Origin of the sequence: Chitinophaga oryzae (assembly GCF_012516375.2) — a bacterium.
In the GTDB taxonomy this organism is placed as follows: domain Bacteria; phylum Bacteroidota; class Bacteroidia; order Chitinophagales; family Chitinophagaceae; genus Chitinophaga; species Chitinophaga oryzae.
Genome location: NZ_CP051204.2, coordinates 8,258,874 through 8,316,544, shown reverse-complemented (window position 1 = coordinate 8,316,544; position 57,671 = coordinate 8,258,874). Strand labels below are relative to the sequence as shown.

At 50.5% G+C, this 57,671-nt stretch carries 46 protein-coding genes (2 of these 46 cut by a window edge); 27 read left to right on the top strand and 19 right to left on the bottom strand.

The genetic code is table 11. The features are described from left to right. Both HF324_RS33055 and HF324_RS33050 read left to right on the top strand, forming a co-directional pair. Positions 1 to 1,469, top strand: the 3' portion of a protein-coding gene (locus HF324_RS33055; protein ID WP_168808148.1) for a M16 family metallopeptidase. It extends 1,474 nt beyond the left edge of the window; only the last 1,469 of its 2,943 coding nucleotides appear in the window; its start codon lies off the left edge, out of view; its stop codon occupies positions 1,467 to 1,469. A gap of 115 nt (positions 1,470 to 1,584) precedes the next feature. Continuing rightward, positions 1,585 to 2,154, top strand: a complete 570-nt coding sequence (locus HF324_RS33050; protein WP_168808147.1) for a L,D-transpeptidase family protein — start codon at positions 1,585 to 1,587, stop codon at positions 2,152 to 2,154. Positions 2,155 to 2,337: 183 nt separating this feature from the next. Here the strand turns inward: HF324_RS33050 and HF324_RS33045 are convergent, their stop codons facing one another. From HF324_RS33045 to HF324_RS33035, 3 genes are all read right to left on the bottom strand, one after another. Beyond that, a complete protein-coding gene (locus tag HF324_RS33045; RefSeq protein WP_168861687.1) occupies positions 2,338 to 3,282 on the bottom strand; it encodes an alpha/beta hydrolase in 945 nt (314 codons plus the stop codon). A 125-nt stretch (positions 3,283 to 3,407) separates the two neighbouring features. Then, positions 3,408 to 5,321 carry an acetate--CoA ligase gene (gene acs / locus HF324_RS33040; RefSeq protein WP_168808143.1) on the bottom strand — a complete coding sequence of 638 codons (1,914 nt, stop codon included), beginning with the start codon at positions 5,319 to 5,321 and terminating at the stop codon, positions 3,408 to 3,410. A gap of 274 nt (positions 5,322 to 5,595) precedes the next feature. Further along, on the bottom strand, positions 5,596 to 5,868 hold the full coding sequence (locus tag HF324_RS33035; protein ID WP_078669866.1) for a hypothetical protein: 273 nt from the start codon (positions 5,866 to 5,868) through the stop codon (positions 5,596 to 5,598). Positions 5,869 to 6,325: 457 nt separating this feature from the next. Between HF324_RS33035 and HF324_RS33030 the strand changes: the two genes are divergently transcribed. Further along, complete coding sequence (locus HF324_RS33030) at positions 6,326 to 6,934, top strand: helix-turn-helix domain-containing protein (protein WP_168861686.1); 609 nt, start codon at positions 6,326 to 6,328, stop codon at positions 6,932 to 6,934. A 40-nt stretch (positions 6,935 to 6,974) separates the two neighbouring features. On the opposite strand, the gene HF324_RS33025 is transcribed toward HF324_RS33030, so the two are convergent. Then, positions 6,975 to 7,514, bottom strand: coding sequence for a 5' nucleotidase, NT5C type (locus HF324_RS33025; protein WP_168808139.1), 540 nt, complete (start codon positions 7,512 to 7,514; stop codon positions 6,975 to 6,977). A 72-nt stretch (positions 7,515 to 7,586) separates the two neighbouring features. Between HF324_RS33025 and HF324_RS33020 the strand changes: the two genes are divergently transcribed. Together HF324_RS33020 and HF324_RS33015 are read left to right on the top strand one after the other, a co-directional pair. After that, positions 7,587 to 8,342, top strand: coding sequence for a DeoR/GlpR family DNA-binding transcription regulator (locus tag HF324_RS33020; RefSeq protein WP_246269356.1), 756 nt, complete (start codon positions 7,587 to 7,589; stop codon positions 8,340 to 8,342). A 38-nt stretch (positions 8,343 to 8,380) separates the two neighbouring features. After that, positions 8,381 to 9,535, top strand: coding sequence for an MFS transporter (locus tag HF324_RS33015; protein ID WP_168861685.1), 1,155 nt, complete (start codon positions 8,381 to 8,383; stop codon positions 9,533 to 9,535). Positions 9,536 to 9,642: 107 nt separating this feature from the next. On the opposite strand, the gene HF324_RS33010 is transcribed toward HF324_RS33015, so the two are convergent. The 3 genes from HF324_RS33010 to HF324_RS33000 are packed head-to-tail and all read right to left on the bottom strand — an operon-like array spanning position 9,643 to position 11,483. Continuing rightward, positions 9,643 to 10,260, bottom strand: coding sequence for a hypothetical protein (locus HF324_RS33010; protein WP_168861684.1), 618 nt, complete (start codon positions 10,258 to 10,260; stop codon positions 9,643 to 9,645). Between the two features lie 6 nt (positions 10,261 to 10,266). After that, positions 10,267 to 11,193 (bottom strand): MbnB/TglH/ChrH family RiPP precursor modification enzyme, encoded by a 927-nt coding sequence (locus HF324_RS33005; protein WP_168808133.1) that lies wholly within the window; start codon positions 11,191 to 11,193, stop codon positions 10,267 to 10,269. Positions 11,194 to 11,243: 50 nt separating this feature from the next. Continuing rightward, entirely contained in the window at positions 11,244 to 11,483 is a 240-nt protein-coding gene (locus tag HF324_RS33000) for a hypothetical protein (protein ID WP_168808131.1), read from the bottom strand. Positions 11,484 to 11,863: 380 nt separating this feature from the next. On the opposite strand from HF324_RS33000, the gene carB reads away from it, so the two are divergent. The 5 genes from carB (at position 11,864) to HF324_RS32975 (ending at position 20,838) form a co-directional block, all read left to right on the top strand. Continuing rightward, entirely contained in the window at positions 11,864 to 14,680 is a 2,817-nt protein-coding gene (gene carB, locus HF324_RS32995; RefSeq protein ID WP_168808129.1) for a carbamoyl-phosphate synthase large subunit, read from the top strand. Positions 14,681 to 15,135: 455 nt separating this feature from the next. After that, positions 15,136 to 17,214, top strand: a complete 2,079-nt coding sequence (locus tag HF324_RS32990) for a ComEC/Rec2 family competence protein (RefSeq protein WP_168861683.1) — start codon at positions 15,136 to 15,138, stop codon at positions 17,212 to 17,214. Positions 17,215 to 17,396: 182 nt separating this feature from the next. Beyond that, positions 17,397 to 18,911, top strand: a complete 1,515-nt coding sequence (gene purH, locus HF324_RS32985) for a bifunctional phosphoribosylaminoimidazolecarboxamide formyltransferase/IMP cyclohydrolase (protein WP_168808117.1) — start codon at positions 17,397 to 17,399, stop codon at positions 18,909 to 18,911. A 111-nt stretch (positions 18,912 to 19,022) separates the two neighbouring features. After that, positions 19,023 to 19,607, top strand: a complete 585-nt coding sequence (locus HF324_RS32980; protein ID WP_168808115.1) for an RNA polymerase sigma factor — start codon at positions 19,023 to 19,025, stop codon at positions 19,605 to 19,607. Continuing rightward, positions 19,600 to 20,838 carry an energy transducer TonB gene (locus HF324_RS32975; protein ID WP_168861682.1) on the top strand — a complete coding sequence of 413 codons (1,239 nt, stop codon included), beginning with the start codon at positions 19,600 to 19,602 and terminating at the stop codon, positions 20,836 to 20,838. Before HF324_RS32980 ends, HF324_RS32975 begins: the two co-directional genes overlap by 8 nt. Before the next feature lie 10 nt (positions 20,839 to 20,848). Here HF324_RS32975 and HF324_RS32970 read toward each other — a convergent pair whose 3' ends face one another. From HF324_RS32970 to mutY, 6 genes are all read right to left on the bottom strand, one after another. Continuing rightward, positions 20,849 to 22,225, bottom strand: a complete 1,377-nt coding sequence (locus HF324_RS32970; RefSeq protein ID WP_168808112.1) for a LutB/LldF family L-lactate oxidation iron-sulfur protein — start codon at positions 22,223 to 22,225, stop codon at positions 20,849 to 20,851. Between the two features lie 79 nt (positions 22,226 to 22,304). Then, positions 22,305 to 22,871: a DUF3109 family protein gene (locus tag HF324_RS32965; protein WP_168808110.1), complete on the bottom strand. Its 567-nt coding sequence runs from the start codon at positions 22,869 to 22,871 to the stop codon at positions 22,305 to 22,307. Between the two features lie 75 nt (positions 22,872 to 22,946). Beyond that, a complete protein-coding gene (gldD, locus tag HF324_RS32960) occupies positions 22,947 to 23,549 on the bottom strand; it encodes a gliding motility lipoprotein GldD (protein ID WP_168808109.1) in 603 nt (200 codons plus the stop codon). 29 nt (positions 23,550 to 23,578) lie between these two features. Next, the gene (gldE, locus tag HF324_RS32955) at positions 23,579 to 24,898 is read right to left on the bottom strand and encodes a gliding motility-associated protein GldE (RefSeq protein WP_168812040.1); all 1,320 of its coding nucleotides are present in this window, start codon (positions 24,896 to 24,898) and stop codon (positions 23,579 to 23,581) included. A 160-nt stretch (positions 24,899 to 25,058) separates the two neighbouring features. Beyond that, on the bottom strand, positions 25,059 to 25,520 hold the full coding sequence (locus HF324_RS32950) for a single-stranded DNA-binding protein (protein WP_078669883.1): 462 nt from the start codon (positions 25,518 to 25,520) through the stop codon (positions 25,059 to 25,061). 198 nt (positions 25,521 to 25,718) lie between these two features. Continuing rightward, complete coding sequence (gene mutY, locus HF324_RS32945; protein ID WP_168861681.1) at positions 25,719 to 26,792, bottom strand: A/G-specific adenine glycosylase; 1,074 nt, start codon at positions 26,790 to 26,792, stop codon at positions 25,719 to 25,721. A gap of 219 nt (positions 26,793 to 27,011) precedes the next feature. Between mutY and HF324_RS32940 the strand changes: the two genes are divergently transcribed. From HF324_RS32940 to HF324_RS32925, 4 genes are all read left to right on the top strand, one after another. Next, positions 27,012 to 27,299 (top strand): HU family DNA-binding protein, encoded by a 288-nt coding sequence (locus HF324_RS32940; RefSeq protein WP_073084475.1) that lies wholly within the window; start codon positions 27,012 to 27,014, stop codon positions 27,297 to 27,299. A gap of 122 nt (positions 27,300 to 27,421) precedes the next feature. Continuing rightward, positions 27,422 to 28,165 (top strand): tetratricopeptide repeat protein, encoded by a 744-nt coding sequence (locus HF324_RS32935; RefSeq protein ID WP_168808105.1) that lies wholly within the window; start codon positions 27,422 to 27,424, stop codon positions 28,163 to 28,165. Positions 28,166 to 28,619: 454 nt separating this feature from the next. After that, positions 28,620 to 30,170, top strand: coding sequence for an Rne/Rng family ribonuclease (locus HF324_RS32930; RefSeq protein WP_078669886.1), 1,551 nt, complete (start codon positions 28,620 to 28,622; stop codon positions 30,168 to 30,170). A gap of 214 nt (positions 30,171 to 30,384) precedes the next feature. Further along, positions 30,385 to 32,106, top strand: a complete 1,722-nt coding sequence (locus tag HF324_RS32925; protein WP_168861680.1) for a L,D-transpeptidase family protein — start codon at positions 30,385 to 30,387, stop codon at positions 32,104 to 32,106. Positions 32,107 to 32,159: 53 nt separating this feature from the next. Here HF324_RS32925 and HF324_RS32920 read toward each other — a convergent pair whose 3' ends face one another. Beyond that, positions 32,160 to 32,540 (bottom strand): RidA family protein, encoded by a 381-nt coding sequence (locus HF324_RS32920; RefSeq protein ID WP_078670343.1) that lies wholly within the window; start codon positions 32,538 to 32,540, stop codon positions 32,160 to 32,162. Between the two features lie 111 nt (positions 32,541 to 32,651). Here HF324_RS32920 and HF324_RS32915 point away from each other — a divergent pair, with 111 nt between their 5' ends. From HF324_RS32915 to HF324_RS32890, 6 genes are all read left to right on the top strand, one after another. After that, the gene (locus HF324_RS32915; protein ID WP_168808100.1) at positions 32,652 to 33,314 is read left to right on the top strand and encodes a 3-hydroxyacyl-CoA dehydrogenase family protein; all 663 of its coding nucleotides are present in this window, start codon (positions 32,652 to 32,654) and stop codon (positions 33,312 to 33,314) included. 118 nt (positions 33,315 to 33,432) lie between these two features. After that, a complete protein-coding gene (gene tsaB / locus HF324_RS32910) occupies positions 33,433 to 33,993 on the top strand; it encodes a tRNA (adenosine(37)-N6)-threonylcarbamoyltransferase complex dimerization subunit type 1 TsaB (protein WP_258539361.1) in 561 nt (186 codons plus the stop codon). Between the two features lie 214 nt (positions 33,994 to 34,207). Then, positions 34,208 to 34,567 carry an ArsR/SmtB family transcription factor gene (locus HF324_RS32905; protein WP_073084462.1) on the top strand — a complete coding sequence of 120 codons (360 nt, stop codon included), beginning with the start codon at positions 34,208 to 34,210 and terminating at the stop codon, positions 34,565 to 34,567. Between the two features lie 158 nt (positions 34,568 to 34,725). Continuing rightward, positions 34,726 to 36,129 (top strand): MBL fold metallo-hydrolase, encoded by a 1,404-nt coding sequence (locus tag HF324_RS32900; protein WP_168808096.1) that lies wholly within the window; start codon positions 34,726 to 34,728, stop codon positions 36,127 to 36,129. Between the two features lie 250 nt (positions 36,130 to 36,379). Beyond that, positions 36,380 to 36,865 carry a BON domain-containing protein gene (locus HF324_RS32895; protein ID WP_168808094.1) on the top strand — a complete coding sequence of 162 codons (486 nt, stop codon included), beginning with the start codon at positions 36,380 to 36,382 and terminating at the stop codon, positions 36,863 to 36,865. Positions 36,866 to 36,885: 20 nt separating this feature from the next. Continuing rightward, on the top strand, positions 36,886 to 37,263 hold the full coding sequence (locus tag HF324_RS32890; protein WP_168861679.1) for a LysM peptidoglycan-binding domain-containing protein: 378 nt from the start codon (positions 36,886 to 36,888) through the stop codon (positions 37,261 to 37,263). Between the two features lie 98 nt (positions 37,264 to 37,361). Here HF324_RS32890 and HF324_RS32885 read toward each other — a convergent pair whose 3' ends face one another. The 5 genes from HF324_RS32885 to HF324_RS32865 are packed head-to-tail and all read right to left on the bottom strand — an operon-like array spanning position 37,362 to position 43,365. Then, positions 37,362 to 38,225 (bottom strand): lysophospholipid acyltransferase family protein, encoded by an 864-nt coding sequence (locus tag HF324_RS32885; RefSeq protein ID WP_168861678.1) that lies wholly within the window; start codon positions 38,223 to 38,225, stop codon positions 37,362 to 37,364. A gap of 54 nt (positions 38,226 to 38,279) precedes the next feature. Then, a complete protein-coding gene (gene nadB / locus HF324_RS32880; RefSeq protein ID WP_168808088.1) occupies positions 38,280 to 39,878 on the bottom strand; it encodes an L-aspartate oxidase in 1,599 nt (532 codons plus the stop codon). 47 nt (positions 39,879 to 39,925) lie between these two features. Continuing rightward, entirely contained in the window at positions 39,926 to 40,588 is a 663-nt protein-coding gene (locus HF324_RS32875) for a lysoplasmalogenase (RefSeq protein ID WP_168808086.1), read from the bottom strand. A gap of 48 nt (positions 40,589 to 40,636) precedes the next feature. Then, positions 40,637 to 41,977, bottom strand: coding sequence for a sensor histidine kinase (locus HF324_RS32870; RefSeq protein WP_168808083.1), 1,341 nt, complete (start codon positions 41,975 to 41,977; stop codon positions 40,637 to 40,639). A 41-nt stretch (positions 41,978 to 42,018) separates the two neighbouring features. Further along, positions 42,019 to 43,365: a sigma-54-dependent transcriptional regulator gene (locus tag HF324_RS32865; RefSeq protein ID WP_220100653.1), complete on the bottom strand. Its 1,347-nt coding sequence runs from the start codon at positions 43,363 to 43,365 to the stop codon at positions 42,019 to 42,021. A gap of 213 nt (positions 43,366 to 43,578) precedes the next feature. On the opposite strand from HF324_RS32865, the gene HF324_RS32860 reads away from it, so the two are divergent. The 7 genes from HF324_RS32860 to HF324_RS32830 form a co-directional block, all read left to right on the top strand. Beyond that, positions 43,579 to 44,826, top strand: a complete 1,248-nt coding sequence (locus HF324_RS32860) for an efflux RND transporter periplasmic adaptor subunit (protein WP_168808081.1) — start codon at positions 43,579 to 43,581, stop codon at positions 44,824 to 44,826. Between the two features lie 66 nt (positions 44,827 to 44,892). After that, positions 44,893 to 45,582, top strand: coding sequence for an ABC transporter ATP-binding protein (locus HF324_RS32855; RefSeq protein ID WP_168808079.1), 690 nt, complete (start codon positions 44,893 to 44,895; stop codon positions 45,580 to 45,582). A 34-nt stretch (positions 45,583 to 45,616) separates the two neighbouring features. Continuing rightward, positions 45,617 to 48,010, top strand: a complete 2,394-nt coding sequence (locus HF324_RS32850; RefSeq protein WP_168861677.1) for an ABC transporter permease — start codon at positions 45,617 to 45,619, stop codon at positions 48,008 to 48,010. A 15-nt stretch (positions 48,011 to 48,025) separates the two neighbouring features. Then, the gene (locus tag HF324_RS32845; protein ID WP_168808075.1) at positions 48,026 to 50,416 is read left to right on the top strand and encodes an ABC transporter permease; all 2,391 of its coding nucleotides are present in this window, start codon (positions 48,026 to 48,028) and stop codon (positions 50,414 to 50,416) included. 93 nt (positions 50,417 to 50,509) lie between these two features. Further along, positions 50,510 to 52,915 carry an ABC transporter permease gene (locus HF324_RS32840; protein ID WP_168861676.1) on the top strand — a complete coding sequence of 802 codons (2,406 nt, stop codon included), beginning with the start codon at positions 50,510 to 50,512 and terminating at the stop codon, positions 52,913 to 52,915. Between the two features lie 28 nt (positions 52,916 to 52,943). Further along, positions 52,944 to 55,337 carry an ABC transporter permease gene (locus tag HF324_RS32835; protein ID WP_168808071.1) on the top strand — a complete coding sequence of 798 codons (2,394 nt, stop codon included), beginning with the start codon at positions 52,944 to 52,946 and terminating at the stop codon, positions 55,335 to 55,337. Positions 55,338 to 55,348: 11 nt separating this feature from the next. Continuing rightward, positions 55,349 to 57,671, top strand: the 5' portion of a protein-coding gene (locus tag HF324_RS32830) for an FtsX-like permease family protein (protein ID WP_168861675.1). Its footprint extends 86 nt past the window's final position; only the first 2,323 of its 2,409 coding nucleotides appear in the window; it begins with the start codon at positions 55,349 to 55,351; the stop codon falls past the right edge of the window.

The following is a 57,671-nucleotide window of genomic DNA, read 5'->3' as shown; positions in this document are numbered from 1 at the left end:
ATCTCGCTGACAACTATGTAGCGGTGTACAAACGCAAAGGCGAGGATAAAAACATTGAGAAAGTAGAGAAACCAGCTATCACCCCGGTGGAAGTGAACCGTGAAGCACAATCCGCTTTCCTGCAGAAAGTGGCGACCATCCCGGCTACCCCGGTGAAACCGCAATGGCTGGATTACGAAAAAGATATCCAGACTGCTCCGGTAGGCAATACCAACATGATGTACGTGCAGAACAAGGATAATGGCCTGTTCCGTCTGTACTATCATTTCGACATGGGCTCCTGGAATAACAAGAAACTGCCGCTGGCGGCACAGTACCTGCAATTCCTCGGGACAGACAAGTACACTTCCGAACAGATCAGCAAGGAGTTTTACAATATCGCGTGCAACTTCAGCGTAGCCACTTCCACAGACAATACCACCATCACCATTACCGGGTTACAGGAAAATTTCGACAAAGCGGTTTCCCTGTTCGAACACATACTGACAAACTGTAAGCCTAACGAAGAAGCGCTGGCCGCACTGAAAGGCAGGTTGCAGAAATCCCGCGCGGATGCCAAACTGAACAAGTCTGCCATCATGAAAGGGGTGATCAATTACGCCATGTATGGCGCCAACAATCCGTTCAACAATCAGCTGAGCCAGGCAGATCTCGATGGCGTTACCGCTACGGAGCTGACAAATCTGCTGCATGAACTGCCTTCCTACAAACACACCATCATTTACTACGGCCCTCAACCGCTGGCTACTGCCGCTGCTGATGTGCAGAAACTGCATACGCTGCCTGCCAGCTTTAAGGAAGCGCCCGCTGCTGTGAAGTTCAGCAAAACCACGCAGTCAGCCAACCAGGTACTGTTTGCCGATTACGATATGGTGCAGACAGAAGTTAACTGGGTAGGCAATGAATCGGTGTATGACCCTGCCAATACCGGTATCATTACCCTGTTCAATAACTACTTTGGCGGCGGTATGGGTTCTATCGTATTCCAGACTATCCGCGAATCTAAAGCGCTGGCTTACTCTACCTACGCTATGTTTGTTTCTCCGGATAAAAAAGGAGAGCGTTATTCCCAGATAGCTTATGTAGGCAGCCAGGCAGATAAAATGAATGAGGCTATCAAGGGAATGAATGATCTGCTGAACGATATTCCCCGTTCAGATAAACTGCTGGAAACCGCCAAGGAGTCTATGAAGCAGGATATAGAAACAGAACGCATCACCAATGATGGCATCATCTTCAGCTATCTGGCTGCGCAGAAACTGGGCCTTAGCACAGACATCCGCAAACAGGTGTATGAGTCGATTGATAAAATGAATTTCGATGATGTGAAGAAATTCCACGATACCAACATCGCCCACAAACCTTACACATACTGTGTGGTGGCTTCCGGAAAGAAAGTCAGCATGGACGATCTGAAAAAAATCGGTGAGGTGAAAACACTTTCTCTCGAAGACATTTTTGGTTATTAATATTACATAGAAGGAATACCAGCGCAGCATACAGCCTGTTTGTATGCTGCGCTTTTTTTATTTTACTGCAATAAATAATTATCCTGTGGCGTTATCAGGATTATTTAATCGCCCTATGAAAATGTATCGAATTTACGGATACGCAGTGCTACTGTTGCTGATGCCGTTGTCCGGGTTTGTTGGGAGCAGCGCTGATCTGTACAGTGTACGGCTGACTCCCGGCAATATCAATCCGGACAAGATTTTCCTCCTGGTAGACAAAAGTGATTACCGGATGTATCTGTATGAAGATGTAACATTGCGCAAAATTTACAAAGTGGTTTTTGGCAACAAAGACCAGGGAGACAAGCTGGTGGAAGGCGATCGCAAAACACCGGAAGGAACCTTCCGTATTCAGACCAAACGCATGGACAATCGATGGAGCCGTTTTATGTTGCTGGATTACCCGAATGAAGATTCGAAACAGAAATTTTTTCAGCGGCAAAGCGACGGCAGCTTGTCGCAGGGAGCAAGTATGGGCGGCGGTATCGGGATACACGGTGTGGAATATGGTGCCGGTATCCGCGACAATTACGTGGACAGCCGCATCAACTGGACGCTGGGCTGTGTGAGCATGAAAAACGGGGACGTGAACGAATTATATGAAATTGTTAAAGTAGGCACACCGGTGGTGATACGCCGATAAAAAGGAAAGGTTTTTGTGGAGACAGCAGGTGTTTTCCAATGGCAGCACAAGTAAGTAACTTTATACTGCAACCATTGTGTACGGCATCTAGTGGTACAGGTTCAATACTGTACCATGACTCCAATATATACGGCGGGTCAGATCCTGTGAAGAGCGCGCTCCACTCGGATGGTGCGCGCTTTTTTATTGTGCCATAAATTCCTTTACCAGCTGTTTCCATACGGAGCCGTCTTTCTGGCAGAAGGACTGATGCCCGGCGTCTTTAAAAATATGCAGTTGTTTTTGCGGAGTGGCCAGTTGGCGGAATACGCGCTGTGTTTCATCGGGTGTAACCCTGATGTCCTGCTGGCCCCAGCAGTAGAGTACCGGCACCTTTATCCGGCGGGCATAGTCCTGCGGGTTATGATCAAAGCCCCAGAAACCCAGTTCCAGGCCGCCCCAGAAGGTAAGCAGCTGGGAGAACGGCGTAGCCGGCAGGTGTACGGCCCGCATGCGGCTTTTCACCGCATCTAGGAGGGTGGCGAATGGGGATTCGAGGATAATTTTCTGCGGTGTGAGGTGATATTCCGGCACTGCTTTCATGATGGCAGCCGCGCCCATGCTCATGCCCCAGAGAGCGATAGGCTTGTCGCAACGGGACCTTGCGTAGTCCCATGCCAGCTTCACATCTTCTGCTTCTTTATAGCCGATGGTGCAGGTGGTGCCGTCACTGTTGCCATGGGCCCGGAAGTCTACCAGGAAAGTATTGTATCCCAGCTGGCGGAACCAGTAAGCTTCCGGCAGGTGCGAGCCTTTATTGCCGCCATAGCCGTGGAAAAGGAGGACGGTGCCTTTGGGCTTTGGTACCGGCATCCACCAGCCTTCGAGATGTAATCCGTTGGCAGTGAGCAGCAGCACGGTATCGTACGGGATGTTGGGCTTTGCGCTGGTAATGGATTTGGAGAGCCGCACGCCGAAGAAGATCATGTTGAGTTTTTCCCCGATGTTCATTTCCTCCGGCCGCTTGTTCCGGTGGCGGTTATTTTCTGAGAAGTGGGTGAATTTATAGGCATGGAAAGCCACAATGCAGTTGAACACCAGCACGAAGAACAGCAGGGTATAAAGGGCTCTTTTGAAGAAACGCCGCATGGGATTTACGGATTTGTGATTTTTTGATTTTGATATTTAAAATGCAGCGAAGATCATACAATATCATGTGATCTCCGCTGCATTTTAAATAACCAAATATCAAAATCAAAAAATCCGTAAATGATTTACAGCTTGCCTTTCTTGATTTCATCTACCACAGCCGGATCGAGGAGGGTAGAGGTATCGCCGAGGTTGTCGAGGTCGTTTTCCGCGATTTTGCGCAGGATGCGACGCATGATCTTACCGGAGCGTGTTTTGGGCAGGCCGCTTACAAACTGGATTTTATCCGGTTTGGCGATGGGGCCGATAATGCGGGAAACGGTTTGAGCGATATCTTTTTTGGTCAGTTCCGGTTCATGTGACATTCTTTCCATGATCACATAAGCATAGATGCCCTGTCCTTTGATATCATGCGGATAACCTACTATGGCGCTTTCGATGACGCCGGCGTGCATATTGATCGCATTTTCCACTTCAGCGGTGCCGATACGGTGGCCGCTTACGTTGAGTACGTCGTCCACGCGGCCGGTGATGCGGTAGTAGCCGTCTTCGTCGCGTTGACAGCCGTCGCCGGTGAAGTACAGGTTCTCGTAAGTGGAGAAGTATGTTTTGCGAAAGCGTTCATGATCGCCGTAGGTAGTACGGAGCATGCCGGGCCACGGGAATTTGATGCAGAGGTTACCATTAACGCCGTTGCCTTTTATTTCCTGGCCGTTTTCGTCTACCAGGATAGGTTGTACGCCTGGCAGCGGTAGGGTGGCGAAGCCTGGTTTCTCTTTGGTGATGCCGGCGATGGGGGTGATCATGATACCGCCGGTTTCTGTCTGCCACCAGGTGTCTACGATGGGGCAGCGGCCTTTACCGATATTGTCTTTAAACCAGTGCCATGCTTCTTCGTTGATCGGTTCACCGACGGAACCCAGCTTTTTGAGCGAGCTGAGGTCTTTGTGGTTGACAGGGCCGAGGCCATAGCCCATCAGGCTGCGGATGGCGGTGGGGGCGGTATACAGGGTGTCAACACGGAATTTGTCGACGATTTCCCAGAGGCGGCCGGCATCCGGGTAGGTGGGCACACCTTCAAACATGAGGGTGGTGGCGCCGGCGCTGAGGGGGCCGTATACGATATAGCTGTGACCAGTGATCCAGCCGATGTCGGCAGTACAGAAAAATACTTCGCCGGGCTGGTACTGGAAGGTGTTCACGAAAGAGTAGTTGGCATATACCATGTAGCCGCCGCAGGTGTGTACTACACCTTTGGGTTTGCCGGTAGAGCCGGAAGTGTACAGGATGAAGAGCATGTCTTCCGCGTCCATTTCTTCCGCCGCGCAGGGAGGGTTGCCCATGGTTTCCACCTGTTTGATTTCATCTTCCCACCATACGTCTCTTCCTTTGAGCATGCTCACCGGAGTGCGGGTACGGGTGCATACGATCACTTTTTTTACCGTGGGACAGGCCATGAGGGCGTCGTCGATCACGGACTTCAGGGGGATGTCTTTATTGCCGCGGTAAGCGCCGTCGCAGGTGATGACGAGGCTGGCTTGTGCGTCCTGGATCCTGTCGGCGATGGACTGGGCGCTGAAACCGCCGAACACCACGGAGTGGACGGCGCCAATGCGGGCGCAGGCCAGTACAGCGATCGCCAGTTCAGGGATCATACCCATATAAATACAAACACGGTCGCCTTTTTTAACGCCGTTGTTTTTCAGTACGTTGGCGAACTGGCATACTTTGTTGAACAAGTCACGATAGGTGATGATGCGATGGCGTTCTTCCGGGTCGTTGGGTTCCCAGATAATGGCCGGGGAGTTGCCGAGGGTGCCGAGGTGGCGGTCCAGACAGTTCTCGGTAATATTCATTTTAGCACCGGAGAACCATTTGATTTCAGGGTCCTTGAAGTTCCAGTCCAGTACTTTGTCCCACTTGCGGCGCCACAGGAAGTGGTCTGCCACATTGGCCCAGAAGCCTTCCGGGTCTATTACACTCTGCTGATAAGCCTGTTGATAATCTTCTATAGTCTTGATCTGGTAAGGGTACGACATAGCACCATGAATGTTTATTGGTTAAGTAGATTTTTTCCTAACGGGCTTTAAATTTAAGAAAAACCCGACGGTATGCTAGAAAAAATCTAAAAAATCATATTAAAACCAGATTATTTTTCAAAATGGGTTGGAAGAAAGGCCATGGTAAAAGCACCTTTAGGGCACAGCAATAGCCATTGCCCGCGGGGGCAGACTGGTAAAGGGATGCCGCTAAAGGTGCTGAAAGAAGGACAGGTTGGCAAGGCAGGGCGCCGGAAGGCCTGTAGCAGGCTGTTTACCTGGGGGTACGATACTTGATCGCCGATTTCCAGAAGGTATTGTACACTTCATCCATGATTTCCACAATGCGTTTTTTCTCCGCACTGCTCAGAAAGGCGCTCTGCCTGGAGGTTTCAGCGTTGCCGCGTCCTTCTTTGGCGCGCATTTTCCGGTAGAAGGTGGGCGTGCTCCAGTTACAGTCCTGACATACCCTTTCCCGGAAGAGGGCAGCCATGCCCGAAAACTTTTCATGAATGGAAAATAAGAGGTTGGGTGACTCCTTACTCATAACAACAATCTTTTATGATGAACAATGGAATCACAGTTATCCCGTACGGACGGTTGCAAAATGATATTAATTGTAGCTGTCAGTAAATAGGATTATAACTGTGAAAATTATCAGCATAAAATTACACTATTTGTTATATAAAATTCATGCCACCCTTTGTGGTATTGGTTTTGGGGCGATTGCCGGACAGATTTCCGATCAGTTTCAACGGATATTTATCATTATGATAATTGAGTGTTTACTGTACGATTTTTAAGATCATTTTATCCTGGTTTTACTCAAAATGATCGTGAAATAATTTTTTCAGCCTACGTATAGGCATAAAAGTTAGCGCATCGGATCATTATGCTACCTACCGTAATCATTTTATTATTTTTTAACGCGATTTGATAATTTTATTTACGAAATGAAAGATTAATTGTTATATTATACAATTATTTATAAAAAAGCATAAACGATGCAGTCGAGTTTGATACATATGGGCCAGCGATTAAAGCAGATACTGAAGCAGAAAAAAATCAAAATCATCGATTTTGCAAAAATGGCCGGCTTCACCAACCAGATCGCCCACTATCACTTGCGGAACGGGGATATGAAGCGGGTCAACCTGGAACGTTTCTGTGAAATTATCGGTATCACGCCGGATGAGTTTATCCGCTGGAACGGCACAATGCAGCTGGCCAACGGGAAAAGTATACACCATGGAAACCGCCTTCAGCACCTGATTGCGGAGAAAGGGCTCAACAAGAGCAAACTGGCAGAGCGCCTCAATATGAGCAGGCGCACCATGTATAATGTTTTTGAAAAAGAGACTTTCTCACCGGATGAACTGGACCGGGTAGCCCGTGGACTGGATATGACCCCGGAAGCCTTTCTGAATCCCGGCACCACGCAGGAAACAAGGCAGACCGACAGCGAGGAAATGATGGTGCTGCGGGAGAAATATTATAAAATACTGGAAGAGCACAATCAACTGCTGAAGAACTATACAGCCCTCAAAGACGATGTGCTTAAAATGAAGAAAGAGCTGGCCACGCTCCGTAAAGGAAAAGCGAAGAGGGGGTAAGCCTCCTGTAACCAGCCGGTCATGTTATCCCCCATTGTGGTTATACCCGGGCAGCCGGAATTTCTACCTCCAGCGCTGCTGCTACTTCTTCCCAGTTGTGTACCCGCTCGTAATCTGTCAGATGAACATTATGCGGGGCTGTAAACAACAACTGCCTTCCCTTAAAATGCCGCAGGTTCTTGTCGTAGTCGTCAATCATGATGTCGGCATTCACAATGGTTTTAGAGCCGCAGAGCACAATATTGTGCCAGCTGATGAAGGGGAAATGTTCATGCAGCCATTCCAGTTTTTCGCGGAGTGACTGTGGAAATTCCATGGCCGCAGATACAATGAAGACTTCATATTTCTCCATCAGGGCCTTGATCACTTCCTGGCTGCCCGGCATCACCGGCGCCGTCCGGAAAAAGCCCGGCGTCAATAAAAATTTCCTTATCAGCCCGTCAGGCAGTATCTCCCCTTCAGGAACGCCGTGTAAGTCACGCGAATCCAGCTTAATGCCGTGCGATGTTTCGTAGTAATGAAGGTAATGACTGTATATGTCCGCCATTACGTTGTCCATGTCTATTGCTATTCTTGCCATATTTTGCGGTTTATTGCAAAGATATGCAAATAATTGCAGAATATTGCAGAATATTACATAATATTGCAGAAAATGGCAAGTATGCTGAAAGAGGAAAGACTTGATTATATATTAAAGAAGCTGCAAACAGATCAGAAGGTGTTACAGACGGAGCTGAGTACTGATCTGCAGGTGTCGGAAGATACGGTACGCCGGGACCTGGAAGCGCTGGCACAAAGCGGGCAGCTGATCAAAGTGCGGGGAGGCGCCATCCCCCATTCTCCCAATCCCTATTCCTTTAAAGAGCGGGTAGAGCGCCATGCGGCCGATAAACAGCTGATGGCCCGTAAAGCCCTCACCTTGCTGCACGACGGACAGACCGTGCTGATGGACGGCGGCACCTCTACGCTGGCGCTGGTGAAACTGTTGCCTCCCCAGCTGCGGCTGACCATCATTACCAACAGCGTACCTATCGTTACCCAGCTGATAGAGCACCCTACCATAGAAGTGATCTTTACCGGCGGGCGTATCGGTAAAAACTCACAAACAGCTACCGGTATGGATACTATCCGCGCGATGCAGAAGATCCGGGCCGACCTGGCCTTCGTAGGTATCTGCAGCCTGCATCCGGAAGCCGGCGTAACTGGCCTGGACCTTGAGGAAGCAGATGTAAAAAGTGTGATGATTGAAGCGGGCAATAAAATTGTTGCGCTGGCCACCAGTGATAAAATGGATACGGCAGAGCCGTTTAAAGTCTGCGACATTACGGGAATAGATGTGATCGTGACGGACAAACCGGAACTGCCTTTATTTAAGCCTTACCAGGACCTGGGCATACAGGTGATATAAACGTTAAACGGAAACCATACGCTGAAATCTACACAACGATGTTACAGGATTTATCGATACCGGTGATACATAAGAGAGGCGCCCGCATTGCGGTAAGCGCGTTGTTTTTTCTGACCGGATTGTGTTTTGCCAGCTGGGCATCACGCATCCCGGACATACAGCAATCCCTGCGCCTCAACGATGCGGGTCTGGGCAGCGTGCTGCTGGCACTGCCGGTAGGGTCGCTGATTTCCCTGCCGGTAGCAGGTATCCTCGTATCCCGTTTCGGCAGTAAGCAGGTGTTGATCATTGCCGCGGTGGCGTATGCCGCTATTCTGCCGGTACTGGGCCTGGCCAAAGCGCCCTGGGAACTGATCTCTTTCCTTGTGTTTTTCGGCTTCTGCGGCAACCTGGCCAATATTGCGGTCAACACGCAGGCGGTAGCGGTGGAAGCGATGTATGGCCGTTCTATCATGGCCTCTTTTCATGGGCTGTGGAGCGTGGCAGGGTTCACCGGCGCGGCTATTGGCGCGGCAATGAGCGGACTGCATATGCAGCCGGTGTATCATTTCCTGCTGATCACCGGTATTTCCTGGACGCTGGTGCTGCTCACGATGCGGCATATCGTACAGCAGGATAATAACGTACAGGCTAATCAGCCACTGTTTGTTAAGCCTGACCGCTTTTTGCTGACGCTGGGCATTATCGCTATGTGCTCCATGATATGCGAGGGTACTATGTTTGACTGGAGCGGGGTATATTTCCGCCGCGTAGTGAAAGTGGAGGAAGGGCTGGGGGGCGCCGGTTATGCCGCCTTTATGGGCACTATGGCCTCCGGCCGTTTTGTGGCTGACTGGATGATAACGCGATTGGGTACACGAAAAATGCTTATCATCAGCGGAACACTTACAGCCGCCGGGTTACTGGTAGCGGTAGCTTTCCCTTACCTGGTGAGCGCTACGCTGGGCTTCATGCTGGTAGGTGCCGGTGTTTCTGCGGTGGTGCCGCTGGTATACAGCGCTGCCGGCAAGTCCGCTGTTCTGTCGCCGGGAATGGCGCTGGCGGCGGTTTCCACTATTGGTTACCTGGGCTTCCTTTTTGGCCCGCCGCTGATTGGTTTTGTGGCGCAGGCTACCAGCCTCGCAGTGTCTTTTTCGCTCATCGCCGTTATGGGCGCTGCCATCGCTATTATGTCCACCCGTCTTAAACTATAACAACTTACGGTCTGTTAGGTCCCGTCATACAACGGAGGCCGCGGCTTCGCTGCCTTCAACGATAGCTGCTGGCACGCTTTTCCGGTTTCCGGGGCTTCGGCCCCGGGCTACGGCGCTTCCTGTATGGCGGTTGTGCTGAAAGACATTTCTTCTCCGCTGTAATCGATGATCAGCAGCCAGTTGCCTATTGCTGGCGCCACTTCAGGGATACGCAGCGCCGATAAGGCTTCCAGCAGTGGCCCTGGCTCGTGTTCAAAAGGAATATACCTCACATGTGATGCGGCGTCCTGCTGCTTCGGTAAAAATTTCAGGGCATTGATGGCGGTTTCCATCCGTAATATTTCCGGCAGGTAAAGCACCTGCAGGCGCCCCTGCGCTATTTGTTTTTCCAGGTAACCGGCAAAACCTTCAATTTCCCGTTTGAACTGAAGATCGGACTGCCGGCAGGCCTCCCAGAAAGCGGTGGCCAGCGGCATGAGCCGGTCGCCCAGCAGCAGACAGGTGTAGGGCAGCAACGTATAGATAGGCGTTATACGGTTCACACGGTACAGGGTGCAGTTGACCGACATGCCGCGCTGGAACACGACCGTCTCCAGCCGTTTTCTTTCCCGATCGGTGAGGTCATAGGATGCGAAGACCGCGTCCGGCTGTTGCCTGGCTTCCACGCAGCGCTCAGGAGAGGCGATGAGCGCGGCAAGTGCCTGCTGAAAGGAGAGGAGTGACATGGCTGTTTACTTATGATATTGATTCCATACTGCTTTGGCCCTGTTCAGTTCGCGGGTGATCCCGTCGAACTGCAGCAGGTGAAAGTACGATTCATGAAATTCGAAAGTGATGCCGCAGAGGTTGGGCACTAACGGTAACGTATACTCGAGAAGTTCCCATACAGCTTCCGGACAAGGCCCTGCGTGGGAGTCGGTATACATGCCAGCCATTTCATTGCCGCCGGCGATGTGTATTTCTATCACCTTGCCGAGGTCCAGCGCGGCGATGAAGCTGCGGGCATCAAACCCATGGTTCACCGCGTTCGTATATACGTTGTGGATATCGAGCAGCAGGCCACAGGCGGTATCTTTCGACAGTTCATTGAGGAAAGCCGTTTCGGAGAGTTCCTGTTCCGGCAGGTCAATGAAATACACGTTGTTTTCTACCAGGAAAGGCGCCCTGATGCTGCGGCTGATAGTGTTGATGCGGCTGTCGATCATGTCCAGCACTTCGTAGTCGTAGGGCACGGGAACGGCCATACCGGCGTTATGTTCCTGCTGATGCTCATCATGTACTTTCACGAAAGAGAGGTGGTCGCTGTGCCATACAAACGGGAAGCGCCGGTGCCATTCTTCCATTTTATGGAGATAAGCCATGTCGAAGATGCCGGCGCTGCCGAGGGAGTAGGAGATGTTATGGGCGGTGAGCGGATAGCGGGCGGCGAGTTTATGGAGCACGTTCATCCAGCTGTCTATTTCTTCAAAGCGGCCAGGGTGGCCGTTGCCCAGGTCTGTCCAGAACATGTCCGGAATAATTTCCACGTAATCGCAACAGGTAGCGGGGCTGTCGAGGTACAGTTCCAGGGAAGGATTGTACAATAAACCCACGCCCAGTTGAGGAATAGTTTTTTCATACAACCGGCTGCTGCGGCCGGTAAGCGTAGCAGGATACATGGCAGGGAATGTTTAAAAAGCCCCGCTCCGGGGAACGGGGCGGTGATACGTTAGTGGCCGATGACAGTACCTTTGATGGTCGCCATTTTGTCGAGGTCTACTTTCATAACATGTTCCAGTTGTTCCCGGATGTTGAAGTGGACGCCGGACAGGCAGGCCTGACAGCCACGGGGGTTAATTTTTGAAATTACCAGTTCCTGTAACCTGGCGATTTCGGCCATTTTCGTGCCTTTAGGCACGGTGAGGTTTACGTGGCCGTCTGTTCCATAGTGAACTTCTGCTGTACGCATGACATGTGGTTTTTGGGGTGATAAATGATAGATATAAAACGACAGATATAAACGAAAATGCTGCTCGATCGGTGCCGGTCACTTTTGGGGTATGTACTAACAGGACCAAAGGTAGGATATTCCGGGATGATAGCACAACGTATTTGTACGGAAAAAAAGCCGGCGTGTTTCTCCTGAAATCCGCCTCTGCCGTAGTATTTTATAAAACAATTATTGTATGTAAAAAAAGCATTCTATCATGTCGTCCGGAAAATTCTTTCATAAAAAATCAAATTTAATTCCATTATTAAATTTCAAATCACGTAACTTTGCACGATTTTTTTGGTCCCTCGTACGGCATTAAAATCAATGTGGTTTTTCATTTTCAATAGATTACAAAAATGCCAAAAGACTCATCTATCAAATCTGTCCTCATTATCGGTTCTGGTCCCATTATTATTGGTCAGGCTTGCGAATTTGACTATTCTGGTTCCCAGGCAGCACGTTCGTTGCGGGAAGAAGGAATTAAAGTGATTTTGATTAATTCCAACCCGGCTACCATCATGACGGATCCTATGATGGCCGATAAGGTTTATTTGCTCCCATTAACCGTGGAAAGCATTGAGCAGATTCTGGAAGAAAACCAGATTGATGCCGTATTACCTACCATGGGTGGTCAAACAGCGCTGAACCTTTGTAAAGAGGTAGATGAGCTGGGAGTTTGGGAGAAATTCAATGTTCGCCTGATAGGGGTAGACATTAAAGCGATTGACAAAGCGGAAGACCGCGAACAGTTCCGCCAGTGGATGATTAAGATCGGGGTTCCGGTGGCTCCTGCAAAAACGGCCAACTCCTTCCTGGAAGGTAAAGAGTTTGCACAGGAGATTGGATTCCCGCTGGTAATCCGTCCTTCCTTCACCCTCGGTGGTACCGGCGGCGGTTTCGTACACAGCAAGGATGAGCTGGACGAAGCGCTGGACCGTGGCCTGAAAGCTTCTCCTATCCACGAAGTACTGGTAGAGAAAGCGGTGCTGGGGTGGAAGGAATTCGAACTGGAACTGCTGCGTGACAAGAACGACAACGTAGTGATCATCTGTACGGTGGAAAACCTGGACCCGATGGGTATCCACACAGGCGACTCCATCACCGTGGCGCCTGCCATGACCCTGAGCGATACCGCTTTCCAGGACATGCGTAACAAAGCCATGATGATGATGCGCGACCTGGGTAACTTCGCCGGCGGTTGTAACGTACAGTTCTCCCTGAACCCGGAGAATGAAGAACTGATCGCAATTGAAATTAACCCGCGCGTAAGCCGCTCTTCTGCGCTGGCTTCCAAAGCGACCGGTTATCCGATTGCGAAAATCGCCGCCAAACTGGCGATCGGTTACACCCTCGATGAACTGGAAAACCAGATTACCAGAACTACTTCCGCTTTCTTTGAACCGGCGCTGGACTACGTTATCGTAAAAATGCCCCGCTGGAACTTCGATAAATTTAAAGGCGCGGACGACACGCTGGGCCTCCAGATGAAATCAGTAGGTGAAGTAATGGCTATCGGCCGCACCTTCCCTGAAGCCTTGCAGAAGGCCTGCCAGAGCCTCGAAAACGATGCGCTCGGCCTCGGCTACTACGGCAAGTCACTGATGAAGTCCGAACAACTCATCGAAAAACTGAAACGTCCGACCTGGGACCGCATCTTCCGTATTAAAGATGCCCTGATGGCCGGCGCTTCTGTAAAACATATCCACCAGCAGACTTACATCGACCGCTGGTTCCTCCACCAGATACAGGATATTGTTAACCTGGAAAAACAACTGGGCGAACATGACCTGGAGAGCGTTCCGGCTGATATGCTGGCCGACGCCAAGAAGATGGGCTTCTCCGATGCGCAGCTGGCTGTTATCTTCGGCAATTGTGAAGAAGAGGAAGTGTACGAAAAGAGAAAGGCCAACGGCATTGTACGTACCTACAAAATGGTAGATACCTGCTCCGCTGAGTTTGAAGCGAAAACGCCTTATTTCTACTCTACTTTCGACACTGAAAACGAAAGCAAGGTAACCGACCGTAAAAAAATCATCGTACTGGGCTCCGGTCCTAACAGGATTGGCCAGGGTATCGAGTTCGACTACTGCTGCACACACGGTTTGCAGGCGATCCAGGATTGCGGCTACGAAGCGATCATGGTGAACTGTAACCCTGAAACCGTGTCCACCGACTTCGACATGGCCGATAAGCTGTACTTCGAGCCGGTGTTCTGGGAGCACCTGTGGGAAATCATCGAGCTGGAAAAACCGGAAGGGGTGATCGTTCAGCTGGGTGGCCAGACAGCGCTGAAGCTGGCGAAACGCCTCGAAGAAAAAGGTATCAAAATCATCGGTACTTCTTTCGACAGCATGGATATAGCCGAAGACCGCGGCCGTTTCTCCGATATGCTGAAAGACCTGGGCATTCCTTATCCGAAATATGGTACCGCCTACAATACAGACGATGCGATCGAAGTAGCGAAAGAAGTGGGTTACCCGGTACTGGTCCGTCCGTCTTATGTACTGGGCGGCCAGCGGATGCGTATCGTGATCAACGAAGAAGAGCTGGAACAATCAGTGTTAAGCCTGCTGCGTCACCTGCCTGGTAATAAGATCCTGATCGACCACTTCCTGGACCGTTGCCAGGAGGCTGAAATCGACGGTATCTTTGATGGTACGGATTTCCACGTGATGGGCGTGATGGAGCACATTGAGCCTGCAGGTATCCACAGCGGCGACAGCCATGCGCTGCTGCCGGCCTTCAACCTTACTCCGATTGAAGTGACCACCATGGAATACTACGCGGAAAAAATTGCCCGCGCGCTGAACATCCGTGGCCTGATCAACATTCAGTTCGCGGTAAAAGACGGCCAGGTATATGTTATCGAAGCCAACCCACGCGCTTCCCGTACCACGCCGTTTATCGCCAAAGCTTACCAGGTGCCTTACCTCAACATCGCTACCAAAGTGATGATCGGAGATAAGAAACTGAAAGACTTCAAAATTGAGAAGAAACTGAGCGGCTTTGCTATCAAGGAACCCGTGTTCTCTTTCAATAAATTCCCGGGCGTGAACAAAGAACTGGGCCCTGAAATGAAGTCCACCGGTGAAGCGATCCGCTTTATCAAAGACCTGAGGGATCCTTACTTCCGTCAGTTGTATAAAGAGAAGAGCATGTACCTGTCTAAATAAACAGGTCGCAACATAAAAACAAAAGCCCGTCAATATTGTGTTGACGGGCTTTTTTGTTTTATCTTTTAAGTGTGACAGCTATAAAATAACAGAGCCTGATAAAGATCAGGCTCCTTCTTTTCCCTCAAAATAACCATTAAAGACACGACTATTGAATCTTGATACGACACAAATAGCGTGACCGGTAATGCATTTTACAAATAATATTATATTTAAAGAAGATGTTAACTAATCAATAACAGATTCGAGAAGTTAATATATTTATTATATTGATATTTAATTAATTAAACAATTACGATTTTGTTAACCTAAATTATCTTAACACATCCTGAATCAAAAATTACCTAGTTATCATATCTTTTTCGGATATGCTGTTTTTGCGTTTTTTGGACGGTTTGATTTCCGGATGTAAGAACATTAAAAGTTGACCCTTTTTTATGCAATTTGAATCATCCATGTTTGTTGCAGCATGTTGGAAACGTGCGCCCTTTCTGCGTTTAACGCCTCCGTTACTGGCCGGTATCTGTATACAGCTATCCTGCCCGCTTTCAGTACAGTACCTGTATATCCTTATCCTGTCTGCTTTTTCGGCGTTGTTGCTCATACGATGGCTACCGGTTGCATACCGTTATTATTATGCATGGGCGGCAGGCATCCCTGTTTTTATCCTGCTCTTTTGCAGCGGAGCGCTGTTGCCGGTTTCTGCCGGTATCCGGCAGGGCGACAGGTGTTTTTCCGCACCGCCGGACAGCCAGGTGTATTGGTTGGCCAGGGTGGCAGCGCCTTTGCAGGACAAACCCCGTTCCCGTAAAACGTTGCTGACGATCACTGCTACCTGCACGCAGGGGCGCTGGAAGGCGTCGGAAGGGCGTTTATTGGCCTATTTTAGCCGGGATAGTACTTCATCGGGTTTGGTGTACGGTGCGGTAGTATTGCTGGCTAAAAAGCCGGTTAAAATCACCGGCAGCGGCAACCCCGGCGGGTTCGATTACCAGCGGTACTGCGCCACGCAGCAATTGTATCACCAGGTATTTCTGAAAGCGGAAGACTACCGGCAGTTGCCACGCCCGCCACTGCGTGACTTCACCTTTTTCCTGCTGCGGGCCCGCGATTTTTGTCTCGGTCAGCTAAAGGCCCATATTGGCAAAGGCCCGGAGGCAGGTATGGCAGAAGCCTTGCTGATCGGTTACCGCCAGGACCTGGACCCTGAAGTCGTCACCGCCTACAGCAACACAGGTATTGTACATATCATCGCTATTTCAGGAATGCACCTGGCTTTGTTGTACGGCTCCCTGTTATGGTTGCTTCGCTGGCTGCCTTCCAGCCGCGCAGCAAACGTTATCCGGGCAGTGGTACTGCTGGCCGTGTTATGGGGCTTTGCCCTGCTGACAGGCGCGTCTGCATCAGTATTGCGGGCGGCGGTGATGTTCTCCGGTATCACAACCGGTAGTTTGTTACTGGGCAGAAAAGCCAGTACTTACAACATGCTGGCCGCCTCGGCTTTCGTGTTGCTGTGCTGTCAGCCCTGGCTGGCCGTTGATGCCGGCTTCCAGCTGTCGTACCTGGCGGTGCTGAGCATCCTGCTTTTTTATGATGCCATCTGCACATTATGGCCGCTTTCCTCCCGATGGGCCAGGGCGGTATGGCAACTGACGGCGCTTTCCCTTGCCGCGCAGGTGCTGACGCTGCCGGCATCCATCTACTACTTTCACCAGTTCCCCGTTTATTTTCTGCCGGCCAACCTGGTGGCGGTGCCGCTATCCACCGTTGTCATCTATGGTGAGGTCCTTTTGTTGCTGCTGACGCCTTTCACCACCCTGGCAGGATGGGCCGGAGCTGCCCTTTGGTGGCTGATTCATCTCATGAACACCGGTGTGGCCTGGTTGGGACAACTACCATTTGCCATGATAAAGAACCTGCAGTGGAGCTTATGGCAAACCGGCTGTTGTTACCTGCTGATGGCTGGTATCGCAGGATGGCTCTTATGGCAGTACCGCCGCGGCTACTGGCTGGCTTTGGCCGCCTTCTGGGCGATGGCGGCAAATCAGGCGCTACGCCATATAACTTCCCGGCAACAGCGGCAGCTGATCATTTATAACGTGCCCGCCTATACGGCAATGGATGTGATAGCGGAGGGAAAGGTGCAGTTCATCGGACATGACAGCATCTGGAAGACGCCGCCGGCCAAACAGTTGCTGGCCGCCCGGGCGGCCATGGGCGTGACGCCCGGTACGGTGGCCGGTTTACAGCACCGCGGCCGTTATCTGCGGCTAGGGCAGAAAACCGTAGCGGTACAGGACAGTACCCTGCCAGCATGGGCGCCGCTGCAGCCGTTGCAGGTCGACTATCTTTTGCTGAACGGACCCTTAAAAATGAACATGGCCAGGGTACAGGCATGGTACAAAGCAGATACCGTTATTTTCGGCGCAGGCTGTCCGCCTTACCGCATCCGGCGCTGGATGGCCGAATGCGACACTGCCGGCATACCTTTTCACAGTATCCCGGAGAAAGGCGCATTCATTATTTCGTTCTGACCTCCGCCGGTTTACAGGCGCTCAATTAATATTTTTTGCCGTCTGACGCCACTCCCGGAGCCTTTCCCCGGTATTCCACAAGGGCAGGAAATGGAAAAGTGATCGTTACGTGTTAACTTTGCGCAACTTTTCGGTTCCGGACCAGGGGCCAATGTTATTAAAATTTCTAATGTTTTCCATTCATGCAAAAGCAAATTAAATCAGCGCTGATCTCCGTTTTCTATAAAGATAACCTGGAGAACATTGTTAAAAAGTTAGGTGAACAAGGTGTGACCATCTATTCTACCGGTGGTACCCAAAAATTCATTGAGGAACAGGGCGTAAAATGTGTGGCAGTAGAAGATCTGACCGCTTACCCGTCTATCCTCGGCGGCCGTGTGAAAACGCTGCACCCTAAAGTATTTGGTGGTATCCTGGCCCGCCGCGAAAACCCGCAGGACCTGGAGCAGCTGAAACAGTATGAGATTCCGGAAATTGACCTCGTGATCGTAGACCTGTACCCGTTTGAGGAAACGGTGAAAAACACGACCGAAGAACAGGCGATCATCGAAAAGATTGACATCGGCGGCGTATCCCTGATCCGTGCTGCCGGTAAGAACTACAAAGATGTGGTGATCGTAGCTTCCAAAGACCAGTATGCAGACCTGGAAAAAGTGCTGACAGAAAACAATGGCGCCACTTCCCTGCAGGACCGCAGAAACTTTGCTGCTAAAGCTTTTGAAGTATGTGCCAACTATGATGTGGCCATCTCCCAATATTTCCTGAACAACGAACCTGCAGATTATTTCCAGGTGTCCGTTCCCCAGGGCCAGGTGAACCGTTACGGTGAAAATCCCCACCAGCGCGGTGTTTTCTATGGCAACCTGAACGACATCTTCAACAAACTGCATGGCAAGGAACTCTCCTTCAACAACCTGGTGGACGTAGACGCTGCCTGCCAGCTGATACAGGAATTTACCGAAACCACTTTTGCCGTTATCAAGCATACCAATGTATGCGGCATCGCTTCCCGCGCTACGCTGAAAGAAGCCTGGGACGCAGCGCTGGCCGGTGATAAGGAAAGCGCTTTCGGTGGCGTGCTGGTGTGCAACCAAACCATCGATAAAGCCACAGCTGAATCGATCAACGAGATCTTCTTCGAAATTCTGATCGCTCCGGGCTTTGACGCTGAAGCGCTGGCGGTACTGCAAACCAAGAAAAACCGTATCCTCCTGGAGCAGAAGCAACCGGTGAAAAGCAAGTACACGTTCAAAAATGTGCTGAACGGCGTATTGCTGCAGGACAACGATAACGGTAACTACAAAGAATGGAACGACGTGGGCGCACAGGCAGCTACCGCCGCCCAGAAAGCAGACCTGGAGTTCGCCAACATTGTGTGCAAACACCTGAAATCCAACGCTATCGCGCTGGTAAAAGATAAACAACTGATAGGTAAAGGCTGTGGCCAGACTTCCCGTATCGATGCGCTGCGCCATGCTATTGAGAAAGCCGGCCAGTTCAGCTTTGAGTTGAAAGGTGCGGTGATGGCTTCTGATGCTTTCTTCCCGTTTGACGATTGCGTACGCATTGCGCACGAACAGGGTATCGAAGCAGTGATACAGCCGGGTGGTTCCGTTCGTGACAACGATTCCATCGAGTTCTGCAAACAACATGGTATGGCAATGGTGATGACCGGTATGCGTCATTTCCGTCACTAATCCGTTGAAAATATAAGGGCTGAAAAGCGGAGATCATTTCCTGGAAATGACCTCCGCTTTTTTTAAAGAAAAATTGGCGCCATTGCCTGAAAATAGCTAGTATTGTTGTTCATGGCCTTTATCAAGCAAAATATCATGCAGGATGCGGCAGACGCGGACCTTGTCCGGGAGTATAAAGCTTCCGGCAGTCTGGAGCTGCTGGCTGCCCTCTACCAGCGTTATATGAACCTGGTATATGGCGTATGCCTGCAATATTTTGATGAAGAGGGCAGCAAGGACGCCGTCATGCAGATCTTTGAGGAACTGATTGATAAGCTGAAGCGGCATGAGGTACAGAACTTTAAAAGCTGGCTGCATGTTTTATCGAGGAACCACTGCCTGATGAAGCTGCGGTCCATGAAAAACAAAGAGTCCCTTCAGGTGACCATAGAAGAAAATTCTCCGGTTATGGAAAACGGGGAATTGGCGCATCATGACCATGAAGTCACGCTGGAAGACAGTCTCCAGTCCATGGAAAAATGCCTGGAGACGTTGCCGGAAGAGCAAAAACGCAGCGTGAACCTGTTTTACCTGGAAGAAAAAAGCTACCGTGAGGTGGCCGTTATCACCGGATATGAAATGAATAAGGTGAAAAGCTATATCCAGAACGGGAAACGGAATCTTAAAATTTGTATGGAGCAACAACAACATGCCTGACAAGCACGCACATAACAAACCTGCCGTAAGCGCCGAGCTGATCCGCCAATATCTGGCCGGGGAGCTGGATGACAAGGCCATGCACGCCCTGGAACGCCAGGCGCTGGATGACCCGTTCCTGGCCGACGCGCTGGAAGGTTATGCCCTGCACGCCCCGGACCAGCAGGTTCACCAGGAAGACCTGGCAGACCGGCTTTCCAGAAGGGTGGCGCAGTCGCAGCGCAGCATGGCAGTAGTGCGTCCGCTATATCCGCGTACGGCGGCAGCAGCGGCCATCCTGTTATTGCTCTTCACCGGCGGCTGGTTCCTGTTTAAAACACAAAACAAGGCCCCCGAAATAGCACAGGCAGACCGTGCATCTGAAGTGCCCGTACTGGACACATCAGTGCCTGCACCGGCTCCGGCCGACGCGCCGGAGATAGCCCAGCTGAAACCGGCAGATAGCAACGATAAAAAAGCGGCTCCTGCCCAACAGGGCGAGGCCACCGCTTTGGCCCGTACCATGGAGCCGGCAGCGGATATCAGCGCTAAAGACGAACGACTGGTGGAAAAACCGTTGGAACGGAGAGCATTAAAACAATCGCCGCCCAACGCAGCCTTCGTTGTGCCTGCACCGGCACCCGCAGCCATACCGCCGGCTTTAGCACAGTCTGCTCCGGTAATTACACCCACTCCGGCGCCTGTCAGCGCGGAGAAGCAACAGGCCGACATCGCGGCAGGCCGGCAGGATTCTGTTGCCGTGGCCTATAATAATAACAAAGCCCTGGAAGAGGTAGTGTTATCCGGATATGGAGCTGCCCGCGCCAGGAAAGCAGCGCCCGTGCGGAACGATTCCCTCACCCGGAACATTCCCCGGGACGAACAGATGAGCTATGCTTTAGAGGGTAAAGTAGCAGGGGTTAATGTTGACAGTGAAACGAGACGCAAGGGAAACAAAGGCCGGAAACCGGATACGCAGCCTGCGCCTGTCAACGGCCGCGTGGCTTACGAGCAATATCTTCTCGAACATACCGCTAACCCCGGAGGATTTAATGGCATTGTACGTATAGGGTTTACCGTTATGCCGGACAGCACGCTGCAGGACATTAAAGTGATCCAAAGCCTGAATGCTGCTTGTGATGCCGAAGCTGTCAGGGTCGTGAAAGAAGGCCCGGCGTGGAAGCCTGCTGCAGACGGGAAGCCCGCCAATGTTACATTGGAAATCATCTTCAGAAAAAAAGCAGACCAGTAAAAGAACAGCTTTAACTTTTACGTTCCTTCCACTGCTGGTTAAAGGATTTGGCTGCAAACACCGGAAGGTCCCGGTTTTCCCCCCAGCTTTTTGCGAAGAATTTGCGGAAGAAGAAATTCTTCATTTTACCACTGGCCATATTCATCATTTTGCGGCTGGTACATCCCTGTTTCCATACGAACCACGCAAACTTCTCGCCGCCGGAGGTATGGTTTTCCTCTACCGCCTTTTGACGGTTGTGGAGCAGCAGTTCATGCAGGTTGATACGTACGGGGCATACTTCTGTGCAATTACCGCAGAGGGAGGACGCGAAGCTGAGGTGCATGTAGTTGTCCATCCCTTTGAGATGCGGCGTGATGACAGAGCCGATAGGGCCGCTGTAGGTGGTAGCGTAGCTATGGCCGCCGATGTTTTTATAGACAGGGCAGGCGTTGAGGCAGGAGCCGCAACGGATGCAGTAAAGACTTTCGCGGGCGGCGGTATCCTGGAGGATGTTGGTGCGGCCGTTGTCCATCAGGATCACGTACATTTCTTCCGGGCCGTCTGTTTCCCCTTCCTGGCGTGGACCGCTGAAGATGCTGTTGTATGCAGTTACCTGCTGGCCGGTACCATAGGTGGCCAGCAGTGGCCAGAACAGCGCCAGGTCTGCCACAGAGGGCAGTACTTTCTCAATGCCCACCAACACGATATGTGTTTTCGGGAAAGCGGTGCTGAGCCGGGCATTGCCTTCATTTTCCGTAACGGCTACGGAGCCGGTGTCGGCCAGGATGAAGTTGGCACCGGTGATGCCTATTTCAGCTTCAAGGTATTTTTGTCTGAGTTTTTCGCGGGCTACGAGTGTCAGCTGTTCGGGGGTGAGGTCGGGAGGAGTGCCCAGCTTTTCCGCAAAGAGGCGGGCCACGTCTTCCTTGCTCTTATGCATGGCCGGTGTTACGATATGATAAGGCGGCTCACCGTCCAGCTGCTGAATGTATTCTCCCAGGTCGGTTTCCACGCATTCGATGTTATGTTGCGCCAGAAAGTCGTTGAGATGTACTTCCTCGGTGGCCATGGACTTGCTTTTGACAATGCTTTTGCATTGTTTGGCCTGGCAGATGGCGAGGATTTCCTGCTGCACCTGTTCCGCTGTTTCCGCCCAGATTACTTTACCGCCACGTTTGGTGAAATTCATTTCGAACTCCTCAAGATGGTTGTCCAGGTGTTCGATCGCTCTCCACTTGATATTCTTGGCCCGTTCACGCGCCACCGGCAGATCGGCAAACTGCTGTTTGCCGACTTTTACAGCAGCGTTGTATTTTCCTATATTGAAGTTGATCGTCTGGCGGTGACCAAGATCTGTCGCTTTTTTTTCACTTGCTTCGAGAAAAGTGGAGGCTGTTTGATGCATAAGCAAACGATAATTCCTTGATAAATATAATCATTTAGTCATCAAATGATTAAATAACCCAATAACCAAATAATCCGGTTTAGTATTTCTTGGTGGCAATTTTATCCAGCACTTCATAAAATTCCGTGCCGTATTTTCTGGTAATGGCCTCTTTCAGGAATCGGTACACCGGTACTTTCAGGGAGCGGCCGTTTTTGCAGGCGGGTTTGCAGATATCCCAGCGGTCGTAGTTGACTGCTTCGAACGACTCGTATTTTGTGATCCGGATGGGATAGAGGTGGCAGGAGATGGGTTTTTTATAGTCCACCACGCCGTCGTTGTATGCTTTCTCGATGCCGCATCCTACGATGCCATGATCGTCGATGGTGGCGTAGGCGCAAATGCCATTGTTCACGATGGGCGTCACGTATCCGTATTCTTTATCGGTGGTGTTGGTGCCGGTACGTTCAATTTCTTCGATGCCTTCCTGCCGGAGGTAGGATTTGATTTTCGGGTAGATTTTTTTCAGGATTTTAGTCTCGTCCTTGTCCAGGGGGGCGCCGCAGTCGCCGGCTACGCAGCAGGCGCCTTTGCAGGCTGACAGATTGCATACAAACTGCTCTTCCACCAATTCGTCACTAATATATTTATCGTCAATGATAATCATCTGATTATAGTCTTTTGCCGGTCCTGATGAGGACCAACAAGCATTTAAAGACCACAAAGTTACGAGATTGCCGGCTTATCTCCAGCGGAGGGTTTCCACCAGGTGCCACATATCTTTTTCGAGGAATGCGTTGACGGGCGCGAGGGAATCGGCCTGGGGGGGAGCGTAAAAGTAGAGCGCGCCCCGCAGGAAGTGCTGCAGGGAGTCGGTGGCGTAGAACTGTTTGGCGGAGGCCGCGTTGCCGCCTACCTGGTAGAAGGTGCCGGCTACGTGGTTAGGCGTATGGATAGTGTTTTCGTCTATATATTCCGCTTTGTAGGTGTGTTTATAGGTCATTTTGTAGGCATCGTCCACCAGTTGCTGGAAGTTGTTGCCTTTGCCGATGATTTTATAGCTGAGGTATATTTTACCGTTGAGCGTAGGGAAGTCGATATTGATCCAGTAAGGGTTTTCCGGTTTTTCGCCGAAAAAGGAAGTGTCTTTTACCACATTGGCGTAGACCGGGTATTCGAAGGTGTACGGGTATCCGGGCGCATCGAAGGTGCGGTATTTTTTTTCCGGGAATTTCATCAGGAAGAAGCCCCTGGGCTTGGGTGTGGGCGGCGTGTTACAGGCAACAGCCAGGATAGTGATCAGCAGGGACAGGAGGGTGATACCCTTTCCTTTGAAGTATGGCATTTTTTCTGAAATCGTTTAGCAGGGCTGGATTACGCTTCCTGGGCGGCGTCCGGCCGTATGGTGACCTGTACTTTCTGGATGCGCATTTTAGTGACTTCCAGTACAGTAAAATCGTAGTTGGTATAATTGATAACGCTGTTTTCTTCCGGAAATTTTCCGGCCAGTTCGAGGATAAGGCCTCCGAGGGAGTCGCTTTCACCTTTTACTGACTCGAAGGTTTCCGGCGGGATGTTCATGATGCGGCAAACATCGTTGAGCATGGTTTTCCCTTCAAAAACGTAAGTGAAGTTGTCCAGTTTGCTATAGTTGAATTCTTCTTCGTCGAATTCGTCTTTGATATCGCCGATGACTTCTTCCATGATGTCTTCGAGGGTAACGATACCGGAGGTACCGCCGAATTCGTCGACTACTACGGCAAAGTGCATGCGTCTGCTCTGGAATTCGGAGAGGAGGTCTTCGATCAGTTTGTGGCCGTGAACGAAGAAGGGCTGGCGCATTACTTCGTGCCAGTCGAATTTATTGCCTTTATCGAGGTGGGGGAGCAGGTCTTTGGTATGGATCACGCCCACGATGCTGTCGAGGTTGCCCTTGTACACCGGGAGGCGGGAATAGTGGAGGTCTGCTACCTGTTTGATGACTTCTTCGAAGGTGCTGTCGTATTCGATGCCGTTTACATCGAGGCGGCCGCGCATGATCTGTTTAACGGTGATATTGCCGAATTTGAGGATGCCTTTGAGGATATTTTTTTCTTCCTGGGAGGCGGTCGGGTCCACGCTCATTTCGATGGCTTCGTCGATTTCGTGGTAGTTAACAGGGCCGGCGCCGCGGTGGAACAGGCGGGCTTCAATGCTGCCACTGATGCCTACGAAGAAATCGCTGACCGGTTCCAGCGTAGCATGGATGAGGCTGACAAACCACGCGAAGTAGGTAGCGAAACGGATATTGTTCTGGGCAGCCCATACGCGGGGGAGTATCTGTCCGAAAAACAGGAGGATGAGGCAGATCAGGGATATCCTTACCACGAAGGACACTACCGGCAGTGTTTGCAGGTCTTCCATCTGGGTCACCAGGTAGTTGGTGATCATAATGAAAGCGATCATGAGGATGATACCGGCGATCTGGAGGGATGCCAGGAGTGATTTTGGTTTTTCCAGCAGCTTGGTAATCAGTTTGCCGGAGGTGTTCTGTCGTGTTTTGAGCACGTTCAGGTCCTTGTAATTCAGGGAAAAGAACGCTACTTCTGCGCCGGAAACGATAAAGGTAAGCAGCAGTATTACAAAAATGACAAGTAGGAATACCACCATGTTTGGCGTAGCGATAGGTGTATTTACTTGTAACAAACAGGACATGTTGCTTGCCGAGAGGATCTCCAAGATATTTAGCTTTGATGTAATCAATCAAAAAAACAGGAAAGGTAATTCACACAACTACATTTTCCTGCACGCAAATATAAGTAATGTCCCTATATGGGATTACGTAGTTCCGGAAAGATAATATTTTACAGATTTACTAAAAAGGCAGATCGTCTGCGGGCTCATTCAGCGAAGGGGGAATTTCCATGTTGTTAGCGAAATTGTCTCCGGTTGAAGTGCCTGAACTGCTGTGGTGAGGTATGGGGTGGTCTGAGCTGTTGAGGTCCATGCGTTTGTCCAGCATAACCAGGTTGTCTCCTACAACTTCTGTCGCAAATTTTTTGTTGCCTTCCTTGTCTTCCCAGCTGCGGGTACGCAAACGTCCTTCAATATAGACCAGGCTGCCTTTGTGCAGGTATTTCTGCGCCAGTTCTGCCAGTCCGCGCCACAGCACTACTGTATGCCATTCGGTTTGAGAAATGAGTTTTCCCGCCCTGTCTTTAAAGGTTTCGGTGGTGGCCAGGGAAAATTTTGCCACGGCGATATTACCTTCGAGGAACTGCACATCCGGGTCTCTGCCTAAATTGCCTATCAGAATTACTTTATTAACACCTCTCATAGTTGTAGGTTTTTTTAGTCTATTGTTAAAAGGTTCTTCTTTTATAAATAAACAACCTTCTTAAAGTTAATATTTTTTTCCAATCGACAGTGAAAAATTTCTTACTGGCAGCGTGTTAAGCATGAATGGATGCATGTATTATAACTTACTGTAATTTAACCGTATAATACATTTTGAATTTTAAATATATGTTTCGTGTCAGAACAGCTGTAGTTTTTTGCTTTGCAAAAATGCGGTGATGGTTTTTGGAAACGCGTATTTATCAAGTGTTTTACGGGAAACGAGCAGGTGTCCGTTTGCCGGTAGCGGCTGCTTTATTTCCAGGGTAAAGAAGCGGCTGTAGATGGTTTGATGGGTCAGTTGTTGTTTTTGCGGTGCCGACACGTTGGTTACGGTGAAGGCAGTATTGCCGAAAAGCTTCCGGAAAGATTCATTTTTCCGAAGCTCATCGAGCTCTGCCGCTTCGGGCGTTTCGATCAGGATAAATTCGTGCAGGTTCTGCCAGATATCTTTTTCTGTCCTTTTCCGGATGTAGATGCTGTCTTTGAATTCCACGAGGAAGTGGTTGAAATAACGTTTTTTGATCTGCAGTTTTTTGGACTTTACGGGGAGCACTTCCACCAGTTGCTGTTGCCGGGCCAGGCATTTGCGGTTGAGCGGGCAGGTGGGGCAGGCGGGTTGCTGGGGTTTGCAGACCACGGCGCCGAAGTCCATAATACTTTGATTATAGGCGGCGGACTGGTTGGGGGGGAGCAGTTCCTGCGCCAGGTCGCTGAATTGTTTTTTGCCGGCGGTGGTATCGATAGGGGTGTCGATGGCAAAGTAGCGGGAGAGCACGCGGTACACGTTGCCGTCCAGCACGGCATGGGGGAGGTGAAAGCCGAAAGAGGCGATGGCGGCGGCGGTGTAGTCGCCGATTCCTTTAAGGGCTTTGATCTGTTCGTAGGTGTCCGGGAATTTCCCTTTATAGGAGGTGGCTATTTCGCGGGCGGCGGCCAGCATATTTTTACAGCGGGCGTAATAGCCGAGGCCCTGCCAGAGACGGAACACTTCTTCTTCGGGGGCCTGGGCCAGTTTGGTGGCGGTAGGATAGTGTTCAATAAATTTCTGATAGTAGGGTAATCCTTGTTCCACGCGGGTTTGCTGGAGTATGATTTCGGATAGCCATATCCGGTAGGGGTCTTTTTCACCCTTCCAGGGCATGGCGCGCGTATTGCTGAGTTGGTTCCATTCCAATAATTTTTCCGTAAAAAAAAGTCGGGAATCGGCCATTTATATATTATTTTAATAAAATTATTTAGTAAATTGATATGGTAAAAGCTGTCCAAAAACCCTATGGAGGTACATCTGATGCCTTTCCCGGGCATGCAAATAAATATAAATTATCATCAATACAGTTATAAGAAAAAATGATAAAATTTATTTGCTTAAAATTCAGCAATTAAAATTTTTAAATTAACTTTGAGAGTAAAGTAATCCTCTCGCTTTCATATGAGAAAAGCTGATTTAATAAACAACATTGCTGAAAAAACCGGCATCCCCAAAGTAGATGTTCTAGTGACACTGGAGGCTATGTTTAAAGAGGTGAAAGAAGCCCTGGCCAATGGTGAGCACATTTACATCCGCGGGTTTGGTAGTTTTATCACAAAGAAACGGGCCGCCAAGATTGGCCGCAACATCAAGAAGAACGTAGCTGTGGAGATTCCGGAGCACTTTATTCCGGCATTCAAGCCTTCGAAAGAATTTGTTGCTGAGGTAAAGAAGCTCAAAAGTTCTTAGTTTTGCAGCCTAATCTTTAGGCGATGCGAAAGTCACAAGTTCTCCTGGTTGGTGCTGCTGTAGCACTATTGGTGGTTTTATATGCTTTTGGCCGTACTGTACCCCGGTCAGAAAAGCAAGCTATGTCAACTGCTGCTCCTATGCAGGGCGGTCAGGGTGTAGAGCCTATTGCCTTTTCCGAGCTATTGGAAACGGCTAAAGGGAAAATTCCTGCTGAAAAGTTATTATTGATCAACACGATTGAAACCAATGTTGTACGCGGGGACGTGAAAGCCCAGCAGATAGCTGCGTACAAACAATTGTACAATACCTGGGACAGCCTCAACCAGTTGCCCGTAGCGGCTCATTATCTCGGAGAAGCCGCCAAGTTGGAAAATTCCGAAAAAAGCCTCACCTTTGCAGCCAATTTGTTTCTGGCTCACCTGCAACACGCTCAGGACCCACGAATAGCAAAATGGGAAGCCGAACAAGCGATCAGTCTGTTTGACCAGGCGATTCAGCTGAATCCGGCCAACGACACCCTGAAGATATCACAGGCCATGGTGTATATGAACACCGGCGAACCGATGACAGGGGTTGCCAAATTAAGGGAAGTCGTAGCCAAAAATCCTGATAATATCGACGCACAGGTTACTTTAGCGAACCTGGCCATTACATCAGGCCAGTATGATAAAGCTATCGAAAGACTGGAAGGCGTGATGCAGAAACATCCGGACAATGCCAAAGTACTGTTTGTACTGGCAGAATCCTACAGAAGCAAAGGTGACAAGCAGAAAGCAATTGCGCTGTTTGAGAAAAGCAAACAGGCGATGACCGATCCGGAGCTGAAGAAAGAAGTAGACAGCTATATTAAGAGCATTCAATAATATTTTATTTTTTCCATCATTTAAAAACGTATAAGCGTATGCCTTGCGGTAAGAAAAGAAAAAGACATAAAATTGCCACTCACAAGCGTAAAAAAAGACTGAGAAAGAACCGGCATAAAAGTAAGAAGAAATAATTACTCCAGTTTCCCGCCATTTATACTAATTAGGTATTACCCGGCGCGGTGGTCGGATAAAAAATTTTCATATACCCTGCATGATTCTGGCAATTATCTTAAATTGCCTGAGTCATGCAGGTTGTTTCCATAGATCCCGCAACCAGATCCCCGGACATTTGCCTGCAGTGATCGCTGAACCCTTAAGCAATCCATCATCACATCGGTGAAGAATATGCTAACTTTATAGTGAGCTATTGTTTGGTATGCAGTAAGCTGTTCTTACATAGCTGTGTGCATAGCATAAAAGGTGAAGTTTTAAAGGTTAAAATTTTGGACGCTTGAATAAGGAACTTATTATAAATGCGGCTCCCACAGGGGTGGAAATTGCGTTACTGGAAGATAAAAAGTTAGTGGAACTGCATCACGAAAGTGGCAATCCCAACTTCGCAGTAGGCGATTTGTACCTGGGCAAAGTGAAAAAGCTGATACCCGGCTTGAATGCTGCATTTGTGGACGTAGGCTTCGAAAAGGATGCCTTTTTACATTATACGGATCTCAGCCCCTATATCCGTTCCATTCTTAAATTTACTGCAACTGCCATCAGCGATAAAACCCCTGAAGGATTTGATTTCACTAAGTTTAAAAATGAACCGGAAATAGTCAAGACCGGCAAAATAACCGACGTACTGGGCGGTAAACCCAATATCCTCGTACAGATCCTGAAAGAACCCATTTCTTCCAAAGGCCCCCGCCTGAGCTGCGAAATTTCTCTTCCCGGAAGATTCATCGTGTTAACTCCCTTTAATGATATTGTTGCGGTTTCCAAAAAAATCCATTCTTCCGAAGAAAGAAAAAGACTGCAGAAAATCGTGGAAGCCATCAAACCGCCAAATTTCGGCGTGATTGTACGGACTGCCGCGGAAGGAAAGAAAACAGCTGAACTGCACGAAGATCTGACCACGCTCGTTCAAACCTGGAAAAATATTCAGTCCAACCTGAACGGCGCACAGGCTCCCCAGAAAATACTGAGCGAGCAAACCAAAACCACCAGTATTCTCCGCGACCTGCTCAACGAAAGCTTCAACCGGATCGTGATCAACGATAAAAACATCTATACGGATACCAAAACCTATATCCAGAAGATCGCCCCGGAAAAACAGGACATCGTTAACTACTATAATAACGGCTCTCCCATCTTCGATAACTTCGGCATCACCCGCCAGGTAAAGGCTTCCTTCGGAAAAACCGTCAACCTCGACAGCGGCGTATACCTTATCATCGAAGCTACGGAAGCCCTCCATGTAATAGACGTCAACAGCGGATACAAAAGCTCCAGCAACAACCAGGAACAAAACGCCCTCGCGTCCAACCTGGAAGCTGCGGCGGAAATTGCCCGCCAGCTGCGACTGCGCGATCTCGGCGGCATTATCATTATCGACTTTATCGATATGAAGCTGCCGGAAAACAAAAAGACCGTTTTCGAAGCCATGGAGAAATTCATGGCGCAGGACAGGGCTAAACACACCATTCTCCCTATCTCCAAATTCGGGCTGATGCAAATCACCCGCCAGCGTGTAAAACCGGAAATCACCATCTCCGTAGCCGAAGATTGCCCCACCTGCCGCGGTACCGGTAAAATAGGCGCTTCCATGCTGATCCTGGAAGATATCGAGAAAAACTTGCAATACCTCCTGAACCACCAGCACAAAGGACTGACCATCCGCGTACACCCGATCCTGCACGCTTACCTGACCAAAGGATTCCTGACATCCAAACAGTGGAAATGGTATTTCCAATACAAAAAATGGATTAAACTGAAGGCAGACTCCAACTATCACCTGACTGAATATCGCTTCTTCGACGCTAATGATGAAGAGATCAAATTATAATTTTGATATTTAGAAATTTGGTTATTTAGAAATTTGAGATGTGCAGGCGCCCTGCCGCCTCAAATATTTAAATAACCAAATTTTAAAATTGTTAAATCCCAAACCCCGGTTCAAACTGTATATATTTCATACATTTATGTCATCGAACAGTACCCATCCCATACTGTTTATTGTCATGTTTGTTCTTGTTTCTTAATCACATCCATTACACTTTATGAAGGTACATTTTTACACCGCCCTGTCTTTATTGGCCCTCATTATCTTTGCTGCCTGCCAGCAAAACGGAGGCTTTCGAAAAAGGCTGAAAATCAGAGATACTACACATTACACTAAAGAAGCGTATATTGAAGAGTCGCTGGATAGTAACCTGCTCAACAAATTCCTGGCAACGAACACTAACTTTGACCCGTATGATGAATACATCCGGAACTTCTACCAGAAACGGGGGTATCACTATGCCTGGATCAATAAGGATTCGCTGACAGAACAGGCGGCCAACTTCATCAACATGATGAAAAACGACGCTTCCTATGGTATTAAAGACAGCAGCCTGCTCAACCCCGAGCTGCAGCAGCTTACCGACACCCTGCTGCTCAGCGACGCCGGGCTCCGCATTGCCGATACGGCCCGCCCGCGCCTCGAAATGCTGCTCACCGCCCAGTTCTTTGCCTATGGCAATAAGGTATGGGGCGGCCTCACTGCCGATTCGGCCAAAGACCTCGAATGGTTCATTCCCCGTAAAAAGATTGATATGGAAAGCCTGCTGGACTCGGTAGTCCGCAAGAAGTCCAATGCTTTTGAAGAAGATGAACCGGTGAACCGCCAGTACAAACTGCTGCGCAGCGAACTGAAAAAGCTGGCTAACCTTGAAGCCTCAACGAAATGGGATTCCGTTCGCCTGGCAGCAAAGGCTACCTTCAAAAAAGGAGATTCCTCCGCGGTCATCGTCGCTGTAAAAAATAAACTGGCAGCACTGGGCGACCTCGCTGTCAACGACAGCAGCAGCCGGTTTACACCGGAGCTGGACAGCGCCGTTCGCACTTACCAGGCACGGATGGGCCAGAAAGTGGATGGTATCATCAAACAAACGACGGCCGACGCGCTGAACGTGCCTTTACAGCAACGCATCCGCCAGATACTGGTGAACATGGAACGCTCCCGCTGGGTACCGCTGGAGCCCACTACAGACTATATCCTGGTAAACATCCCCGCCTTTACCATGTATGTGTACGATAAAGGGAAACTGGACTGGAGCTGTAATGTAGTGGTAGGCAAACCCGGCGCCAATACCGTGGTATTCTCCAAAGACCTGCGTTATATCGTGTTCAGCCCTTACTGGAACGTACCTCCGGGCATCCTGGCCAAAGAGGTGTTGCCCGGCCTTAAACGCAGCGGCGGCGGCTACCTGGCCCGTCAGAACATGGAGATCGTAGGCGCCAGCGGCAAAGTGATCCCGCCAGGCTCCATCAACTTCAGCAAATATTCCGGTGGTAATTTCCCCTATGTGGTAAGACAACGCCCCGGCGGCAGAAACTCCCTGGGCAAGGTGAAATTCCTGTTCCCCAACGAGTATAACATCTATCTGCATGATACGCCTGCACGTTATCTTTTCGGGGAAAACAAACGTTCTTTCAGCCATGGCTGTATCCGGGTGGCAGAACCTAAACACCTGGCAGAATGGCTGCTGAGAGCTGATTCTGCCTGGACGGAGAAAAAGATCGACGAAGCCATGAATGCCGGTAAAGAGAAGTATGCAACGGTGAAAAATAAAGTACCGGTGTTCATTGTTTACTTTACGGCATTTGTGGACAGCAAAGGAAAACTGAACTTCCGGGACGATGTGTACGGCCACGATGCAAGACTGGCAGCCACCTTGTTCGGCAGTAACGAGCCTAAGCCGGCAAAGGGACCTGAAGAAAGCGCCGAAAAATATTAACACAAAAAAAGAGATGTCCGCGGGCATCTCTTTTTTTCATCCATAGATGATGTTTAGCTGTGCGCTATCACAGATATTTCCACATTCACGCCTTTGGGCAAACCTGCTACCTGCACGGTTTCGCGGGCAGGATAATTACCGGTAAAATAGCTGCCGTACGCCTCATTTACTTTCGGGAAATCATTCATGTCCGTCAGGAAGATGGTCGTTTTTACGATGTTGTCGAACGTAAGACCGGCCTCTTTCAGTACTGCCTGCAGGTTTTTCATGACCATATGGGCTTCGTCCGTGATGCCGGATTTTACCAGTTCGCCGGTGGCGGGGTCCACAGGGATCTGACCGGACACATAAAGGATATTACCAGCTTTTACAGCCTGGTTGTATGGCCCGATAGGAGCGGGCGCCTGATTGGTATTGATAATTTGCTTTTCCATATAACGAAAATATAAAAATAAGTGGTGCGGAGGGCAGCAGTGGCCCGGCAGGCGGCCGGTTTAACAGGAAGATAAAAAGATTTTTTTCTTAGGTTTGCCGAAATTTAACGCATGAATATCCTCGTAATAGCAGATGCGCAGCGGTATGATGAATTGCAGCAAAGAGATTTTTCCCGGCATGAGGTACAATGGAAGACCAGCCTGGAAGAGGTGTTGTCTGTGAAAGCGTTCGACCTGGTAATAGACCTTATTTTCGATGACCGGCCGGACCATGCGGCGGTATACGCCCGTAACCCCGGAGTACCGGTGCTGGCGGGGATGGTAAAAACATCGTTGTCCGATCTGATGAACCATTATGCTTTTGAGCAGGGGTTCAACATTATGGGCTGCAATTTTCTGCCGGGATTTATCAGCCTGCCGCTGCTTGAGGTGACGCTGATGGATGACGGGCAGCAGGAGGTGCTGGCAGACATTATGTACCGGCTCAACTGGGAATACACGCTGGTAGCGGATGCTACGGGGATGGTGACGCCGCGGGTGGTCTGTATGATCATCAATGAAGCGTACCTGACAGCACAGGAGGGGACTGCTTCCCGCGCGGATATAGACACCTCCATGAAATTAGGCACCAACTATCCGTTCGGACCTTTTGAATGGTGTGAGCGTATAGGCGTGAAACATGTGTATGAAGTACTGAAAGCGGTGCATGACGCTACCGGTGATGACCGTTACCAGGTAGCCGCATTATTACAAACAGAATACGAGGCGATATAACAATGGCATTAATACTTAGCATAGATACAGCCACCACTACCGGTTCGGTGAGCCTGGCCCGCGGGGGAAAGCGTTACAGACACTTGTAAACGAGCAGCAGCAGGACCATGCCGCCGCGATGGTGTTGTATGTGCAGCAGGTGCTGCGTGAGCAGGGCGTTACTGCGGCCGATCTTGATGCCGTGGCTGTCAGTGCCGGCCCCGGGTCTTACACCGGTTTACGTGTAGGCGTGGCTACCGCCAAAGGGTTGTGTTATGCCTGGAATAAGCCGCTGCTGGCCGTTCCCACGCTGCAAATGATGGCGCAGGGCGCCAAAACAGCTGTACAGGATGAAAACGCCTGGTATTGCCCTATGCTGGATGCACGCCGCCAGGAAGTGTTCACTGCTATTTATGACACCTCGCTGCAGCCGGTGGTGGAGCCGCAGGCCCTCATCCTGGAACCGGCGTCGCTGGATGCCTGGCTGGCGCAAAAGAAGATATATTTTTTTGGCAATGGTAGCCCGAAGTGGGCCGCTATGCTGCCTTCCATCGATAATGCCGTTTTTATTCCCTATGAAATGAGCGCCGCGGATATGGCCCCGCTGGCTGAACAGTTATTCCATCAAAAATCCTTTGCTGACCTCGCTTATTTCAGCCCTTTTTACCTCAAAGGGTTTTATTTCCCCCAAAAACCCTAACACGTTCGTTTTATTTGTCATGTAATTGTCAAATTACATCTAATTTGCACATATCCTCGGGTTATATATGATAAAATAAGGTATAGAAATTTTTTTTATTGTGACAGATATTATATTTTTGTATAAATCGATAACCGCATTTGTTGTCTAACTGTTTTGCGATTACTGTCCGTTGATCCCTTTCATTTCATCATTTTTTAAAAACTATTATGCGATGGAAAAAACATTATTAACTACCTCTTCTAATACTCTTATTATTTCTAGAGGTAACAATGAAAAAGACCAGATCAAATTGGATTACATTGCCGTTAAAAAGGCCGCTATGGTTTTGCGTGCTATCAACCATAAGTTGCGCCAGCAGATGATAAAGCTGTTGGAGGACCATAAGAAAATGACTGTGACAGAGATATATGTAAAATTGCGTTTGGAACAATCGGTAGCATCGCAGCATCTGGCCATATTAAGACGGGCTGGTATTGTAATTACAGAAAGAGATGGTAAGTTTATCCACTACACCATCAACAAGCAGCGTATTGCTGAGGTGGCAAAATTTGTGGAAGAACTGGTTGGTTAATGCATATTAGCCATTTTTAAATACGGAATTGAATTATTGTAAAAAGTAGCCGGAAGGCTACTTTTTTATTTTAGTATAGATTTTATCCATACGTGCGGGGGGTGATTTATTTGTAAATTTGCGGATTACAAAAACCAATCAAATCAAAAAGCCAATCCATGTACGTAAAACAATTATACACCAATTGCCTGTCAGAAGCGGCATACTTCATTGAATCAGGAGGAGTGGCCGTGGTGATAGACCCGCTGAGGGATATCGATGTATACCTGGACCTTGCCAGGGAGCGCAATGCCACTATCAAATACATTTTCGAAACCCATTTCCACGCAGACTTCGTGTCGGGGCACCTGGAACTGGCGAAAGCTACCGGTGCGCAGATCGTGTTCGGCCCGGACGCTGAAACCGGCTTCGACGCCTACGTGGCAAAAGATAATGAAGAATTCGCCATTGGCGATGTGACCATTAAGGTGTTACATACGCCGGGGCATACACTGGAATCCACCTGTTACCTCCTGCTCGACGCCAACAAAGCGCCGCACGCTGTTTTTACAGGAGATACGCTGTTTGTAGGCGATGTTGGCCGTCCGGACCTGTTCAGCGGCAATCTCACCAAAGAAGAACTGGCCGGTTTCCTGTTTGATTCACTGAACAACCGGATCAAAACGCTGCCTGATAACGTGATCGTATATCCGGCGCACGGTCCCGGGTCTGCCTGTGGCAAAAACCTTGGTCCGAACACCTATAGCACCATCGGAGAAGAAAAGAGCACCAACTATGCACTGCTGGCCACCGACAAGGCACAGTTCATCCAGGAAGTGACCAGTGGCTTATCCACACCGCCTTCTTATTTCCCGATCAACGCAAAAATCAACAAAGAAGGTTATGACGCGCTGCAGGCCGTGATGAACAAAGCGCTGCAACCGCTTTCTCCGGCTGCGCTGAAAGAAAAACGTGCTGCAGGCGCCCTGATCCTCGACACCCGTCCGGCTACGGAATTTGGCGACGGCTTTGTGCCTGAATCCATCAGTATCGGACTGGAAGGCCGTTTCGCAGAATGGGCCGGCAGCCTGTTGCCTTTCGACCAGGAAATCATCCTGGTCACCACACCGGGCAAAGAAGAAGAAACGGTGGTAAGAATGGCCCGCGTAGGTTTTGAAAACGTAGCGGGTTACCTCGAAGGCGGTTTCCCGGCCTGGGAAGCAGCCGGTGAGGAAAGAGACATGATCATCACCGTGGAGGCAGATGAACTGGCCATGGACGTACCGCATGATGAAAACCTCGTGATCGTGGACGTACGCAAGCCGGTAGAATACGCCAACGGACATATTAAAGATGCCATCAGCCTGCCGCTGGGTGATATGATGGACGCCGCCAACCTTGCCAACCTGGAAGAACATCTGAACCTGTATGTTCACTGCCAGGGTGGCTACCGCAGCATCATCGCCTGCTCTATCCTGAAGAAAGAAGGCATTCACAACCTGCGTAACGTAGAGGGTGGCTTCGCTAAAATGAAAGACGAAAAAGGACTGGAAGTAGTACAGGAAAAAAATGTGCTGAACTAAAGCGCCTTTTCAAATGATATATCAGCAGGCCGCAAAGGAATCCCTTTGCGGCCTGCCTGTTTTATATAGACAAATAAACGAATGTATACCACTGCAGTTCCATTTCCCTCAAATCCTTTATTGAAGCCGTTCTTTTTCAGATTGACTTTTCTGCTTGTGTTGTTTTTAGGTTGATTAACAATTAGTTAAACGAGAAAAAATTTTCTGTTAGCACGTTATTTGTTATCTTCTGGAACTAAAACTTCTCACCATGAATAGAAAATCCTTAGCACTCGCCCTTTTGATGGTGATGGGCGTTTTCTTCTTCGCCTGTAAGCCATCGGACAGCAAAATCCAGCAGGCCGTTAATGAAAAACTAAGCACTATTCCGGGTATCACCGCAGAGGTGAAAGGCGGAGTAGTAACCCTGAGCGGCGAAGTGACCGATGATGCCGCCAAAGCAGCAGCGGAAGAAGCCCTGAAAGGCGTTTCCGGTGTGAAATCCGTCACTAATAATATCACTGTAAAGGCGCCGGAACCTGCCCCCGCTCCGGTAACGATCAACCCCGACGATGTGCTGAAGAAAACCCTTGATTCTGCCTATGCAGCAGCCGGATTTTCTACGGTAACCGTTACGGTGGCCAACGGTGAAGTTACCCTGAACGGCGAAGCTAAAAAAAGCGATCTGCGTAAAATCATTCAGACAGCGCAGGAATCCAAACCCAGGAAAGTTAACAACAACCTTAAATTGAAATAACCCTTCAAAAAATTACTGTCATGAGTTTACAGGATAAATACCAGGAACTGATCAGCCAGGCCAACAGTGCCGGCGTTACCAATTTACAGGTAAGGGAGCAGGACGGTGTACTGTATATCGATGGTGGCGCTACTGCAGCGGTGAAAGACCAACTGTGGGACACCTACGAAAAACTGGACCCCGAAATGCGTTCTGCTGATGTGGTTATGAATATCACTGTTGCCGATGGCGGCGGGGGCGGAGAGCAGGTGTACGAAGTCAAATCCGGCGACAATCTGAGCAAGATTGCCAAAAACTATCCCGGTGTTTCGTGGAAAGAGATCTTTGAGGCCAACAAGGACCAGATCAAAGACCCGAATAAAATCTTTCCAGGACAAAAACTGAGGATACCCGGGTAGGAATTACGAATTGCGAATTACGAATTAAGGGCTGTTTTTTGGAAAAGTTAGTAAATAACCGCTCCAAAAAACAGCCCTTAATTCGTAATTCGTAATTCCTAATTCGTAATTGGATACTGGTGTTTCCACCTTCTGTGGCTCCACACCCATACTTCGGGTTGCTCGTGAATATTTTTCTCCAGGAACTGTACAAAGGCTTCTGTGATTTTGCCTACCGGCTCCTGTTGCGGTTCTTCAAACATCAGTTTCAGGGTGGCGTGGTAATAACCGCGTTTGGTTTTACGGATGTCTACAAACACTACCGGGATATCATTTCTGCGGGCTGCCATTTCGGGGCCTTTATAGAAAGGCGTCATCTTGTTAAGGAACGGGTACCACAGGCAGCTCCTGGGATTGCCCGGGTTCTGATCTGCCACCAGCGCAATCAGGTATTGTTTTTCGAGCCAGGGCTTCATACTGTTGGCCATGTCATTGGCGGGGATCAGTATGGAGCCGAATTTTTCCCGGAAGTGGCGGAACATGCGGTCGGCCGGTTTACTGCTGAGCGGCATGTATACCACGAGGAAAGGGAAAGCCACGCCCTGCATGCAGAAGAGGTTGGCCCATTCCCAGTTGAAATTGTGCCCGAGGTGCAACTGGCAGCTCTTGCCTTTGGCGTATAACTCATGCAGCACCGTTAGGTCGCAGATAAAACGCTTCTGCAGCTGCTTTTTGCTCATGGTAAGCAGCTTGATGGTTTCCACCATCATATCGGTAAGGTTACGGTAGTATTTTTTAGCCAGCCGGTTGATTTCTTCCGGCGATTTATCCGGGAACGCCTGTTTCATATTGGCCAGCACCACTTGCTTCCGGTAACCGAATACGTAGTACACCAGTGCATACAGGATGTCACTGATGAAGTAAAGTACCGGGAAAGGCAATAAGGAAATGCCGTAACAAAAAACAAGTAGTAAATAGTACATATGCCTGTCTAAACTTGAATGCCCCGCAAAGGTAATGAAAACCAGCGGGTTGGCTTACAAGACAATATTTTGCACCAGTTCGCATTTGTACGGGTAGTCCGTATTGAAGTGCAGGCCTCTGCTCTCTTTGCGGAAGGCGGCGCCTTTTACGATCAGGTATGCGGCCGTGATCAGGTTACGCAATTCACATAACTGCGGAGATACCTCTGTTTTTTCGTAGAGGGCTTCGGTTTCTTCGTGCAGCATATCGAGGCGGCGCATGGCGCGGGCCAGACGTTCGTTGGTCCGTACGATGCCTACATAGTCGCTCATGATCTGTTTCAGCTCCTTGAGGCTTTGGGTGATGAGGATCATTTCCCGGGGAGCGGTGGTGCCGCGGGCGTCCCAGTCGGGCACGTTTTCCCGGAATTCCAGCGTATCTATTTTGCTGGTGGCGTCCATGAAGCAGCGGTGGGCAAACACCATAGCTTCCAGCAGGGAGTTGGAAGCGAGGCGGTTGGCGCCATGCAGGCCGGTGCTGGCGCATTCGCCGCAGGCATAGAGATTACGGATGGAGGTTTGGCCCCATTCGTTGGTTTTGATGCCTCCGCAGCTGTAGTGTGCTGCCGGCGCTACCGGGATCATCTGTGTCTGCACGTCGATGCCGGCGGCTTTACAGGTCTCGTAAATATTAGGGAAGTGGTGAATGAATTTTTCGATGTCCATATGGCGGCAGTCGAGATACACATACTCGGTACCGGTGATCTTCATCTCACTGTCGATGGCGCGGGCCACGATATCGCGTGGCGCCAGTGACAGGCGGGGATCGTACTTATGCATGAAGTCTTCGCCGTGGATGTTGCGGAGGATGCCGCCGTCGCCACGTACCGCTTCCGTGATCAGGAAAGAAGGGCTGACGCCGGGCTGGTAAAGGGCGGTAGGGTGGAACTGGATAAACTCCATATTTTCGATACGGCCTTTGGCGCGGTACACCATGGCTACGCCATCGCCGGTAGCGATGGTGGGGTTGGTGGTGCTGCGGTACACCTGCCCGTTGCCGCCGGTGGCCAGCAGCGTTACTTTCGCCAGGATGGTTTCTATTTTCCTGCTGTTGAGGTTGAGCACATAAACGCCGAAGCATTCCACGTCGGGCGTGGATTTGGTGACCAGGTAGCCCAGGTGGTGCTGCGTGATCAGGTCTACCACAAAGCAGTGGGTGACGAGATTGATATTGGGCCGGCGGTGGATGGCTTCCAGTAGTGCGCGTTCAATCTCTTTGCCGGTAATGTCTTTATGATGGATCACCCTGAAAACGGAGTGTCCGCCTTCGCGGCCCAGCGAGAAGTCACCGTCAGGGTTTTTGTCGAAGTTGGCGCCCCATTCGATGATTTCATTGACTCTTTCGGGCCCTTCTGTGACCACGATCTCCACAATCCGTTCGTTGCAAAGGCCGTCACCTGCGATGAGGGTGTCTTCTATATGTTTTTCAAAGCTGTCGTTTTCCAGATCGTTGACCACTGCCACACCGCCCTGCGCGTATTTGGTATTGGTTTCATCCTCACGGCTTTTAGTGATAACGGTAATTGTTTTATCGGGGCACTGCTGCGATACTTTGAGTGCATAGGTCAAGCCTGCAATCCCCGAACCGATGACAAGAAAATCTGTTTGCTGCATAGGGTACGAAATTACCGCTTTTTTAATACCAATACCGGTGATTTTTGTCACCGGCGGTAATACTGCACGGCGCCATACACCAGTCCTGCCTGCGCCAGCCCGTAGGTGAGCATGACCAGCTGTCCGCCTGCCGGCAGGGGATGATAAAACCGGCCCAGCGCAATGAGGGCGTCAGACAGCACAAAAAGCACCGCGCCTCCCAGGCAATACCAGGCCATACGCTGGTAACGGTAATGAAAGGCATGTATCACACTCTGCAGCATGATGGATATCACCAGCGAATAGATGATCACCGGGATGACCATACTGCCCAGGTAAGGCATCAGAAAGAGGATGTAACCGATGACCGCGGCGGCATTGAGAAATACCCAGTGGTATTTGCAGAGCGGAACCGGCGGATTCGAGTACCGTATCGTCAGGAAAAAGAAAATGTAAAAAACATGCCCCGCCAGGAAACAGCCCAGTCCCGGTAAAAAGAGGTGGTCAAACATCAGCAGTACATCTCCCAGCAGGCAAAACAACATGGCGCCATACATCCATGCCTTTTGTCTGGCCGGTACTGTTTCCCCGGCTGTCAGGAAGTAAACAGCCAGTAGCGGTACGAGTAATGGTTTGGTAGCAAAGCGGAGGCTGTCCATGTTCAGGCTGATCAATACCAGATCAGCAAAGAGGGTCAGGAAATACAGCGCTAACCATCTGGATGGGTTCATGAGTTGTGCAGGTTGTTATAACAAGATAACAAACTTTTGGCACAAACGTCAGGTGTTCAACAGAATAAGGAACGTTGATCCGTTGCCGTTATTGCCCGGGCTTAATACCTTCAGCTGTCCGCCATGCATCTGTATAATCTGTTGTGAGAGACTGAGGCCGATACCTGAACCGGTTTTTTTGGTGGTGAAGAAAGGGATAAAGATTTTGTTCATGGCGTCGGTATCGATACCAGGGCCGTTGTCGGTGATCTCAATGCAGACCTGCTGTATGTTATTGAGATACACTTTCATGTGGATACCGGGATTGTCGGTGTGTTCGAGGGCGTCCATCGCGTTTTTCACCAGGTTGATCAGTACCATCTGCAGCTGCGACACGTCGGCATGGATCTCTACATTTTCGGCGTCCACTTCCAGCTGGAACTGGATACCGGCCTGCTTCATGTCTGTCTGGAAAAGACTGCTTACGGTAGTTGCCAGTGATTTGATATTGACGCGGGTAAACTGCGGTTGCGGCAGCGTGGTATAGTCGCGGTAAGCGTTTACGAAGTTCATGATGCCTTTGCTGCGGCTTTCCACTGTCAGCAGGGCTTCCCGGAGGTCCTCAATGCCTTCCCGGTTGCCGGCGGAGGGGGCTATGTCGAGGTCCACGATTTCTTTCATGGTGCCAATGAGCGACACGATGGGGGTGACGGAATTCATGATTTCATGCCGTAATATTTTCGTCAGGTTCTGCCACGCTTCCAGCTCTTTTTTCTGCAGCTCGGAGTGAATATTCTGGATGGAGATGAGCTTGATAAGCCGTCCCTGCAGCCGCACGGTGGCGGCGTGGATAGACAGCTGCTGCTCCTGCCGCGTGGCGTACAGGGTTTTGTTGCCGGAAGACAGTTCCGTCAGTAATTCCGAGAGACCGGGGTGCACGGTTTTCAGTTCTGCAATATTGCGGAGGCGATAGATGCCCAGCAGGCGGAAAGCGGCGGGGTTGATCAGTTCTATCCGCCCTTCGGCGTCGAAGGAGAACACCCCGATACTGATATGCTGGATGATGGTATCGATGTATTTGAGATTGGCTTCTTTCTCGGCGCGGGTTTGCCGGAAGGCTTCCAGTACCTCGTTGAACTGGTGGTTGAGCATCCGGAAGCTCCTGCCCAGCTGGTTGTCTGCGCTGAAGCGGATAGAGAAATCTTCATACCGGATGGATTCGAGGAAGAGCGTCAGTTTACGGTTGATCCGGTTGAGATAATAGTAGATACCGTATATCTGCAGCGCTACCAGCGGGATGGTAAGGACTGCGAGCGGTGTCATGTCCCGCATGTACAGCCATACTACGGCGGCCAAAGTGATGGTGAGCAGTAGTATGCGGAGGATGATATTGAGGCTGAAGCGGTTCATGATAAGGAGGTTTGCCGGAGGCGGCTCCGGCAAACAGGCAGTTAAATATTGTATTTTTCGAGCCTCCGGTAGAGTGCCGCTCTGCTGAGGCCCAGTTCTTTCGCGGCTTCTGTGATATTCCCGTTACATTTTTTCATGGCCTGGGTGATAATGTTGCGTTCCATTTCTTCCAGGTTATAGCCGGTATCCATTTGCTGGTCCTGCGCGGCGTTGTTTTTCACGAACACGTCTTTGGCCTGCAGGGATTTGCCCTGGGAAAGGATCACGGCCCTTTCCATGGCGTGCTGCAGTTCGCGGATATTACCGGGCCATTCATATTTCTCCAGTTGCTGGATGAGCGATTCATGCAGGCTGTTGACCGGGCGTTTATATTTCTCCCGGTACAGTTGCAGGAAATGTTCTGCCAGTGGTACAATGTCTTCCCGGCGTTCGCGCAGGGGAGGCAGGTGTATTTCGATGGTGTTGATGCGGTAGAGAAGGTCCTGGCGGAACAGGTGTTGGGCGGCCTGTTGCTGGATATTACGGTTGGTGGCGCATATCAGTCTAACGTCGATGGGTATACTCTTGTTGGAGCCTACTTTGGTGACGGACCTGTTTTGCAGCACCGTCAGGAGTTTGGCCTGAAAGGGGATGGAGATGTTGCCGATTTCATCGAGGAAGATGGTGCCGCCGGCGGCTTCTTCGAAGCGTCCGGCCCTGTCTTCGCGGGCGTCGGTGAAGGCGCCTTTTACGTGGCCGAAAAGTTCGCTTTCAAAGAGTGTTTCGCTGATGGCGCCGAGGTCTACGCTGACGATAGGTTTTCCGCTGCGGTGTGATTGCTGGTGAATGTGTCTGGCCAGCATGTCTTTGCCGGTGCCGTTTTCGCCGAGGATGAGTACATTGGCATCGGTGGCGGCTACACGGGAAACGGTATCGAAGACGGCCTGCATGGCCGGGCTGTTGCCTACGATCAGGTTGCCGGTGTTGTGTACTACCGGCGGTTTGTCCAGTTTGGCTGCCCGTTTGTTGTAGGCTGACTGGATAGTGGCCAGTAGTTTTTCATTTTCCCAGGGTTTGAGCACGAAGTCCACTGCGCCGGATTTAATGGCCCTTACCGCCATTTCCACATCGCCGTAGGCGGTAAACAATACCACGGCTGTATCGGGTTTGATGTCGAGGATGCGGTCCAGCCATTCGAATCCTTCCTTACCGCTGCTGAGGTCACGGGTGAAGTTCATATCCAGCAGTATAACGTCGTAGTCGAAGTTGGTTACCAGATACGGGATTTTCTGCGGATTTTTTTCAAAATCCACCTGTTCGAAATGCCGTTTCAGCAGCAGTCGGGCTGCACGCAATACATCAACATCGTCGTCAACGATCAGAATTTTTCCGGGTTGCATGGTGGTCATGGGTAAAAGGTGAATGCAACAATATTACAGAAAGATTTTTTTACAAAAGCGCTTTATTTCAGGCTTTCCGAAAAGTGTCCGTTTATGAACACCGGCTGTCCGGCATAGGACGTTTTTCAACCGGTTTATCCCTCTGAATGCTTGATGGCGTGGTGTTTTGTGCTTTGGCATATGGATTGGAATTCCTTGGGCACAAACTTTTTGATAATTAACATGGACAGAAAAATAGAAAAGAAGTTCTGGAATAAAAAGCGCATCCTGATGATCAGCGGTGGCGGGCTGGTAGCATTGCTGTTACTGTATACGCTGATTTTTGCCGATCACCGGGCCACGCTGAATGTGGAGAAAGACAAGATCACGATCTCTACTGTTAAAAAGGGAACATTCGATGTATATATCGCTGTTACCGCCGTGGTGATGCCATTGAAGACCATCCGTCTCGATGCGATTGAAGGCGGCTATGTAAGCCGCAAGTATCTCGAAGGCGGCAGTATGGTAAAAGAAGGCGATTCCATCCTGAAACTGGACAACCAGCGTATGATGATGGAATTTGTGAACCACGAAACAGAGATCTACCGTCTGCGGAATGAGTTGCAGAACACCCGGTTGAATATCCGTCAGCAGGACTTTGTGATGCAGCAGACCATTTCCGACCTGGACGCCAAGATTGACGCTGCACAGGACCTTTACGACCGCAACAAACAACTGGTAGAGGAGAAGATCGTGGCCCGCCAGGAGTTCAATAAAAACAAGATTGAACTGGAGGGGCTGAAACGGCAGCGTGAGATCCAGACACAGTCCCAGGCCTATCAGCGGGACAATGCCCGTCAGCAGATTACGCAGCTGGAAGGGACCCTGTCCCGCACGCAGCGCAACCTGGAGCTGATGAAACAGAACCTCAACAGCCTGATTGTACGGGCCCCGGTGTCCGGCCAGCTGTCATCTATTGATGTGGAAGTGGGCTCCAGCATTACTGCCGGGCAGAATATTGGCCAGATTGACGACCTGAACGGGTTTAAGTTACGCGCAGACATTGACGAGCACTATGTATCACAGGTTTTTGCCGGCCTGAAAGCTACTTTCGAGTTCGACGGCAAATCTTATGACATGGTCGTTACCAAGGTGTATCCCGAAGTGAAAAGTGGTCGTTTTCAAGCGGATATGAATTTCGAAAAACAAGCACCTGAGGGTATCCGCCGTGGACAGTCCACTCCTATCCGGCTGGTGCTGGGCAAATCGCAGGAAGCGTTGCTGTTACCCCTTGGAGGCTTTTTCTCCGACACGGGCGGTAACTGGGTATACGTAGTGGATAAGGGCGGGAACAAAGCCGTTAAACGGAATATATCGCTCGGAAGGAAAAATCCTTTGTATTTTGAAGTATTGGAAGGGCTGCAGCCGGGTGACCAGGTGATCACCTCTTCCTACGAAAACTTTGGTAACAAGGATGTACTGGCATTTTAAAACATCACCTGTTTTTATATATACGAGTATTGTAAAACCATCATTCATTAAAGACAATCAAGAGATATGATACGTACCGTTAACTTACAAAAGCTGTTCACTACAGAAGAAGTGGAAACAACTGCGCTCAATGGCATTAACATGGAAGTGCAGGATGGGGAATTTGTGGCGATTATGGGACCGTCCGGTTGTGGAAAGTCCACCTTGCTGAATATACTCGGGTTACTGGACAATCCCAGTGACGGTGAGTATCATTTCTGGGGCAAAGAGGTGGCAAGAATGAGCGAGCGTCAGCGGGCGCAGCTGCGTAAGGGGTCTATCGGTTTCGTATTCCAGAGCTTCAACCTGATTGATGAACTAACCGTATATGAAAATGTAGAGCTGCCGCTGCTGTACCTGAAGGTGGCGCCGGCAGAACGGAAACAGAAAGTAGAGGAGGTGCTGGAACGGATGAACATAATGCATCGCCGCAACCACTTCCCGCAGCAGCTGTCCGGTGGCCAGCAGCAGCGTGTGGCCATTGCCCGCGCCGTAGTGGCCAAACCCAACCTGATCCTTGCGGACGAACCTACCGGTAACCTTGATTCCTCCAACGGTGAAGAAGTAATGAAGCTGTTGCAGGAACTGAATAATGCCGGTACCACCCTGATCATGGTGACCCACTCTCCTTATGACGCAGGGTTTGCCCACCGTATTATCAACTTATTCGACGGACGGGTAGTAACTGAGAACATTAAGGAACAGTTTCATGTGTGATTTTCTCCTTCCGCCATTTTAAAATCATCGCATCATGTTCCGGAATTATTACAGAATCGCGTTCCGTCATTTGCAGCGGCATAAGTTTCTCACTGTCATCAACGTTTTTGGGCTGGCAGTGGGAATGGCCTGCTGTATACTGATTGTGCTATACGTGCGGGATGAACTGAGTTTTGACCGCTTCCACCGTAAGGCAGATAGTATTTACCGGCTTACGAAAGTTGAAAGTAATAGTGCCAACGGCTCTATGGATCATGGTGCAAACACACAGATAGCTGTTGGCCCTGCGCTCAAAAAGGAGATCTCCGGCATTAAAGATGCGGTAAGAATATTCACACCGGGCACTACACTGTATACCTACGGAGATAAAAAGATACTGGAAGCGCATACAGGTTATGCCGATGCTTCTTTTTTTCAGATGTTTGATTTTCCGCTACTGGAGGGAGATCCCGCAACCGCACTCAGCACGCCTTATACCGTGGTGCTCACAGCCGGTGCCGCCAAAAGATATTTTGGTCAGGAATCGCCGATGGGGAAATTGCTGAAAGTGGGCAATAAGTATAATTGCACGGTTACCGGCGTAGCTGCTGATATGCCGGCTAATACGGACCTTCGGATGGAGGTTATTCAGTCATTTGCTACGCTGACCAGCGAAAACAGCCGTTGGGAAAGCCAGTGGTTCATGTTCACCAATAATGCCACCTATGTGGAGCTGGCCAAAGATGTTACCCCCACTGCATTAATACCCCTGTTAAAGAACTTTGTGGAGGTGCATATCGGGGAAATTACCAGGAAGTACGGAATCGAATTTTTTCTGGAATTACAGCCATTGAAGCATGTTCACCTACATCCCGACAGCGACAGCGGCGGGCCGGATAATACGCCCATGATCTGGTTGTATGTTGCCATTGCAGCCTTTATTGTAGTGATTGCCTGTATTAATTTTATGAACCTGACCACGGCCCGGGCGAATGAAAGGGCTAAAGAAGTAGGGCTTCGCAAGGCGTTAGGCGCCGAAAGGAGGAGCCTTGTGCTGCAGTTTCTGACCGAGTCGCTGGTGATCAGCCTGTTGTCGCTGATCGGCGCTTTACTGCTGGTGTTGGTTTTTATGCCGGTATTTAACACTATCACCGGTAAACAACTAACGTTGTTTACAGCAACGGATATGTCAGTTTATGGAGGCTTATTGTTGCTCGTGACCGCTGTAGGTCTGCTTGCAGGCAGTTATCCGGCCTTGTACCTCTCGGGATTGATACCTGTTAAAGTGCTGAAAGGCAGCTTTATTACTCCCGGCAGGAAGACATTTATCCGGCGGGCCCTTGTGGTATCGCAGTTTGCCATTGCAGTGATATTGATTGTCGCTTCTGTAGTCGTGTATACGCAGTTGCGTTTCTGGCAGAAGAAGAACCTCGGATTTGATAAAGATCATCTGGTGAACGTTTACCTCGACGGAATAGATTCCAAAGCCGGATTGCTGCGTACGGCAGTGAAAGAATTGCCGGGCGTGCAGGAGGCTTCCCGGAGCAATTTTCTGATCGGCGTAGGTATTATGAACGGTACCGCTATTGCGAGAGAAGGGGTGGATAACAAAGAGTCTTTTGTTGCCAACGTGATCAGCGGCGACGACGCACTGTTGAAAACAACAGGGATTAAGCTGATAGCCGGCAGGGACTTTGATCCCACGATGGCAACGGATTCGACGGCAGCATTTATTGTAAACAGAGCGGCAGCTAAACGACTAGGGTTTGCAGATCCGCTGGGTAAACGGATTGAATGGAGACCCGGTAATCTGACCAAACACGGAACGATCATAGGAATGGTAGAGGACTTTAATTTTCGTTCCCTGCATTATCAGATAGACCCTGTTGTTTATCAAATAAGACCGGAAGATGCGGAAGTACTGACGATAAGGCTTGCGCCCGGTGATAGCCAGAAACAACTGGCGAATATTGAGCGGGTATGGAACCGGTTTGCCCCAGACAGCCCTTTCAACTTTTCTTTTATAGACCAGGCCTTACAGTTACAGTATACCGGTGAACGTACCATGGGAAAGATATTCGGCATATTTGCCGGTCTTGCCGTGTTTATTGCCTGTATGGGATTACTGGGACTCTCTATGCTGATAGCCCGGCAACGGACGAAAGAAATTGGTATCCGTAAAGTACTGGGAGCTTCTGTGACGCACGTATCCGCGTTGTTGTCGCGCGATTTTCTCAAGCAGGTGCTGGCGGGCGTCGCCATCGGGTTACCGATAGCCTGGTATGCTATGGAACAGTGGCTGAGCCATTTTGCTTTCAGGGTACACCTGTACTGGTGGCTGTTTGCGCTTACGGCTTTCATTGTTATCCTGATAGCGCTGTTTACCGTGAGTATCCAGTCGGTGAAGGCTGCGCTCATGAACCCGGTAAAATCACTGAGAACAGAATAATTGCTACTTACGTATATGCTACTCCGTTACATACAAATTGCTTTCAGGAACCTGCGTCGGCAGAAGCTCTTCGCTTTTATCAATATTGCCGGGCTGGCGCTGAGCATGACCGTATGTCTGATGGTATTAAAGTCCACCAAAAAGAATTTCAGTTACGATAAATTTCATCCTGCGGCCTCCCGTACCTGGCGGATCACTTCCCAGGCGATAACGCAGGAGGGAAAGCATTACCATATGGCCAGCGCGCCTTTGCCGCTGACCAACGTATTGCGGCAGGATTACGCCATCGCGGAGGACGCGGTAAGCCTGTACGGCGTTTTAAACGGCAACGTAACCGCCGGTAAGAAGAAACTGCCCGTCAGTGGCGCCTTTACGGAACCAGCCTTCTTCCGGGTATTTGGCTTCCGGTTACAGAGCGGTAATCCGGCCACAGCTTTGTCTGCGCCTAACAGCATCGTATTAAGCGAGGCTGCTGCCAGCCGCATTTTCGGCACTGCGTCCGCCATGGGCAAGGTGGTGCATTTTGAGAAACTGGGCGATTACATCGTTACCGGTATCCTGGCGCCCCCGCCGGGGTTGAGCCATATCGATTACGAGGCTTATGCTTCGCTTTCCTCGGTGCCGGCGCTGGAGCAACAGGGCCTGTTACCGGAGCGGCTGCTGAACTGGAACAACGTACAGGACGGGTATGTATATGTAAAGCTTAAACCGGATGTCAGCGAAGCGGCGCTGGCCACCGCCTTGTCCTTTATCTCTCAAAGATATTATCAGCCGGCTTCCAAAGGGGTTGGCAGCATTACGCTGGAGCAGCAGTCACTCCGCAGTATCTCCCCTTCCCGGGAAATGTATAACGATATTGGCAGCGCGCCGCCCTGGGGCAAAGTACTGGCGGAAATAGCCGTTGGTTTTGCTTTGCTGGTATGTGCCTGCTTTAACTATATTAATTTATCCATTGTTCGTTCGCTGCAGCGGGCGCGCGAAGTGGGCGTCCGTAAAGTCAACGGCGCCTACCGCTGGCAGGTATTCATGCAGTTCATCGTCGAATCGGTGATCATGTGCCTGCTGGCACTGATACTGGCCATGGCATTGCTGATATTGGCGGAACATTATACTTCTATCGGCATCGGCTTCCTTTCCGGTGAACCGGTAGACTATATGCTGATAGGGTGGTTCCTGCTCTTCAGCGTGCTGACGGGCGCGCTGGCGGGCATTATCCCGGCCTGGGCGCTGTCGTCTTTTCAGCCGTCCAAGGTACTGCGCAACATGGTGGACATCAAACTGTTCGGTGGACTGGGACTGCGCAAAACCCTGATCGTGATACAGTTTTCGTTGTCGCTGACAGCCATCGTCTTTTTTGTGACCGTGTACCGGCAGTTTGCCTATAAAGCCGCTTATAACATGGGGTTTGCCCGTGAGAACATATTGAATGTACCGCTGGCAGACGCTGACTTCCAGCTGATGAAAGACAGGATGATGCAGGTGAAAGGCGTGGAGATGATCACCGCCAGCTCAGGCACCCTGGGCGTTCCCCGCCACAGTGGTTTTATGCAGATAAAAACAGCGGTCAACGGGAACCATATGCAGGCGGGCTACTATGCCGGCGACGCCGACTTCCTGAAAGTGATGCAGCTCAGGCTCCTGGCGGGGTCCGGCTTTCCGGCCAATATGCCCCGGGACCATGAACAATATGTTATCGTCAATGAGCAGATGGTGAAAGCGATGAACCTCACATCTCCGTCAGACGCCATCGGGAAAGCCATATGGCTTACTGATTCCGCTATGGTGAGCATCATCGGGGTAGTAAAGGATTTTAATTATCAGCCTATAGAAGCGCCCGTGTTTCCAATGGCCATCCGGTTTGTGCCGGGGCAGTTCACACAGCTGCAGGTGCTGGTAAACACAAATGACAAAGACGCACTGACAGCGGGCATCAAAAAAGCCTGGATGGAGATGCATCCGGGAGAAACGTTTTCTGCGGAATGGATGAGTGACCTGATGCGGGAGAAAACCAGCGGCAAAGAGCCGGTGTCAGGATTGGCAATACTGGTATTTATGATCACCGTGATAGCCGCGCTGGGCCTGCTGGGCGTGGTGTCTTACACAACATTTACCCGCCGGAAGGAAATTGGCGTCCGCAAAGTAATGGGCGCCGGCGTATCCGGATTGGTGCTGCTGCTTTCCCGTAATTATCTCCGCCTTATCCTGCTGGCAGGATTGATTGCGCTGCCGCTCGGGTATCTGGCCAGTCAACTGTTCCTGCAAATATTTGCCAACCGGATCAGCATAGGTTTTTTTACACTGGCAGGCAGTTTTGTTGCGCTGCTGGGGATCGCGCTACTGGCGATCATCTCCCAGACATGGCGGGCAGCGCGGTCTAACCCGGTGGATGTATTGAGAAATGATTAAAATATTATAAAGAGTATAACAAGTGAACAGCAAATCAGAGTGTGTTTCTACGCGCCCTGTTTTATTTTCTAACTTTTAAACGAACGATATCTCATGTTTACAAGCTACCTCAGGATTGCCTGGCGGAATTTATGGAAGCAGAAAGTATTTGCGGCAGTAAACGTGACCGGCATGAGTATCGCTATCTGTGCAGCGCTGCTGCTATCCCTTACCGCCTATAAGGAGTGGAGTTATGACGATTTTCAACAGCACCGGGACCACATTTACCAGTTGTACCGGGAAGACCATCAGTCAAACGGCACCCGTATTTCCAAAAGCTTTTCAGAACCGATGGCCGGGGTGTTACGGAAAGAAGTACCGGGCGTAAAACATGTTACCCGTATCGGCGGCGATAATCTGTCCGTACGGTACAAGGATAAGAGTATTTACCTCGATGTGCAGATGACAGACCCCGATTACCTGCAGATGTTTTCTTTCCCTTTGCAGAAGGGAAACCCCCATACGGCGCTGGACCGGCTGGACCAGGTGGTGCTCACCCGGAGGTCTGCCTCCTCGCTTTTTAACGGGGAAGATCCGGTTGGAAAAACAGTGGAGGTAAATATCGGAGAGCAGTGGAAACCGTTTGTCGTTTCAGCGGTAGCGGACAATATCCCGGACAACTCTTCGCTTTCTTTTGAGGCGCTGATAAGGTTTGAGAACGTAGAAAATTATGCTGACATTCGTAATGACTGGCATACTTCCTCTTATCCTGTTATGCTGGAAATGGCGCCCGCTGTTTCCGCGGCCGCACTGCGTAAAGATCTGGTGCAGGTAGCGCACAAATATATGGGGGACCTCATCCGGGACCTGAAAGGGATGGGAGGAGCACCTGATGAAGACGGGGAGTTCCTGCGTATCCGGACGATACCACTGAGCGACCTGCATCTTTCGCCTCACAGCGTTTTCGGCACCGGTTTGAATCCCTTTTATCCCTGGATGATGGTGATGCTGGCCTGCCTTATTACCGGTATCGCCTGTGTTAATTTTATCAACCTGTCTATCGCCAGATCGTTTACCCGTGGCAGTGAGATAGGGCTGCGAAAGGCGCTGGGCGCTATGGACAGGCAGCTGATGCTGCAGTTTTGGAGCGAAGCTTTCCTGCTGTGTTTTATTTCTCTGGTGCTAAGCCTGTTGCTGGCAACGCTGTTGTTACCTTACTATAATGCCACTTTCAGGCATGCCCTGAGTTTCCGCCTCTTTCAGAACGGATGGCTGATATTGGGCACTGCCGCCACTTTCTTTGGTATAACCCTGCTGGCCGGCGGTTATCCTGCATGGAAGATAGCAAGGGTGAATATTATACAGGTATTGAAAGGTAAGCTGGACCTGGGCAGGGGCGGGCGCGTACGTAACGGCCTGATTGTTTTCCAGTTCATGGTAGCGGCCCTGCTGATCAGCTGTACAGCCGTTATCTGGCAGCAGCTTAATTTCATACGTGCCACACCGTTAGGCTATAATACCACGCAGGTGATCAGTATTCCGGTAGGGAATGCTCCGCAACAGGCGCTTACTGCCATGCGCAACCGGCTGGCATCTGAACCTGCGGTAGAGAGTATTACCGCCAGCACCCTGAATATGGGCCTCGGGAAAGACGGATCATCCGGCAACTGGACGCTCGGCTTCGACTACAAAGGAAACCATGTCAATACGCAGGCGATGGTGGTAGACTACGATTATGCTAAAACGTTAGGTCTGACTTTAATTGCCGGCCGCGATTTTTCCCGCCGGTACGGCGCCGATACCACCGGGGTGGTGATCAACGAGCAAATGGCTAAACAGCTTGGGGAGAAGGACCCGCTGAACGTTGTATATAACGCCAATGGTAATAACTATCATGTGATTGGTGTGGTAAAAGACTATCACTTCGAGTCACTTCGTAAAAAGATAGACCCGCTGATGTTATCCATGTCGGCATCGGCCCGCAAGAGCTATCTTTTTGTGAAAGTGAATACCAACCATCCGGCCGCCACCATGGAGCGAATCAGCGCTCTCTGGAAAGAAATTGATCCGTTGACAATGAGCGAGCCCAGCTTCCTTGATGAAAATACCGACCGGCTCTATCGCCAGGAGGCCCGTTTCTCCAGGATATTTATGAGCGGCGCGGTACTGGCCATTCTCATCTCCTGCATGGGACTGTTCGCTATTGCCATGCTGGTGATGGCGCAGCGGCGTAAGGAAGTTGGTATCCGTAAAGTGCTGGGCGCCTCCGTGAGCAGTATTGTAATGTTGTTGTCGAAAGATTTCCTGAAGCTGGTACTCGTCGCGGTACTGGCGGCAACACCCATCTCGTGGTACCTGATGCAGCGCTGGCTGAACGGGTTCGCGCTTCATGTAGAAATTCACTGGTGGATGTTTGCCGGCGTTTGCGCGGTGGCAGTGGTCATTGCCCTTGCAACGACCAGTCTCCAGACTGTCAGGGCGGCGCTGGCCAACCCGGCAGAAAGCCTGAAAGCAGACTAACGATTAACTGATCATAAACAAATGCCTGATGTGGAAAAACTATTTTAAGATAGCTGTTAAGAACCTGCTGAAACGCAAGTTGTATGCGGGTATCAACGTTTTCGGACTGGCTACGGCTATCGCCTGTTTTGTATTATTATCCCTATATCTCGAGAACGAATGGACGTACGACCGGTGGTATAAAAACGTGACAGAACTGTATCGTTTGCGTATGGACTACGGCCAGAAAGGGGAGAAGCCGGTACAGACAGCCCTCACGCCCAATATCCTGGCTACTGCTATTAAAGACCAGCCGGAGATTGAAAAAGTGGTGCGGGTGTACCACCGTGATGTAAGTATTCAGTATAAAGACAAAAGCTGGAACGAAAAGCGGTTCCTTTATGCTGACGCCCCGTTTTTCCAGCTGTTTTCTTTCCCCCTGAAAGCCGGCAATGCTGCGACCGTGCTGAGCGGGCCAGATATGGTGGTGATATCAGCGTCTATGGCGAAAAAATATTTCGGAGATACTGACCCGGTGGGCAAGACCCTGCTGATCAATGGCAAGCGCTCTTACCAGGTGACGGGCGTTGCCGCAGACGCTCCTTCCAATACACATCTCAAGTTCGATTTTGTAGCCAGCTACAGTACGTTGCAGCTGAAGGAATATTGGGGTTCGGCTAATTATTACACCTATGTGCAGGTGCAGCATCCGGCACAACTGTCAACGCTTCAGGCGAGCCTCACCGCGCTGGCGCGGCAGCAGCTTGGCGATGAAGAACGTAACAGCGGCGCCTCGCTGAATTTTGTGCCGGAGCGTGTGGCGGATATCCACCTGCATTCTGTAGCGGCCGATGTCACCGAAGCCAAGGGGGATATGCGCTACAATTATGTTTTCGCGCTCATAGGCGGCATGTTGCTGATCATTGCCTGCGTTAACTTCATGAACCTCGCTACGGCACGTTCTACCGAGCGAAGCAGGGAAGTAGGGGTGCGTAAGGCGCTGGGCGCGCAACGGGGACAGCTCTTCTGGCAGTTTATGATGGAATCGGCACTGCTGACCGGCATTGCGCTGGGCATCGGGTTGCTGCTGGCAAGACTGCTGCTGCCGGCTTTCAACCAGCTGGCGGATGTGCAGTTGCAGATGGGAGGCACCGGTGGTTACCGGATCTACATGGTACTGGCGGTCATTTTCGTCCTTGTATCCTTCGTTACGGGAATTTATCCTGCATTGTTCCTGTCCGGCTTCAGACCGGTGCAGGTGTTGAAAGGATCACAGACCGCCCCGCCCCGGGGCCGCGGCATCCGTCAGTCACTGGTGGTATTCCAGTTTGCGGCGTCTATTTTCTTCATCATCTGTACGCTGGTGGTACAGCAGCAGATGCAATACATACAGCATAAAAAACTGGGCCTGGACCGTTCGGAGGTATTGGCGCTCAACGGCTTCAAAGCCGATGCACAGGTGCTGGAATCCTTTAAGGGACGGCTGCTGCAGCTCTCCGGGGTAACGCACGTAACCGCTTCGGCCGAATCGCCGGTAGATGTCCAGGGAGGCTACAGCATAGACCATATAGAAGGCAGGCCTGCATCTTATACGCTGAACATCAACGCGCTGCCTGTTGAAAAAGATTACCTGAAAACATTGGGCATCACCCTGTTGTCCGGGGAAGACCTGACCCATGCCGACATTGCGGATATCCTGAAAGAGCCGTCCGAAGCGCGGGCGTATCACTTTTTCCTGAACGAGACAGCGGTCAAAAAGCTGGGCTGGACGCCGGAAGCCGCCGTTGGCAAGCGGATGATGCTCAACGGCCGCGAGGGGACCGTAAAAGGTGTTGTGAAAGACTTCCACTTCGCGTCCATGAAAAGCAAAATTGAGCCTATCGTGGTATTCCCGGAATACGACTGGTTTCAGCAGATCTACGTAAAAACAGGGGGAAGTGACAAACAACAGGTGATTGCCGCCATAGGTGCGCTTTGGAAAGAAGTGCAGCCGGCAACGCCGTTTGACTATCATTTCCTGGACGACGACTTCAACCGGATGTATAAATCAGAATACCGGGTAGGTGCTGTGCTGGGTGTTTTCGCCACGCTGGTAATGATCGTTTCCTGCCTGGGTTTACTGGGGCTGGCTGCGCTGACAACGCAGCAGCGTACGCGGGAAATCGGTATCCGTAAAGTGCTGGGCGCTTCCGTGACAAATGTGGTGGCCATGTTGTCGAAAGACTTTATCAGGCTGGTGCTGCTGGCACTGCTGCTGGCCGTGCCCGTAGCCTGGTATGTTGGCCGCAACTGGCTGGATGCTTTTGCTTACCATGCTTCCCTGAGCGTATGGCTCTTTGTGGCCGCCGGCGCGCTGGCCATCGTGGTAGCTCTGCTGACGGTCAGCCTGCAGTCTGTGAAAACAGCCACCATGAATCCTGTAAAAAGCCTTAGAGCGGAATAAAAAAACGAGCGATGTTTAAAAATTATTTCCTTGTAGCAGTCAGAAATATATGGCGTAATAAAGTCTTCTCCCTGTTGAATATCATGGGGTTAGTGACAGGAATCGGTGCTGCACTGGTAGTGTACCTCGTGGTATTTTACGAATCGGGGTTCAACAAAGCAGTAGCCGACACGGACCGTATTTTCCGGGTGGTTTCCACGATCAGCTTTTTGGGAGACAGCATAAAGAACAACGGTGTGCCCGTTCCCGTTATAACGGTAGCGAAGGAGAATATACCGCAGGTAGAAAATACTGTACATTTTTTTATTAACAATACTACCGCCCTTATTACCGCCGGGGGAAAAGACTTCAAGAATAAAGAGGACATCATTTTTGCAGACAAGGGCTATATGGACATGCTGGGATACGAGTGGCTGGGCGGAGATGCCGCCACCGCCTTGTCTCAACCGCTGTCGGTAGTATTGACGAAGGAGCGCGCCCGTGTTTATTTCCCCAACACGCCGATAGCGCAGGTGCTGGGAAAGCAGCTCCTATATGATGACAGTATCAGGGTCACCGTGACAGGTGTGGTGAAAGACCTGGCCTACGATACAGATTTCTGGTTCAGGGAGATGATTTCGCTGCCTACCCTGCAAACCAATGCCGCTTTAAAGAAAATCTACCTGAGCGACAACTGGCAGAGCATCAGCTCTTCTACCCAGCTGCTGGTCAAACTCCGTCCCGCTGCCCGCCCGCAGGATGCCCTTGCCATACTGGATAAGTATATATCGCAGCATGATACAAAGGATTTTAAGACAGTATTGTCGCTGCACCCGTTGAGCGATCTGCATTTTGATGTCGGGTTCGAAGCGTACCGCCGTACCGCGAGCAGAAAGCAGTTGAATATCCTGTCCATGATAGCCGTGGCTTTGCTCGGGCTGGCAGTCATCAATTTTGTGAACCTGACAACGGCGCAGGCTTCCCGCAGAGCGAAAGAAACCGGCATCCGGAAAGCGATCGGGGGTACTACCGGGCAGCTGATCAAACAGTTCCTCGGGGAAACGATGATCCTCACCCTGCTGGCCGCTGTGCTGGCGTTGCTGCTGGCGCCGCTCCTGATTATCAGCTTCCATACTTTCCTGCCGGACGATCTGCCCGTTACGCAATTGTATACGGTGCCCGTGTTGTCGTTCCTGTTCCTGTTAGCGGTAGTGGTGGCGTTCATCGCCGGTATCTACCCGGCTTATGTGCTGGCGCGGTTCCAGCCGGTAGCGGTGCTGAAATCCAATACAGGGCATCGCGGCGGAAAGGTCTGGGTGCGTCAGACATTGACAGCCGTGCAATTCACCGTCGCACAGTTTTTTGTCATTGCCACGCTGATTGTCAGCAAACAAATCAGTTTTTCCCTGAATAAAGACCTTGGCTTCCGGAAGAACGCCGTTCTTACCGTTAACACGCCGCGGCGCGATCCCGACCAGGCCAAACGCAGGCTGCTGGAAGAACGGGTGGCCGCCTTGCCGGAGGTGGAGATGGTGAGCCTGGCGGCGAACACACCCGCCATCAGCGGTACGGAAACATCTATTTTAAAGTATAACAATGGCCGCCAGGAGGTAGATAAAACAGTAGAAGTGCGTTATGGCGACAGTAACTATCTTCCGTTGTACCAGCTTCGGCTGCTGGCCGGCAGAAACATCGCCACCACAGATTCCGTGCGCGAGTGGCTGCTGAATGAAAAAGCGGTGACGGCCTTTGGCTTTAAAAGGCCGCAGGATGCCATCGGGCAGGTGATAGAAGGCCATCCGGTGGTGGGAGTGGTCGCAAATTTCAGTGCAGCCAGCGTGCGCAGTGAAATTCCCGCCATGGCCATAGGCAGCGATGCGCTGAGACGGCACCGGGTGCTGCACGTACGGCTGCGTAATCCCGGTGAAGGAGGCGTAGTATGGAATAATGCCATCAGCGGTATTGAAAAAGCCTGGAAGGACCTTTATCCGCGGGAGGAGTTCAGCTATGAGTTCCTGGATAAAACCGTCGCCAATATGTACCGGCAGGAGCAGCGGATGGGCAGCCTGTTGAACTGGTGCGCCGGCCTGGCTATTTTTATCAGTATCCTCGGCTTGCTGGGCCTGGTTATTTTTACCACTGACCAGCGTACGAAAGAAATAGGTATCCGCAAGGTACTGGGCGCCACCGTATGGCAGGTAGTCCGTATGCTCACGACCGATTTTATGAAGCCGGTACTGGTTGCATTCCTGCTGGCCATCCCCTTGTCGTGGTGGGTGATGAGCCAATGGCTGCAGTCTTTTGTTTACCGCACCAGTCTTACCTGGTGGGTGTTCGCCGCCGGCGGCGTGATCA

Bases quoted from the DNA above. Each gene is read 5' to 3' on its own strand.
- HF324_RS32965 (WP_168808110.1), bottom strand. From the start codon at position 22,871: ATGATTATCATTGACGATAAATATATTAGTGACGAATTGGTGGAAGAG.
- HF324_RS32920 (WP_078670343.1), bottom strand. From the start codon at position 32,540: ATGGAAAAGCAAATTATCAATACCAATCAGGCGCCCGCTCCTATCGGG.
- HF324_RS32840 (WP_168861676.1), top strand. From the start codon at position 50,510: ATGTTTACAAGCTACCTCAGGATTGCCTGGCGGAATTTATGGAAGCAG.
- HF324_RS33025 (WP_168808139.1), bottom strand. From the start codon at position 7,514: ATGGCAAGAATAGCAATAGACATGGACAACGTAATGGCGGACATATAC.
- HF324_RS33005 (WP_168808133.1), bottom strand. From the start codon at position 11,193: ATGTATCCTGCTACGCTTACCGGCCGCAGCAGCCGGTTGTATGAAAAA.
- HF324_RS33015 (WP_168861685.1), top strand. From the start codon at position 8,381: ATGTTACAGGATTTATCGATACCGGTGATACATAAGAGAGGCGCCCGC.
- HF324_RS33035 (WP_078669866.1), bottom strand. From the start codon at position 5,868: ATGAGTAAGGAGTCACCCAACCTCTTATTTTCCATTCATGAAAAGTTT.
- HF324_RS32855 (WP_168808079.1), top strand. From the start codon at position 44,893: ATGATACGTACCGTTAACTTACAAAAGCTGTTCACTACAGAAGAAGTG.
- HF324_RS32865 (WP_220100653.1), bottom strand. From the start codon at position 43,365: ATGACCACCATGCAACCCGGAAAAATTCTGATCGTTGACGACGATGTT.
- HF324_RS32885 (WP_168861678.1), bottom strand. From the start codon at position 38,225: ATGTACTATTTACTACTTGTTTTTTGTTACGGCATTTCCTTATTGCCT.
- nadB (WP_168808088.1), bottom strand. From the start codon at position 39,878: ATGCAGCAAACAGATTTTCTTGTCATCGGTTCGGGGATTGCAGGCTTG.
- HF324_RS32940 (WP_073084475.1), top strand. From the start codon at position 27,012: ATGAGAAAAGCTGATTTAATAAACAACATTGCTGAAAAAACCGGCATC.
- HF324_RS33000 (WP_168808131.1), bottom strand. From the start codon at position 11,483: ATGCGTACAGCAGAAGTTCACTATGGAACAGACGGCCACGTAAACCTC.
- acs (WP_168808143.1), bottom strand. From the start codon at position 5,321: ATGTCGTACCCTTACCAGATCAAGACTATAGAAGATTATCAACAGGCT.
- HF324_RS33030 (WP_168861686.1), top strand. From the start codon at position 6,326: ATGCAGTCGAGTTTGATACATATGGGCCAGCGATTAAAGCAGATACTG.
- carB (WP_168808129.1), top strand. From the start codon at position 11,864: ATGCCAAAAGACTCATCTATCAAATCTGTCCTCATTATCGGTTCTGGT.
- HF324_RS32895 (WP_168808094.1), top strand. From the start codon at position 36,380: ATGAATAGAAAATCCTTAGCACTCGCCCTTTTGATGGTGATGGGCGTT.
- gldD (WP_168808109.1), bottom strand. From the start codon at position 23,549: ATGCCATACTTCAAAGGAAAGGGTATCACCCTCCTGTCCCTGCTGATC.
- HF324_RS32890 (WP_168861679.1), top strand. From the start codon at position 36,886: ATGAGTTTACAGGATAAATACCAGGAACTGATCAGCCAGGCCAACAGT.
- HF324_RS32875 (WP_168808086.1), bottom strand. From the start codon at position 40,588: ATGAACCCATCCAGATGGTTAGCGCTGTATTTCCTGACCCTCTTTGCT.
- HF324_RS33045 (WP_168861687.1), bottom strand. From the start codon at position 3,282: ATGCGGCGTTTCTTCAAAAGAGCCCTTTATACCCTGCTGTTCTTCGTG.
- HF324_RS32915 (WP_168808100.1), top strand. From the start codon at position 32,652: ATGAATATCCTCGTAATAGCAGATGCGCAGCGGTATGATGAATTGCAG.
- gldE (WP_168812040.1), bottom strand. From the start codon at position 24,898: ATGTCCTGTTTGTTACAAGTAAATACACCTATCGCTACGCCAAACATG.
- mutY (WP_168861681.1), bottom strand. From the start codon at position 26,792: ATGGCCGATTCCCGACTTTTTTTTACGGAAAAATTATTGGAATGGAAC.
- HF324_RS32925 (WP_168861680.1), top strand. From the start codon at position 30,385: ATGAAGGTACATTTTTACACCGCCCTGTCTTTATTGGCCCTCATTATC.
- HF324_RS32970 (WP_168808112.1), bottom strand. From the start codon at position 22,225: ATGCATCAAACAGCCTCCACTTTTCTCGAAGCAAGTGAAAAAAAAGCG.
- HF324_RS33010 (WP_168861684.1), bottom strand. From the start codon at position 10,260: ATGTCACTCCTCTCCTTTCAGCAGGCACTTGCCGCGCTCATCGCCTCT.
- HF324_RS32845 (WP_168808075.1), top strand. From the start codon at position 48,026: ATGCTACTCCGTTACATACAAATTGCTTTCAGGAACCTGCGTCGGCAG.
- tsaB (WP_258539361.1), top strand. From the start codon at position 33,433: ATGGTGTTGTATGTGCAGCAGGTGCTGCGTGAGCAGGGCGTTACTGCG.
- HF324_RS32870 (WP_168808083.1), bottom strand. From the start codon at position 41,977: ATGAACCGCTTCAGCCTCAATATCATCCTCCGCATACTACTGCTCACC.
- HF324_RS32900 (WP_168808096.1), top strand. From the start codon at position 34,726: ATGTACGTAAAACAATTATACACCAATTGCCTGTCAGAAGCGGCATAC.
- HF324_RS32835 (WP_168808071.1), top strand. From the start codon at position 52,944: ATGTGGAAAAACTATTTTAAGATAGCTGTTAAGAACCTGCTGAAACGC.
- HF324_RS33050 (WP_168808147.1), top strand. From the start codon at position 1,585: ATGAAAATGTATCGAATTTACGGATACGCAGTGCTACTGTTGCTGATG.
- HF324_RS32850 (WP_168861677.1), top strand. From the start codon at position 45,617: ATGTTCCGGAATTATTACAGAATCGCGTTCCGTCATTTGCAGCGGCAT.
- HF324_RS32860 (WP_168808081.1), top strand. From the start codon at position 43,579: ATGGACAGAAAAATAGAAAAGAAGTTCTGGAATAAAAAGCGCATCCTG.
- HF324_RS32935 (WP_168808105.1), top strand. From the start codon at position 27,422: ATGTCAACTGCTGCTCCTATGCAGGGCGGTCAGGGTGTAGAGCCTATT.
- HF324_RS32990 (WP_168861683.1), top strand. From the start codon at position 15,136: ATGTTTGTTGCAGCATGTTGGAAACGTGCGCCCTTTCTGCGTTTAACG.
- HF324_RS32975 (WP_168861682.1), top strand. From the start codon at position 19,600: ATGCCTGACAAGCACGCACATAACAAACCTGCCGTAAGCGCCGAGCTG.
- HF324_RS33020 (WP_246269356.1), top strand. From the start codon at position 7,587: ATGGCAAGTATGCTGAAAGAGGAAAGACTTGATTATATATTAAAGAAG.
- HF324_RS32980 (WP_168808115.1), top strand. From the start codon at position 19,023: ATGGCCTTTATCAAGCAAAATATCATGCAGGATGCGGCAGACGCGGAC.
- HF324_RS32950 (WP_078669883.1), bottom strand. From the start codon at position 25,520: ATGAGAGGTGTTAATAAAGTAATTCTGATAGGCAATTTAGGCAGAGAC.
- purH (WP_168808117.1), top strand. From the start codon at position 17,397: ATGCAAAAGCAAATTAAATCAGCGCTGATCTCCGTTTTCTATAAAGAT.
- HF324_RS32905 (WP_073084462.1), top strand. From the start codon at position 34,208: ATGGAAAAAACATTATTAACTACCTCTTCTAATACTCTTATTATTTCT.